The organism is Moraxella sp. K02, assembly GCF_041154755.1.
Lineage (GTDB): Bacteria > Pseudomonadota > Gammaproteobacteria > Pseudomonadales > Moraxellaceae > Faucicola.
The window spans coordinates 1,384,111-1,441,781 of the sequence record NZ_AP031590.1 but is presented as its reverse complement, the minus strand read 5'-3'; the positions used below and the strand labels follow the sequence as shown (position 1 = coordinate 1,441,781).

The 57,671-nt window shown below is 44.8% G+C and carries 44 protein-coding genes, 1 tRNA gene and 1 other RNA gene (2 of these 46 only partly in view); 26 read left to right on the top strand and 20 right to left on the bottom strand.

Annotated elements, in window-relative coordinates; translation table 11 throughout:
• The 4 genes from ACAM39_RS06465 to dapD all read right to left on the bottom strand — a co-directional run.
• Positions 1-726, bottom strand: partial view of a multidrug resistance efflux transporter family protein gene (locus tag ACAM39_RS06465; protein WP_369627065.1) — the 5' portion only. The gene continues 318 nt to the left of window position 1, outside the view; only the first 726 of its 1,044 coding nucleotides appear in the window; it begins with the start codon at positions 724-726; the stop codon falls past the left edge of the window.
• A gap of 59 nt (positions 727-785) precedes the next feature.
• Complete coding sequence (gene queE / locus ACAM39_RS06460) at positions 786-1,508, bottom strand: 7-carboxy-7-deazaguanine synthase QueE (RefSeq protein ID WP_369627064.1); 723 nt, start codon at positions 1,506-1,508, stop codon at positions 786-788.
• A 72-nt stretch (positions 1,509-1,580) separates the two neighbouring features.
• Positions 1,581-1,985 carry a carboxymuconolactone decarboxylase family protein gene (locus tag ACAM39_RS06455; RefSeq protein WP_369627063.1) on the bottom strand — a complete coding sequence of 135 codons (405 nt, stop codon included), beginning with the start codon at positions 1,983-1,985 and terminating at the stop codon, positions 1,581-1,583.
• A 103-nt stretch (positions 1,986-2,088) separates the two neighbouring features.
• On the bottom strand, positions 2,089-2,910 hold the full coding sequence (gene dapD, locus ACAM39_RS06450; RefSeq protein WP_369627062.1) for a 2,3,4,5-tetrahydropyridine-2,6-dicarboxylate N-succinyltransferase: 822 nt from the start codon (positions 2,908-2,910) through the stop codon (positions 2,089-2,091).
• Between the two features lie 228 nt (positions 2,911-3,138).
• On the opposite strand from dapD, the gene cysK reads away from it, so the two are divergent.
• Entirely contained in the window at positions 3,139-4,155 is a 1,017-nt protein-coding gene (gene cysK, locus ACAM39_RS06445) for a cysteine synthase A (RefSeq protein ID WP_369627061.1), read from the top strand.
• 277 nt (positions 4,156-4,432) lie between these two features.
• Here cysK and ACAM39_RS06440 read toward each other — a convergent pair whose 3' ends face one another.
• Entirely contained in the window at positions 4,433-5,803 is a 1,371-nt protein-coding gene (locus tag ACAM39_RS06440) for an MATE family efflux transporter (RefSeq protein ID WP_369627060.1), read from the bottom strand.
• Between the two features lie 209 nt (positions 5,804-6,012).
• Entirely contained in the window at positions 6,013-7,098 is a 1,086-nt protein-coding gene (locus ACAM39_RS06435; protein ID WP_369627059.1) for a hypothetical protein, read from the bottom strand.
• A 193-nt stretch (positions 7,099-7,291) separates the two neighbouring features.
• On the opposite strand from ACAM39_RS06435, the gene hemW reads away from it, so the two are divergent.
• The 8 genes from hemW (at position 7,292) to ACAM39_RS06395 (ending at position 15,072) form a co-directional block, all read left to right on the top strand.
• A complete protein-coding gene (hemW, locus tag ACAM39_RS06430; RefSeq protein WP_369627058.1) occupies positions 7,292-8,440 on the top strand; it encodes a radical SAM family heme chaperone HemW in 1,149 nt (382 codons plus the stop codon).
• 78 nt (positions 8,441-8,518) lie between these two features.
• The gene (locus tag ACAM39_RS06425; RefSeq protein WP_369627057.1) at positions 8,519-9,304 is read left to right on the top strand and encodes a TatD family hydrolase; all 786 of its coding nucleotides are present in this window, start codon (positions 8,519-8,521) and stop codon (positions 9,302-9,304) included.
• 259 nt (positions 9,305-9,563) lie between these two features.
• Positions 9,564-10,265: a TetR/AcrR family transcriptional regulator gene (locus ACAM39_RS06420; RefSeq protein WP_369627056.1), complete on the top strand. Its 702-nt coding sequence runs from the start codon at positions 9,564-9,566 to the stop codon at positions 10,263-10,265.
• Between the two features lie 105 nt (positions 10,266-10,370).
• Positions 10,371-11,036 (top strand): type II secretion system protein, encoded by a 666-nt coding sequence (locus ACAM39_RS06415; RefSeq protein ID WP_369627055.1) that lies wholly within the window; start codon positions 10,371-10,373, stop codon positions 11,034-11,036.
• Complete coding sequence (gene gspI / locus ACAM39_RS06410; protein ID WP_369627054.1) at positions 11,033-11,473, top strand: type II secretion system minor pseudopilin GspI; 441 nt, start codon at positions 11,033-11,035, stop codon at positions 11,471-11,473. The genes ACAM39_RS06415 and gspI overlap by 4 nt, the downstream gene beginning before the upstream one ends.
• A complete protein-coding gene (gene gspJ, locus ACAM39_RS06405) occupies positions 11,470-12,282 on the top strand; it encodes a type II secretion system minor pseudopilin GspJ (RefSeq protein WP_369627053.1) in 813 nt (270 codons plus the stop codon). Before gspI ends, gspJ begins: the two co-directional genes overlap by 4 nt.
• Positions 12,282-13,532 carry a type II secretion system minor pseudopilin GspK gene (gene gspK, locus ACAM39_RS06400; protein ID WP_369627052.1) on the top strand — a complete coding sequence of 417 codons (1,251 nt, stop codon included), beginning with the start codon at positions 12,282-12,284 and terminating at the stop codon, positions 13,530-13,532. Before gspJ ends, gspK begins: the two co-directional genes overlap by 1 nt.
• Positions 13,533-13,773: 241 nt before the next feature.
• Entirely contained in the window at positions 13,774-15,072 is a 1,299-nt protein-coding gene (locus ACAM39_RS06395) for an NCS2 family permease (protein WP_219332750.1), read from the top strand.
• 59 nt (positions 15,073-15,131) lie between these two features.
• Here ACAM39_RS06395 and ssrS read toward each other — a convergent pair.
• A non-coding RNA gene (gene ssrS, locus ACAM39_RS06390) (6S RNA) lies at positions 15,132-15,330 on the bottom strand.
• Positions 15,331-15,632: 302 nt separating this feature from the next.
• Between ssrS and gpmI the strand changes: the two genes are divergently transcribed.
• Positions 15,633-17,255, top strand: a complete 1,623-nt coding sequence (gpmI, locus tag ACAM39_RS06385; protein ID WP_369627051.1) for a 2,3-bisphosphoglycerate-independent phosphoglycerate mutase — start codon at positions 15,633-15,635, stop codon at positions 17,253-17,255.
• 23 nt (positions 17,256-17,278) lie between these two features.
• Positions 17,279-18,778, top strand: coding sequence for a S41 family peptidase (locus ACAM39_RS06380; protein WP_369627050.1), 1,500 nt, complete (start codon positions 17,279-17,281; stop codon positions 18,776-18,778).
• A 60-nt stretch (positions 18,779-18,838) separates the two neighbouring features.
• Here the strand turns inward: ACAM39_RS06380 and cysE are convergent, their stop codons facing one another.
• The 4 genes from cysE to dnaE all read right to left on the bottom strand — a co-directional run bounded on the left by cysE (position 18,839) and on the right by dnaE (position 24,825).
• Positions 18,839-19,765, bottom strand: a complete 927-nt coding sequence (cysE, locus tag ACAM39_RS06375; RefSeq protein WP_472828274.1) for a serine O-acetyltransferase — start codon at positions 19,763-19,765, stop codon at positions 18,839-18,841.
• Between the two features lie 121 nt (positions 19,766-19,886).
• Positions 19,887-20,723, bottom strand: coding sequence for an RNA methyltransferase (locus ACAM39_RS06370; RefSeq protein ID WP_369627048.1), 837 nt, complete (start codon positions 20,721-20,723; stop codon positions 19,887-19,889).
• A 24-nt stretch (positions 20,724-20,747) separates the two neighbouring features.
• Positions 20,748-21,092, bottom strand: a complete 345-nt coding sequence (locus tag ACAM39_RS06365) for an Hpt domain-containing protein (RefSeq protein WP_062330911.1) — start codon at positions 21,090-21,092, stop codon at positions 20,748-20,750.
• Between the two features lie 172 nt (positions 21,093-21,264).
• Entirely contained in the window at positions 21,265-24,825 is a 3,561-nt protein-coding gene (gene dnaE, locus ACAM39_RS06360) for a DNA polymerase III subunit alpha (protein WP_369627047.1), read from the bottom strand.
• A 148-nt stretch (positions 24,826-24,973) separates the two neighbouring features.
• Between dnaE and ACAM39_RS06355 the strand changes: the two genes are divergently transcribed.
• A tRNA-Arg gene (locus ACAM39_RS06355) sits at positions 24,974-25,049 on the top strand.
• Between the two features lie 78 nt (positions 25,050-25,127).
• Here the strand turns inward: ACAM39_RS06355 and ACAM39_RS06350 are convergent.
• Positions 25,128-25,529: a hypothetical protein gene (locus ACAM39_RS06350; RefSeq protein WP_369627046.1), complete on the bottom strand. Its 402-nt coding sequence runs from the start codon at positions 25,527-25,529 to the stop codon at positions 25,128-25,130.
• Between the two features lie 313 nt (positions 25,530-25,842).
• Here ACAM39_RS06350 and pdxA point away from each other — a divergent pair, with 313 nt between their 5' ends.
• Positions 25,843-26,886, top strand: coding sequence for a 4-hydroxythreonine-4-phosphate dehydrogenase PdxA (pdxA, locus tag ACAM39_RS06345; protein ID WP_369627045.1), 1,044 nt, complete (start codon positions 25,843-25,845; stop codon positions 26,884-26,886).
• 108 nt (positions 26,887-26,994) lie between these two features.
• On the opposite strand, the gene ACAM39_RS06340 is transcribed toward pdxA, so the two are convergent.
• Entirely contained in the window at positions 26,995-27,807 is an 813-nt protein-coding gene (locus ACAM39_RS06340; RefSeq protein ID WP_369627044.1) for a peptidoglycan DD-metalloendopeptidase family protein, read from the bottom strand.
• A 275-nt stretch (positions 27,808-28,082) separates the two neighbouring features.
• Positions 28,083-29,405 carry an MFS transporter gene (locus tag ACAM39_RS06335; RefSeq protein ID WP_369627043.1) on the bottom strand — a complete coding sequence of 441 codons (1,323 nt, stop codon included), beginning with the start codon at positions 29,403-29,405 and terminating at the stop codon, positions 28,083-28,085.
• Between the two features lie 129 nt (positions 29,406-29,534).
• Between ACAM39_RS06335 and ACAM39_RS06330 the strand changes: the two genes are divergently transcribed.
• Positions 29,535-32,756, top strand: a complete 3,222-nt coding sequence (locus ACAM39_RS06330) for a BamA/TamA family outer membrane protein (protein WP_369627042.1) — start codon at positions 29,535-29,537, stop codon at positions 32,754-32,756.
• 160 nt (positions 32,757-32,916) lie between these two features.
• A complete protein-coding gene (locus ACAM39_RS06325) occupies positions 32,917-37,719 on the top strand; it encodes a translocation/assembly module TamB domain-containing protein (protein WP_369627041.1) in 4,803 nt (1,600 codons plus the stop codon).
• Positions 37,720-37,817: 98 nt separating this feature from the next.
• Here ACAM39_RS06325 and ACAM39_RS06320 read toward each other — a convergent pair whose 3' ends face one another.
• Together ACAM39_RS06320 and ACAM39_RS06315 are read right to left on the bottom strand one after the other, a co-directional pair.
• Entirely contained in the window at positions 37,818-38,441 is a 624-nt protein-coding gene (locus ACAM39_RS06320; RefSeq protein ID WP_369627040.1) for a TetR family transcriptional regulator, read from the bottom strand.
• Between the two features lie 94 nt (positions 38,442-38,535).
• Complete coding sequence (locus ACAM39_RS06315) at positions 38,536-39,936, bottom strand: deoxyguanosinetriphosphate triphosphohydrolase (RefSeq protein WP_369627039.1); 1,401 nt, start codon at positions 39,934-39,936, stop codon at positions 38,536-38,538.
• 379 nt (positions 39,937-40,315) lie between these two features.
• On the opposite strand from ACAM39_RS06315, the gene ACAM39_RS06310 reads away from it, so the two are divergent.
• Positions 40,316-40,555: a hypothetical protein gene (locus tag ACAM39_RS06310; protein WP_369627038.1), complete on the top strand. Its 240-nt coding sequence runs from the start codon at positions 40,316-40,318 to the stop codon at positions 40,553-40,555.
• Between the two features lie 123 nt (positions 40,556-40,678).
• Here ACAM39_RS06310 and rsmD read toward each other — a convergent pair whose 3' ends face one another.
• Positions 40,679-41,302, bottom strand: a complete 624-nt coding sequence (rsmD, locus tag ACAM39_RS06305) for a 16S rRNA (guanine(966)-N(2))-methyltransferase RsmD (RefSeq protein ID WP_369627037.1) — start codon at positions 41,300-41,302, stop codon at positions 40,679-40,681.
• Between the two features lie 21 nt (positions 41,303-41,323).
• Entirely contained in the window at positions 41,324-43,318 is a 1,995-nt protein-coding gene (gene mrdA / locus ACAM39_RS06300) for a penicillin-binding protein 2 (protein ID WP_369627036.1), read from the bottom strand.
• 453 nt (positions 43,319-43,771) lie between these two features.
• Here mrdA and ACAM39_RS06295 point away from each other — a divergent pair, with 453 nt between their 5' ends.
• From ACAM39_RS06295 to adk, 6 genes are all read left to right on the top strand, one after another.
• Positions 43,772-45,082 (top strand): DUF445 domain-containing protein, encoded by a 1,311-nt coding sequence (locus tag ACAM39_RS06295; RefSeq protein ID WP_369627035.1) that lies wholly within the window; start codon positions 43,772-43,774, stop codon positions 45,080-45,082.
• 66 nt (positions 45,083-45,148) lie between these two features.
• Complete coding sequence (locus tag ACAM39_RS06290) at positions 45,149-47,233, top strand: heme lyase CcmF/NrfE family subunit (protein WP_369627034.1); 2,085 nt, start codon at positions 45,149-45,151, stop codon at positions 47,231-47,233.
• On the top strand, positions 47,220-47,795 hold the full coding sequence (locus tag ACAM39_RS06285) for a DsbE family thiol:disulfide interchange protein (RefSeq protein WP_369627033.1): 576 nt from the start codon (positions 47,220-47,222) through the stop codon (positions 47,793-47,795). The genes ACAM39_RS06290 and ACAM39_RS06285 overlap by 14 nt, the downstream gene beginning before the upstream one ends.
• On the top strand, positions 47,792-48,355 hold the full coding sequence (locus tag ACAM39_RS06280; protein ID WP_159676407.1) for a cytochrome c-type biogenesis protein: 564 nt from the start codon (positions 47,792-47,794) through the stop codon (positions 48,353-48,355). The genes ACAM39_RS06285 and ACAM39_RS06280 overlap by 4 nt, the downstream gene beginning before the upstream one ends.
• Complete coding sequence (gene ccmI, locus ACAM39_RS06275) at positions 48,355-49,635, top strand: c-type cytochrome biogenesis protein CcmI (protein WP_369627032.1); 1,281 nt, start codon at positions 48,355-48,357, stop codon at positions 49,633-49,635. Before ACAM39_RS06280 ends, ccmI begins: the two co-directional genes overlap by 1 nt.
• Positions 49,636-49,896: 261 nt before the next feature.
• Complete coding sequence (gene adk, locus ACAM39_RS06270; protein WP_369627031.1) at positions 49,897-50,553, top strand: adenylate kinase; 657 nt, start codon at positions 49,897-49,899, stop codon at positions 50,551-50,553.
• A 166-nt stretch (positions 50,554-50,719) separates the two neighbouring features.
• On the opposite strand, the gene rpsT is transcribed toward adk, so the two are convergent.
• A complete protein-coding gene (gene rpsT / locus ACAM39_RS06265) occupies positions 50,720-50,989 on the bottom strand; it encodes a 30S ribosomal protein S20 (protein WP_036598071.1) in 270 nt (89 codons plus the stop codon).
• A 351-nt stretch (positions 50,990-51,340) separates the two neighbouring features.
• On the opposite strand from rpsT, the gene ACAM39_RS06260 reads away from it, so the two are divergent.
• The 4 genes from ACAM39_RS06260 to ACAM39_RS06245 all read left to right on the top strand — a co-directional run bounded on the left by ACAM39_RS06260 (position 51,341) and on the right by ACAM39_RS06245 (position 56,732).
• Positions 51,341-52,054 (top strand): NAD(P)H-binding protein, encoded by a 714-nt coding sequence (locus ACAM39_RS06260; RefSeq protein WP_369627030.1) that lies wholly within the window; start codon positions 51,341-51,343, stop codon positions 52,052-52,054.
• Positions 52,055-52,098: 44 nt separating this feature from the next.
• A complete protein-coding gene (gene rraA, locus ACAM39_RS06255; protein WP_204155941.1) occupies positions 52,099-52,617 on the top strand; it encodes a ribonuclease E activity regulator RraA in 519 nt (172 codons plus the stop codon).
• Between the two features lie 239 nt (positions 52,618-52,856).
• On the top strand, positions 52,857-56,459 hold the full coding sequence (gene mfd / locus ACAM39_RS06250) for a transcription-repair coupling factor (protein ID WP_369627029.1): 3,603 nt from the start codon (positions 52,857-52,859) through the stop codon (positions 56,457-56,459).
• Positions 56,460-56,528: 69 nt separating this feature from the next.
• The gene (locus ACAM39_RS06245; RefSeq protein WP_369627028.1) at positions 56,529-56,732 is read left to right on the top strand and encodes an oxidoreductase-like domain-containing protein; all 204 of its coding nucleotides are present in this window, start codon (positions 56,529-56,531) and stop codon (positions 56,730-56,732) included.
• Between the two features lie 421 nt (positions 56,733-57,153).
• Here the strand turns inward: ACAM39_RS06245 and ACAM39_RS06240 are convergent, their stop codons facing one another.
• Positions 57,154-57,671: the 3' portion of a sulfite exporter TauE/SafE family protein gene (locus tag ACAM39_RS06240; RefSeq protein WP_369627027.1), read on the bottom strand. The gene runs 412 nt beyond the window's last position; the window shows 518 of its 930 coding nt (coding positions 413-930); its start codon lies beyond the right edge, outside the window; the stop codon is at positions 57,154-57,156.

The following is a 57,671-nucleotide window of genomic DNA, read 5'->3' as shown; positions in this document are numbered from 1 at the left end:
CATCAGCCAGACTTTATGCAGGGGATTTGATAGCAGGGGGGAAGTCACTTGCGGCACTTTTTGTAGCAATTTGCTCGTTGCCAATTCGCTTGTTAGCTTGCTCGTTTCATTGTTCGCTGCCTTGCTCATTTCATGGGTATGATGGGTAGAATCCCCTTTGGGTTGTCCTGCTTGCCAAATTAATTGATTACCTAAGGGAAAACAGAAACTGGCGATAAAGGCAGGTAGCGCACCAAATAGCAACAAAGCATGCCAATCAGTGCCTTGGCTCGTGCTATGCCTTAACCCTTCACCCACATTGGCAAGTACCACACCGATAAATACAATCACCGAATAGACAATGACTTTTTTTTGAAATGATTGCCCAAAAAAACTCAGCACCACCAAGCTTGCCACCACAGTAAATAAATAGGTCGCGGCAATCACCCACCCTTGTGCATAATCTGCCGCAAACGCCAGCAGCCCATACGTGCCAAGTCCAATGCCGCCCGTCACACACCAAAACTGCCAATGACTGGCAAATAGTTTACATAGTTCTAACAGCTTGGACGGATTGAGTTTGTTTTGCAGTAAAATAAAAACCGATAACAACAGCCACATAAAAAAACAGCGAAAACTTGCTGACCAAAACCAATGTCCGCCTTGTACACTCATCAATTGATACAGTACAAACGACGTGCTAAAAAAAGCCGACGCAATCAGCCCCCAAACAATCATTTTTCCCATTGGCTTGATATTTCCCTAAGTTGTGTTTTAACGATTTGACAGCGGTTATTTGGCAGCGGCTATTTGCCTTTGGCATCTGCCCAGATGATTTTATGTAGTTGCAGTTGAAAACGTACCGGCAGCGCATCGGCAAGTATCCATTCTGCCAATTCAGTGGCAAGGGTAGGTACATTGGCTTGACGTTCTTCCACATTAAACATCGGAGAAAACCATACCGTCGCGACTTTTTTATCCAGTTGGTAGTCTGCTAGGATTTGTTTTGACCAGTCATAGTCGTCGCGATTCATAATGACAAATTTGATTTGGTCATGGGCAGTTAAGTAGGGGAGGTTTTGCCACAGATTTTTATCGGCTTCTTGAGAGCTTGGGGTTTTGATATCCATGACCTTAGAAACTGCCGTTGGCACCTCTGCCACGGACAGCGCGCCCGAAGTTTCAAGCGAAATCTCGTAGCCATGCGCTAGTAGCAAATTCATCAAAGCGATTGCATTGGGCTGGGCTAAAGGTTCGCCACCTGTCAAACAAATACGCTGGCACGGAAAACTCTGACACACTGCCAAAATCCCTGCCAAACTCATGCGCTCGCCGCCGACAAAGGCATATTCGGTATCACAATACACGCAGCGCAGCGGGCAGCCTGTCAAGCGAATAAAAATCGTCGGCAATCCTGCGGTCAAGGCTTCACCTTGCAGCGAGTAAAAAATCTCAGTGATTTTAAGTCCTGCTTCGGGGTCAGTGGTGGGAATGGCGGTATTGCGGATGGGTAGCGTTGAATTTGGCATAAATGTGATTAACTAATAAAAATTAGCGTTTATTTTATCAAATTTATGCCAATAAATCTTTGTGTTCAGCGGTTAAAGCAATTTCATTTCGGTTAACACGTCCACTGCAGCACGATAGGCTTCTTGCGCCGCTGGCGCCCCGCAGTAAGGTAGGCTATGTAGTAGCACTTCTTGAATTTCTGCCACGCTTGCACCGTTATTAATCGCCCCGCGAATATGACCTTTTAGTTCTGTTGGGGATTTTTGCGCGATCAAAAATGCAATGGTCACCAGTGAGCGGGTTTTGCGGTCTATCCCTTTGCCATCAGTGCCGTCGCGTTGCCACGTCGAGCCCCACGCGTGTTCATTGATCCAATCTTGCAGTGGGGCAGTAAATTCGGTGACTTGTGACATGGCGCGCTCGACATGCGCGTCACCCATGACTTGTTTGCGTACCACAATGCCGTTGTCATACGGGGTGTTTTGTTGTGACGACATACTGTTTCCTTTAATAAAGGCTATAAAATTTGATGAAGGCTATAAAAAAAGCAAACCATGGCTGATTTGCTTTAAATAATTTACTGTTATCTTGACTAAAAATCTAGGCCATTCTGAGCAAATCATTAATCGAGGTTTTAGAGCGGGTTTGTGCGTCTACTTTTTTCACGATTACCGCACAGTAAAGCGAGTGTGAGCCGTCTTTACTTGGCAAACTGCCTGACACGACCACTGACCCTGCAGGAATACGGCCGTAACTGATTTCGCCTGTTTCGCGATCTAGGATTTTGGTTGATTGACCGATATACACGCCCATCGAAATCACCGAGCCTTCCTCAACAATCACACCTTCAACGATTTCTGAGCGCGCACCGATAAAGCAGTTGTCTTCAATGATGGTTGGGTTGGCTTGTAGCGGCTCAAGGACGCCGCCAATGCCGACACCGCCTGATAGATGCACGTTTTTACCGATTTGGGCGCATGAACCTACCGTCGCCCAAGTATCGACCATCGTGCCTTCATCAACATAGGCGCCGATATTGACGTAAGATGGCATTAAGATAGCGCCTTTGGCAATGTATGAGCCTTTACGCGCGACGGCAGGTGGCACCACGCGCACGCCCGCTTTGGCAAATTGTTCATCGCCCCAGTCTGAAAATTTGGTTTCGACTTTATCAAAGAACTGCAGGTCACGACCGCCATTCATGATGCGGTTTTCGTTCAGACGAAAAGATAATAATACCGCTTTTTTGACCCATTGGTTGACGATCCATTCACCGTCTTTTTTCTCTGCTACGCGCAAGGTACCTGCATCGAGCTGAGCGAGCACATCATTGACGGCGGCACGCACATCGTCGGTGGCGTCATTGGGGTTGAAGTTGGCACGGTTTTCAAACGCATCTTCAATAATCTGTTGTAATGACATAATTTTTTCCTACAATCCAAAAAAAGGTAGGTCATTGTCGCTAATTTTGGCAGTTTTGGCAAATGATAATGCGATATTGCTGAGTAGGGCTTAGACAAATTTGGTATATTAAATTAACCAAATGGCGTTAGACACCGCGCAATCGCTGACGTAAAATTCTAAAGCTAATAGTTAAAAAATTACTTGAACGACCACTAAAAAAATACAGCACAAAAAAAGGGAATGATTATGCTACAACAACCTGATGATCACTACACCGCACCCGCCAACCTTGGCACAGCGGTATATGCCAACAATGCCGATGCTATTGGTAACACGCCGCTGGTGCGTCTTAATCATATCATGCCACAGGGAGTGACTGTGCTTGCCAAAATCGAAAGCCGTAACCCAGCTTTTTCGGTCAAATGCCGAATCGGTGCGGGCATGGTGCAAGCCGCCGAGCAAGCAGGGTTATTAAAGCCAGGTATGCAAATCATCGAGCCGACCAGCGGTAACACGGGGATTGCGCTGGCGTTTGTGGCAGCAGCCAAAGGGTATAAAATCACGCTGACCATGCCAGCCTCGATGAGTATGGAGCGCCGTAAAGTGCTGGCTGCCTTGGGCGCACACTTGGTGCTCACTGAGCCTTCGCTAGGTATGAAAGGGGCGGTGGAAGCTGCGCAAGAAATCCATGACAACCATCCTGGCGAATACTTTTTGCCACAACAATTTGATAACTCTGCCAACCCAGACACCCATGTCAAAACCACCGCACCTGAGATTTTTAATGCCACCGCGGGCAAGGTCGATGCGCTAGTGGCAGGCGTGGGTACAGGCGGGACGATTTCGGGTATCGCCCGTTATTTTAAACAAATCAAAAACCAGCCGCTTTATACCGTCGCGGTTGAGCCTGCAGAATCACCGATTATTACCCAGACGCGTGAAGGTAAACCCATCACCCCAGGTCCGCATAAAATCCAAGGGATTGGCGCCAACTTTATCCCAAAAAATCTTGCGCTTGATTTACTTGATGAAGTCATCACGGTAACTGGCGATGATGCGATTGCATGGGCAAGACGGGCGATGACCCAAGAAGGTATTTTATGTGGTATCTCCTGTGGTGCAGCGCTGCAGGCGACGTACCAACTAGCAAGCCGCCCTGAGATGCAAGGCAAAACCATTGTGGTTATTTTGCCAGACAGTGGTGAGCGTTATTTAACCAGTGTGCTATTTGATGGTATATTTACTGGCGAGAACTTTAATTAACAAACTTTCATGAACGATAAAAAAGGGCTTTAGTTCGCCCTTTTTTACTTTGTTTTTACTTTGTTTTTACTTTGTTTTTACTTTGTTTTTACTTTAAAACGGCTATAAAATCATCGGTTGAATACCCTAAACATGGTCATCAATCCATGACTCATAAAGAATAACCCACAATAAATAGCCTAAGCAACTTTTTTAATCCTTGCCAATCTTTCTTCTTTTTAAGTCGTTTTTATTGCCAAGCCATTTTATTTTTAGGTTATTTTCTTTCTAGGTTATTTTATTGCCAAGCGATTTTTAAGCGTTTTTGCTGACGTAATAAACGCGTTCCTAACAGCAGTGACGCCAATCCCAGCGCCGCAACCAGCGCAATCCAAAATCCTTTAGCCCCCATATCGGTATGGCGTACCAAATAGGTACCCAGCGGAATCGCCACCACCCAATAGCAAAACAAGGTGATAAACATCGGCACTGTGGTATCTTGCATACCGCGCAAAATCCCCGCAAAATTGACCTGCCAGGCATCAAACAACTGATACACAGTGGCAAACCATAACAACAGCGCGGCTTGCTGAATCACTTGCGGGTTTTCACTAAAGAAAGTTGGTAGGGTTTGCCGAAAAATGGCAGTTAACAGCATGCTAATCACCGCAAATGATGTGGCTACGGCAATGCCGATGAGCTTGATACGTTTAAGCTCTCGGTAATCTTTGGCGCCATAGCGATTTGACACCATGATGGTGAGCGCCATCGCCACTGAAAACGGGAACATAAATAGCTGCGATGAAATCGTCAACGCTACTTGGTGGCTTGCCACCGCGATTTCACCCAGTGGGCTGATGATAATGGAAGCTAGACTAAACGCGCTCACTTCAAAAAAAATCGACATGCCAATGGGAATACCAATCGATAATTGCTGACGCAACTGAGCAAAATCCATACCGGCAAAATTGGCAAAAAACCGTTGATTGGCAAAATCTGACAGGGGGCTCAAAGTCAAATAGCTTACCAACATCAATAAATTTATCCATAACGCAATGCCAGAGGCAAAACCACAGCCTGCGCCGCCCATGGCAGGAATCAGCACAGTTTCACCGAGGGTGACGCCATGAATAAACGCATAGCTGAGCGGCACATTTAAAATCAAACCAATGAGGCTAATCACCATGACCACGGTGGGATGTTTTAAGCTTTCGGTGTAGCAGCGCAGCGAGGTGTATAGACAGACGGCAGGAAACCCAAAAGAGATACCAAACAAGAATTTTTGGGCGATGTGCTGAATATCCTTCGGTACCTTCATCCAATCAAACAAATAATGCAGCTGATTGACCGCCACAAACCCTATAATACCGATGATAAGCGCCAGCCAAAGCGATTGTTGGGTTATAAATGGCACTTTTTGTAGTTGCTGCTGACCAATCGCTTCCCCAATCAATGGCGTGGTGGCAAGCAAAATACCAACCGCCAGCAAAAACGTGGGCATCCAAATACCCGCGCCGATTGCCACGCCTGATAAATCTAGCGCAGAGACTTGTCCAGCGAGTAAAGTATCAACCAAAGCAAGCCCTGATTGGCAAATCTGGGTGATTAAAATAGGTAAGGTCAAGACAAATAATTGTTTTAAGTCTTGACGAGCAATAGCTGACAGCATGTAATGACCAAATATGCGTAGAAAATTCAATAAAGGCGGCAGTTTAACAGATTTTGCGGCATGATTTTTTATTGTTTAATTTATTGTTTAACAGGTCAGCAAATTAACAGGTCAAAAAAAGTTAGCGTTTGATTGTGATAGCGTCAACATAAAAAAGCCTTTATCAAATTGTGGCAAAATTTGATAAAGGCTTTTTTCAACAGTAGCTTTTAAAGTGCTTTAATCATGGCTTGATAGCCTGTCAGTTTATTGGTCGCATCAAAGGTTTGGACCACAAACGCATAATTGGCTTTGGTGGCATCCACAAACGGTGTAAAACTAGTGCCGTAGGTTAATTGGTTGGTGCGTACAAAACCCATACCGCGGTCAGTGGCTTTATCCAAGTTGATTTGGGTGACAAGCGTGCGAGCGGTGTTGGCAGGCGCAGTCCAATTGAGGTTTAGGGTACTACCTGTCCCCGTGAGGTTAACGCCTAAATTGCCGATAGTGGCGGTGAGTGGCAATACTTTAAAATCGCCATCGCCGCCTAAGGTATAGTTGACATTACAGCCGTCTTTATTGTCAGATAATTGTTTGCCAAAATCGACACCCACCTGATAACTATATTGACCATCCCAATAATCGCGATGGCTATCATAATCGCCATTAAATGGCATGCCCGCCACAGAGGTTTTTAATTCATCAAACTGTAAAAATTTAAGGACCGTATTATCAAATTTCGCCGCTGGGTCGAGTGTGCCAGACAGCACACCACCCATCGCTTCGTCAGTCTTAATAGAGATTTTTTCTGTGGTTAAGGTGTTTGGGTCTTGGCAAGTTTTTTGTTGATAGCTCATTTGACCATACACCGAGGCGGCGTACTCATTGCCAATATCAAAATACACCACACCCAGGTCGCTATCATTGGGCTCGTTGTCGTTGTCTTCTACAAAATAGCCAACGTACACCCCCCCTTTACCGCCTTCTGGGGTGATTTTGTCCAAAAAATTATCTAAGCTGTCTTCGGGCAAAAAGATACTTTGTAAAATCTCAGCCATGCTTTTTTCTTTATTGGTTAATTTATCCTCGACTTTTTTGTAGGCAGCGCGGACATCCGTTGCGATGTTTTTATAACTATCGTTGGCATCGTTTAGGGCATTGTCGACCGTCTCACTACCTGAGCCGCCACACGCAGATAGGGCGATGGTGAACGCAGTTAGCATGCCTATTTTATAAGAGGCTTTTTTATCAGGCACCTTTTTACATGGCGCTTTTTTATAAGGCGCTTTTTTATTAGGCACTTGGGTATATGACATGATGACAATCCTCGAGAATAAATAAAATAGCGAAACAAATAGCGATAAATTATTAAATAAAATCAAAATAAAAGTTTGGGGCTATGCTACCATTGTTATTTTTTAAAGTATAGCCAAATACTAGTGATTGTCAGCAAAAAATTATTGGCTATAGTGTGTTAAATTATCAATCAAATGAATTAGTTACTGATTAATGCTAAATCCAAACCTTATCCCTTTATCGCTTTATATCCATATTCCTTGGTGTGTTAAAAAATGCCCGTATTGTGATTTTAATTCACATGAAAGCCGTACACCGATTGATTTTGTAGGCTATGTCGATGCCTTATTAGACGATTTAAAAACTCAGCTAAGCTTTGTACAAGGACGCAAGATTGCCACCGTTTTTATTGGGGGCGGCACGCCATCGCTACTGCCGATTGCGCAATATCAGCAGCTTTTTGCGGGCATCAATGCCCAGTTAACACTGACTGACGATTGTGAAATCACCATGGAAGCCAATCCTGCCACCGTGGAGCATGCGCCATTTCATGAGTATTTAGCGGTGGGTATCAATCGGTTGTCGCTTGGCGTACAAAGTTTTCAAACCCAAAAACTTGCCGCCTTGGGGCGGATTCATAACCCGCAACAAGCGCTTTTAGCTATTGCCAATGCCCAACAAGCAGGGTTTAAAAAGTTAAATGTCGACTTGATGCATGGCTTGCCCAACCAAACGCTAACAGACGCGCTGAGCGATTTGCAGCAAGCGATTGATTTGGGTGTTTCGCATATTTCGTGGTATCAGCTTACCATTGAGCCCAATACCGTGTTTTATCGCAATACGCCGATTTTGCCCGATGACGAGATATTGGTGGATATTTTTGAGCAAGGCGCTCAGCTGTTGCAAGACAATGGGTTTGTGCAATACGAAGTGTCGGCATGGTCAAGGCAGGCTGATTTTCAGCCCAGTCAGCATAATCTCAATTATTGGCAGTTTGGCGATTATTTGGCGATTGGGGCAGGCGCGCATGGTAAAGTCACGCGGTCTGATGGCATTTACCGGTTTAGCAAATCCCGCTTACCAAAAGATTATAGGGTAAATCAGTCGGCGATAGGTTGGCAAGCCATCGAGCCGTCTGATTTACCGTTTGAATTTATGATGAATGGGCTGCGGCTAAAAAATGGCGTACCCAAACAGTTTTGGACACAGAGAACAGGACAGGCATGGTCAGTCATTGAGCCACAATTGATAAAACTACACAATCGGGGTTTGGTTGAGTTAAGCGGTGACTATATCCACTGCACAGCGCAAGGGTTTTTATTTTTAAACCAAGTGCTGCAAGAATTTTTACCCGATGACTAACGCTTTGACGGTGCATTTGATTGAATTTATGCGCCGCAGCCTTATTTAAGCGTCAATCAATTAAAAAAAGAGAGTGATATGTTTACCGATACCCATGCGCATCTAAACCGTTTGGACTTAGAAAAATATCAAGGTGATATCCGTCAAGCCTTACAAGCCGCCAAGGATGCCAATGTGCAGCGGATTATGGCGATTATGTGTGAGCTCGATGAATACGATGCTATTTATGAGATTATCAATACGAAAATTGACGGGCTAACCTTGGGGATGAGTGTAGGCGTGCATCCCTGCGAAGACATCGCCATGCTAAAAAGTGCCACAGTTGAAACACTCGTTGAAATGGCAAATCAGCCGCATGTTTGGGCGATTGGCGAGACCGGGCTAGATTACTATTGGTCAACAGAAAATAGCGGCGAGCAAAAAGCCAGCTTTGCCCGCCATATCCATGCCAGCCAGCACCTGAAAAAACCCATTATCGTCCATACCCGTGAGGCGAAACACGATACATTGGATTTATTAAGAGCAGAAAAAGCCGAGCATGGCATTATTCATTGCTTTACGGAAGATTATGCGACCGCTAAAAAAGCATTGGACTTGGGTTTTTATATTTCTTTATCAGGGATTGTGACCTTTAAAAACGCCACTGAATTACAAGCAGTGGCGAAAAAACTGCCTAAAGATCGCGTTTTGATTGAAACGGACAGCCCTTATCTTGCGCCAGTACCCAAACGCGGTAAATCTAACGAGCCTGCTTTTGTACCCTATGTGGCGGATTTTCTCGCCAAGCATTATGACATGCCAGTGGATGAGTTCGCGCACTTAACCCATCAAAATTTTGACACATTATTACATCAATATACTTAAAAATAGTTAACGAAATCTTTATACTTTGTTAAGTAGGTAATAAAATTTATGTGATAAAACATTTGGCAATGACTCATCAGTCATGTATCATACGTAACAACCTTGCTCCTATGTTACTAAGCGAGGTTATTAAGCTGGGTTACTATGCAAAGTTACTAAGCGAGCATTTTTTTATCATTTAACAGTTGTGCGTAGATGGGTTGATGTAACGGGTCTCGTCAACAATAGGGGCTACTAGAACAGACTGATGGAGTAATCAATGAGTCGTCAACAACAATTCAAAAATCGTGAAGAAGTGATATTAGCAGTTGCCGAGCAGTTGCTATTAGAGTCTGGGGAAGGCGATATCACGCTAGATAGTTTAGCTGAGCAGCTAGACTTAGCCAAAGGTACGCTATACAAGCATTTTACCAGCAAAGATGAATTGTTTTTACGCATCATTATCCGTCATGAGCAACAACTACTTGCGCTGAGTGAAGTCGGCGATTGTCCTGCCGCAGCTGTTGCGCGTCTTACGCTGTTTCAACTGATCAATCCGCAAAAAGCCATATTACTCAACCAAATCGAAGAGCGCTTAGCCAATTCTGCTGTAGGGCTTAATAAGCTTTTTTCGCAGCTGTATGAAATTCGCCGTGAACGCATGAAGCGACTAATCAATACCACGGCAGAATACCTGCAATCATTACACAGTACCATGAGTACCCGAGACTATCTATCAACCATTTGGGCGATGGGTCAAGGCGGTGCAGGACTGCTAAATTCTAGTTTTTATCAGCGCTATCTCGGTCGCCGCGATACTTTACGTTTTGCGCTGGTTCAGCATATTTTAGACATTCCCAAGCAATACCCTGCTGCGCTACAATCAGTCGACGCGCCTACTGGAGCGAGTCAATCAAACGCTGCTACTGATACAGCAAATTCACAGACTGAGTCAAGCCTGACGCCGCGCAATGTCAAATAATAAATGTCAAATAGTAAATGTCAAATAGTAAATGTCAAAGAATACTAGTTAATTATCATCACCCACGGTTAAGCTTTATAAACTATCCTTGTTTTGTCTGAGTGCATGACGATGCTATTGCTGTTTGGTCGGTCTTGTAAAACTTTCACTCCCGCACCCAGTGCGATGGGTGGGCAACAAGGTTTTACCTTAATCGAAATCATGGTGGTTATCGTCATTTTATCTATTTTTGCTGGGATGATGAGCCTATCGGTAGGGGGTAGTGAAAATCGTAGAAACACGGCGTTTTATGAGCGTCTGACCAGTAACCTTGATTATGTACGCTTGTTATCAACTGAACGCATGCAGCCTTATGGGTTGGCAATCAAACTGCCGCAAAATGACGCGCCCAATCAGTTGGTGGTGGTTAAATTAGAAAACGCCTTTACCCATTCTCAAAGTGCTGTTCGCAATGCCAATGCCGCCATAACCTCACAACCTGCGCCACCACAATGGGTGATAGAAAAACAAATCCCACCGCTGGATGTGCCAGACAACCTTGACGTCAAAATCCGCCCACTGGATAACCCATTTAATACAGCCGCCCAGAATAACCAACCCACCGCCAGCTGGTTAAGCGGCAGCGAGGCACCGCCTGTGGTGTGGTTTGGGACAGGCGAGGCGACACCGGTGCAAATCAGTATCCAAAAAACCAATGCCGACAAACAAACCTTTGCGGTTGGCAATCCCATCATCGTCAACCAAGCTGGGGCAATCGAGGTGGCAAAATGACCCTGACTACCTCAAATAGACTGGCTACCTCAAATAGACTGGCTATCAGGCAACATCAGCAAGGATTTACGTTACTTGAAGTCATGGTGGCGTTAGCGATTTTGGCGGTGGTTGCGATATCGGCCAGCCAAGCCAGTCGCAGTTATGTGCAATCCGTGGATAACATGAAAACGCGAACCTTTGGCTATTATGTGGCGCAAAACACGCTAGCAGAATTACGAGTACAAAAAACTTGGCTCACCGCATCCGATACTCGGCAAATCACCTCGCAAGGCCGTCAATGGCAGGTGGTTATCTCACCGCAAACCATACAAATCAGTCAAGGCTTTGTCCAACCCATTCATATTCGCGTGGCACCTATTGTCGATGGCAGCGCAAAAAAAGACGTGGTGGATATCGATGCGGTGCTGGTAAAGGATATGGGGACAACGCCGTGAGCCGTTTTTCTATTCATTGCTCTGCTGCAACCGCAAAGCATAAAACATCCCAGCAAGGCTTTACCTTAATCGAACTGATGATTGCGTTGATGATTTTTGCGATGCTGGCATTGGCGGGATGGCAGATCATGGATAGTCTGACAAAAAGTCGCGAGCGTGGCTACCAACATCAAAAATCATTATCACAACTCGATTATGCTTATTTACAGCTGTCACAAGATTTGGCACAAACCAGCAATTATGTGGCGGTACCAATCCTATCAGCGACTGCCAACGATACGGCATCCGCCAATAGTGCCGCTATGACGCCAACCTTTGTATTAAATGCGTCACAAATGAGTTTTATCCGTTTTGCCGCGCCCGATCCGCGTTATCAGACGTCAGCTATGCTAGCAAAAATACAATATTCGGTGGCAGGGGAAACGCTGACAAAACGGCGTTTTTACCAGTTAGACAACGACAACGAAAACCCTGCAACCAGTGTGTTATTGACAGGTATCAAGGATGCCAGCTGGCGAGCATTGACGCCTGACGCGGTGAGTGTGTTTCCAGATGAAGCCACGCTGCAAAAGGTACAGCAAATACAAGCGCAAAAAAAGACCAACCAAACCGCCAATGCTTCAACCAATCCGATTCCCAACCCGACTGATAACGCAACAGATCAAAATGGTAATTTGCAAAACAGTATAGATTTGACGCCTTATCAGCAGTTACCACGCGGTATCGAGCTTAATTTTAGTTACCAAGGCGAGCCGATTACTTGGCGATTTGCGTTACCCAGTACCCCGCCAAACACATCGAACCCATAATGCAATCAAATTTTAGCAAATACACCATGCCAACAAACCGCTCTCCGTCTAAAATTTTTGTAAATGTTGCCATAGTAAACCACCCATATCGACATGGGCAACAAGGGATGGCGCTACTGACTATTTTGTTGTTGGTGGTGGCGATTACCATCGTGGCAGGCAGTATGCTTGCCAATCAAAAAGTGATGATTCGAGAATTTGAGCTGACCAAAGGTCAAGGGCAGCTTAAAGAATATGCCTTGGCAGGTGAAGCTATGGCGACCAATTTGATCGCGCAAGACAGCCAAGTCAACCAAGTCGATAGTTTAACAGAGGCTTGGGCAAAACCGCTGGCAGAGCAAACCCTGAATCAAGCCAAAGTCAGCATTAAAATTGACGATGATGCCAGCCGTTTTAATATAAACAACCTGTATCACGATGGCAAAGTGGATGACACCGCACTGGCATTTTTTCAGGCGCTGTTACAAGCCAATGGCTTATCGCCTAACATTGCGATGGCGGTGCTCGATTGGCAAGACCCAGACAGTGACACCCGTGCCGATGGTGGCGCAGAAGCAGCGTATTATCAAAGTACGGGCAAAAAAATGGCGGTGGGTATTGCCAACCAGCCTTTTATCTCAGTCAATGAATTGCAATATGTGCGCGGTATGGATAGCGAAGCATTGCAAAAATTAGCGCCGTATCTGACCGCAGTGCCATATTATCTGCCCATGAATATCAACACAGTGAAGCCCGAACTATTAAGCATACTGGTGAATTCACCTACCCAAGCCAATGGCAACCATCCGCAAGGCTCAAACCGTTCGGACAGTAATGACGCCCCACAATCTGGGCAAGACACTAGCGCAGCTTCAAATGTGGCGGCTACCCACCAAATCGACGATACGGCAATCATCAATTGGGCGAATGCCCGAGAAAACAACCTACCGGTGCAAAACTTGACTCAACTGTGGGCAGTGCCAAGTTTTGCCCAGATTGACGAGGGTAACAAAGCACGCATCGCCAAGCTGTTAGCCACCCAAAGTCAAAATTTTCATGTCGTTGTCAGCGTCAAAAGTGACGACAAGCAGCTTTTTTTGCATAGCCAAATCGCTAAGATTTTACCCAAAGCTGACAATGACGCAGCGCCTGCCTCCGGTGTGCCAGCGACACCCATCCCAGCACCAGTCAATACGCAAAATGGCACGCAAAATAACACGCCGCCACAAATCATCACTTACAACCGCCAATTTTTACCCTTTGCCCAATAAGGCAGCAAAGAAATAAATTGGCTTCAACATTCTCAGTTATTTTATGTTTATTTTAATCAGTTATTTGTTACTGGCGTATTCTAGGGTAAAATAAGGGGTTTTTCTTGGGCGTTGTTGAATGACGATGGGGCAGAAAACGGGCACAAAAGCGTTGTCAACACAACGGATACAGATGCAACCTAGATGTAACCTAGACATAACCTAGACGCATAAATTGGATGAATAAATTGGGTGAATATAGATGAATGTAATCGAGCGCTATTTTGGCATAGATGGCCGCAATACAACGATAAAAACTGAAATTCTGGCAGGTCTGACAACTTTTTTGACCATGGCTTATATTATCTTTGTCAATCCCGACATGCTGGCAAAAGCTGGGATGGATAAAGGGGCGGTATTTGTGGCGACGTGTCTAGCCTCAGCGCTGGGCTGTTTTTTGATGGGATTGATTGCGCGTTTGCCCGTGGCATTGGCACCTGGCATGGGTTTGAATGCGTTTTTTACTTTTACTGTGGTCTTGGGGATGGGTAAAAGCTGGCAAGTGGCGTTGGGGGCGGTATTTATTTCAGGCTTGCTCTTTGTGCTGATTAGTGCCTTTAAACTGCGTGAATGGATTATCAACGCGATTCCCTATACCCTTAAACAAGGTATCGTGGCAGGGATTGGGGCATTTTTAGCGTTTATTGCGCTTAAAAGCTCAGGCATCATTGTGGCGAGTCCCGCCACGTTTGTGACGATGGGCAAACTCACTGATTTTGGTCCTGCGATGGCGATTTTAAGTTTTTTTCTGATTGTCGTATTTGTGCAGCGTAAAGTCCCTGCGGCAGTGATGTTGTCAATTTTAATTGTGACGGTGATTAGCTTGTTGGCAGGGGAAACCCATTACTCAGGGATTGTGTCAATGCCGCCATCGATTGCACCGACGTTTATGCAGTTAGATATTGCAGGTGCGCTTGATGTGAGTATGGTTAGCGTGATTTTTGCCTTTTTATTTGTGGTGTTATTTGATACATCAGGCACATTAATTGGCGTGACCAAAAAAGCGGGATTAATGTCTAGCGATGGTCAAATCCCGAATCTAGGTAAAGCCTTGTTTGCTGACTCAACGGCGGCTGTGGCAGGCTCATTGCTAGGGACTTCATCGGTAACGAGTTATGTAGAAAGCACAGCCGGCGTGGCAGCAGGTGGACGCACGGGTTTGACCGCCATTGTGGTGGGCGTGTTGTTTTTATTGGCGTTATTTTTTGCCCCATTGGCTGGGATGATTCCTGCGTATGCAACGGCAGGGGCGATTTTTTATGTCGCGGTATTGATGTTATTTACCTTGCGTGAGATTGATTGGGATGACTTGACAGAAGCGTCACCTGTCGCGGTAGTGCTGCTGTTGACGCCGCTGACCTTCTCAATTGCGGATGGGATTGCGTTAGGTTTTATCACCTATACCATTGCTAAATTGGTGAGTGGACGTTATAAAGAAGTTAGCCCTGCGGTTTGGGTGTTAACGGTGATTTTATTGGCAAAATTGATTTTTTTAAGTTAGTCAATGGCTGAGCAAAAAAACCATCTAGCCAAATTGGGTTAGATGGTTTTTTTATTGAATTTTGGTCCAGAGTACCGCTGTCTATGTGAACCCATGAACTGTAACGTTCAGGGTGGGTATGGCAACCACTCTTAAGGCTTCCTGAATCATCGCAGCGTAGCTGGATGCAGGCTTGCACAACAAGTGAAAAGAACGCATACCCTTATATAAATTATCAGCTCAGGTAAAACCATAAACTGGCGAATACCCCAGATGCATGTATTGTAGCAGATTACCTAAAATGATGCAAAAGCTCGCTCATTAATTCAATGATTGATTAAATTAATCAAACTTGACAGTCAAAATACCATTCAAATCGTCAACACAAATCACAAGGTTCTTTGTTCTCATCATATTGCTTAGCAGTTAACAGTTAACAGGCTTAGCAGTTAACAGGCTTTGCAGTTAACAGAATGACGCAAAATCTGGGTTAAAGAGATTGAGCGAGCTATGCTATAATTTTCAAAATTTTTTAATACTAATTTTGTATTTTCCTTATTTTAGCTTTTCTAGAGGCAACAATGAATCAAGCGTCTAACTCGGTTACCCATCAATCGACGGTTAAAAAAGTCCCCCATGTGTTGATGATTTTAGATGGTTTTGGATATCGCGAAGATCAGCGTGATAATGCGATTGCCGCGGCGTACACCCCAAACCTTGATTATTTGTATCAGCATTACCCCCATGGGTTGATTTCAGGGTCAGGTGAAGACGTGGGTTTACCCGCAGGGCAGTTTGGCAACTCTGAAGTTGGGCATATGAATTTGGGTGCAGGTCGTATTTTGTATCAAGACTCTACCCGTATTCACAAAGAAATCCGCGAACAGCAATTTTTTAGCAACCCTGCACTAACCCAAGCAGTAAAGCTTGCCAATGACCGAAACTCCAATGTGCATATCATGGGATTGTTATCGGATGGGGGAGTTCATTCGCATCAAGATCATATTGTCGCGATGGTGGAGCTGGCATTGCAGCAGGGTGCGAAGCAGGTCTTTATCCATACATTTTTGGACGGTCGTGACACGCCGCCTAAGAGTGCGGACAATTATGTCGCACAATTAGAACAAGCGCTTGCCTCGCTTAACGAGCAATATGAGGGCACGGCTTATTTGGTCAGTCTCATTGGTCGCTACTTTGCGATGGATCGGGATAAACGTTGGGATCGGGTACAGCAAGCGTATGATTTGCTGACCCAAGCCAAAGCAGAACGGGTAGTACAATCAGGTGCTGAAGCGATTAGTGCAGCGTATGGCGCAGGTGAAAGTGACGAGTTCGTTAAACCAACTTGGGTGCGTTATGCTAATCAAAACGCTGACTTTGGTACTATCCAAGACAATGACAGTGTGATTTTTATGAATTTTCGTGCCGACCGCGCCCGCGAAATCAGCCAAGCACTGGTGTCAGCTAATTTTGATGGCTTTACGCGTGAAAAGCTGCCAACGCTGTCAAAATTTGTGATGCTGACCAAATATTCCGATGAATTACAAAATAATGGCGTGACCAGTATCGCATTTGAACCGACATCGCTAACCAACACATTGGGCGAGTATTTGCAATCACAAGGCAAAACCCAACTGCGTATTGCTGAAACCGAAAAATACGCGCACGTGACTTTCTTTTTTAGTGGTGGGCGCGAAGCAGAGTTTGAAGGGGAGCAGCGTATTTTGGTCAACTCGCCTTCAGTTGCTACTTATGATTTACAACCTGAAATGAGTGCGCCAGAAGTCACTGAAAAATTGGCCCATGCTATTAATTCAGGTGCGTATGATGTACTGATTGTGAATTATGCCAATGGCGATATGGTAGGGCACACAGGTGTGTTCGATGCCGCTGTCAAAGCCGTCGAAACGTTGGATAACTGTGTGAAAACCATTGCCGATTGTGTGATTGCCAATCAGGGGCATTTACTGATTACCGCTGACCATGGCAATGTTGAGCAAATGCAGGATTATGATAGCGGGCAGGTACACACCCAGCACACCACAGAGCTAGTGCCATTTATTTATGTCAATGAGCAAGCGCCTGATACCGTGCACATTCGCACGGGTGGTAAGCTATCGGATGTGGCGCCAACACTATTGGACTTAATGCACCTTGCCAAACCTGCCGAAATGACAGGTGAAAGCTTAATCGTAGCAAACTAACAGTTAATGGGTGCAAATATCGTATGGTAACGCAGCGTTTCAAACCACTCTCTAACCCTACTTTCAAAAGACACGTTATCGTGCTGGCATTGTGGGGGATAGGTTCATTGGGTTATGCGGCTAGCCGACCGACTGTCAAAGTGCCTGTCAAACCACCTGTTACTTCTGCTGCCTCAGTTTCTGCAAAAACCAATAAAACGTCATTAACACCTGCAATCACTCAGGCGATTGCGGGTACTAATCCTACTGCCGTGCCCGGTAGTGTAGTGAATGCACCTAATGGTATACCGGATGGCGCTGATGACGACAATTTGACGGATGATGAGGCTGATGATGGCGGAGAGGTGGATATTACATCAACCACGCCTATGGTGACTAATCCCGCCAATCAGCCCATCGCGCCAGCCTCTGGGCAAATCCAGCAAGTGGCGCTGGGGGCAGTATCACCTGTCACGGTTGAAAAATTTGTCAAAATGATTGATATCATCCGTCAAAACTATGTGACCAATGTCGATGATGAATCGCTGTTTGCCAATGCGATGGCAGGCACTTTAGCTGCGCTCGATCCTTATTCTGAATATCTGGATGCAAACGCGTTTGAAAACTTAAGGTTATTTACCGAAGGCGATATAGGCAGCATTGGCGTGAGTGTGAGTTTTCATGCCGATGTAGATAGCTGGGTGTTTGATGATGTGCTGCCCAACTCGCCTGCCGCCAAAGCGGGTATTCAGCGCGGCAATTATTTGCATCAAATCAATGATAATAAGTTAGACAGCACCCGAACCTCGCAAGATGTCGATCAGCTACTAACAGGCATCGCAGGGACAACGGCTCGCTTGTTAGTCTCGGATAAAGGTCGTCGTAAACATCTGGTGGTGGTGCAAAGAACCTTGTTACAACAACAAGCCATGAGTGCCAACATCATTAATGGTGTTGCGGTGGTGCAAATCCCCGTGTTTCAAAACAATACCCAGCAGCAATTTTTAATGGCTCTCACCAAATTAAATCAGCCGTTTAACGTACTGGTACTCGATTTGCGCAATAACCCAGGTGGCGTGTTATCAGCTGCCAATGATATCGCAAGCTTATTTATGAACGATAAAGTGGTGGTGAAGATTAAAAATCGGCAGGGCATACAAGAGGTGATGCGCACGCACGGCAAAGCCCAATTTGCGGACTTACCGCTGGTCGTGTTGCAAAATCGTTATTCTGCTTCGGCGGCTGAAGTATTAGCCAGTGCCCTACAAAACAACCAACGTGCCAAGGTGTATGGCGAAACCAGCTATGGTAAAGGCTCTATCCAAAGCATTATACCCATCAATGATAACGAAGCGGTAAAGCTAACGGTCGCTCATTATTACTCAAGTAAAGGCGAGAAAATTGATGGCGTAGGCGTCAAACCCGATGTGGCTCTGACTGGCGCAGAAACGAGTTGGCAAGATCAGGTATTAGCGGATTTGCAAACCACCAAACGAAGCAACCAATTTTTACTTAAACCTACACCAACGCCCCAGTCTTTTTAAGCTAATCACCTAAGCAGTCACCCAATAACCTCTCATATTTATCATCGGGTTAAATTTATTTTACAATTCATCTTCCATAAAAAATTGCGGATCGACCGCATCCAAATCGCGTACATCAAGTTTGGTATAGTGTTTTTTGCAAAAATTTGGATCCAATTTGCACATTGCACTTTGCAATTCATCAAGGCGCGCTTCAGACTGGCGAATGTGCTCGAGCATTTTGATAAAAGTTGTTGCCACAGGGTCTTGGGTGTTAGGGTCAATCCCATATTGATGAAAAACGCCCGCTTGCTCTAACTTAATTTTATTGCAATCATCCTCACTGGTAGCAGAGGTATTGATAGAGATTTGTTCAATCGCTTTCATCTGCTCAGCATCGGTTGTTTTTTCGATGACGGTTTTTTCGATATAGTCGTCAGCTGGGGTTACCCCATTATTTGCCAAGCTATCAAGCCCCATTTGCTCTGCTTTGGCTTTATCATGAATCAAACGCGCGGCACCGCCTACCATGGTCGCGCCTGCAGGCACTTCTTTGACAACGACAGCATTGGAGCCGATTTTGGCATATTTACCCACGGTAAAGCCGCCTAATACTTTGGCGCCTGCACCGACAACCACGCCATCTTCCAGCGTGGGATGACGTTTGCCCTCATTTAATGATACCCCACCGAGCGTGACGCCATGATACAAGGTAACATCATCACCGATTTCGGCGGTTTCACCAATGACCACACCCATACCATGGTCAATAAAGAATCGACGCCCAATTTTTGCTGCAGGGTGAATTTCAATCCCGGTCAGAAATCGATTGCCAAAGGATACAAACCGTGCCAAGCCTTTGTTATTGTGTTGCCACATACTGTGGGCGACGCGGTGAATCAATAGCGCATGCACGCCAGGATAAGTCAACAGCACTTCAAGCGTGTTACGTGCTGCAGGGTCACGGTCAAACACTGCTTGGATGTCTTCTTGTAATTCTGCTTTGATGGTCTGGGTTTTTTTGGATAAATTTTGGATGACGGACAACATACTGACTACCGATTTTATAAAAATTTTAAGTGATTATGATATCACGAACTCATCAATTGCTTGAAAATTTTAAACAAGCTTAGGATTTAAGTAATTTTGCGATGGTGGCTTGCAGTAACTGATATTCTTTGATATCAAGCTGTAACCTACTAAGAAGTCGATTAATACGCTGAGGCATCACTTTAGATTGGGCAGGGTTGTAGATATCTAAATTCTCCAGCAATGCCAACAGCCTATTTTCTAGCTGTAAACGCTGCTCATTTGAGATAGGCGGCTCATCCCACTGCTGGCGAAAAGTCAAATCAATGGATTTTTCAGCCGCTGTTTTTGCCGTCAATGCTAATTCGGCAGTTTCGTAAAAAACGCTGGCAATCACTTGAACCGCAGCCGCCACATTTAACACCCCATACTGCGGATTGGCAGGAATTTGAATATGGTAGTCGGCCAGTTGCAGCTCTTCATTTGTTAAACCGCGATCTTCACGACCAAACACAATGGCAAGTTGCCAATTGCGATGCGCAGCATCTGTCATTAAATCGCCAAGGTTTTGAAAATTAGTGACCATCAATTCAGCCGCTTGTCGGGGCGATAGCACGGGTCTTGGAATATGGCGTTGGCGACTACTGGTAGCAATCACCCAGTGGCAATCTTGCAAGGCTTGCTCAAGGGTGTCGCAAATAGTCACAGTATCTAAAATGGCTTTGGCACCTGCGGCATGGGCATAGGCATCTTCGTCAATCGGTAGTTTGGGCGCTACCACCGTGAGCTGCGTTAGACCCATGGTGTGCATGGCGCGGGCGGCAGAGCCGATATTGGCAGGCAAGGTGGTATTTACCATCACAATGCGAATACCGGCTAAAAATGCCGCAAGGATTGAGAAGGGTTGCTGAGAAGCGTGAGAGTCAGTCGTTACCATGGGTTGTCAAATTTTAGCCAGTCGTTACGCAATAAGCGATTGTATTTGGTCATTCACTGCATGGCATTCCGCTTTGATTTCTTCAATCAATTGTTCATGTTGGTGGATATGACCCGTGCGGCAGATTTCTTGCAGTTTATAACAAAGTTCGGTCAACTCGGTAGCGCCAAGGTTAGAGCTAGCGCCTTTTAAGCCGTGCGCTGCATTATAACCCAAACGGTTGTCTAAGTTGGCATAAGCTGTTTCCATTTCCGATAAACGTTGTAAACTATCTTGCATATAAGTATGCATCAAATCGACAAAATCTTCGTCAAGTAACGCTCTTAATTCTTCAAACTGGGGTAGGCTGATATGGGATGGCTGAGTCATATGAGTTTCCTGTTGATGGGGCATTGAATAAAACATCATTGGTTAGATTTGATTGGCTTATTTTAGCCCATATCTCATTGAATTTTATCAAAACTTTGATGAAAGTCAGTTTAAAGGATACAAACGTTTATCGCATGATGGGTTTATCGACCAAATTCACCAAAATCAGACGCTAACTAAAATGTAAATGCAAATCTTCCTCATTGACCAAGCTTTTGAGTTTGCCAAAATTCTCTTCTGTCGGCACAATTTGCCAATGTGTTGGCATATTAAGATGGGCAATCGCATAGTCGTTATACACACATAGATTAATCGGTACCCCTAATTGAGCCGATGCATTGGTGGGCTGATTGTCCACAAATTGGGCATTGTCGGCAGGGTGATGCAACTGATGTGATAAGTAATGAATTGTTGAGTTATTGGCGGTCGCTAACAATTGCTGTATCTGTTCAAACAATGCCATATCATGACCTGCAATTTTGATGCTGATTTTTTTTAGCCAGCGTTTGCGCGCATCGGTTAAGGTCATTACCTCTTGTAGGCTGGCATAAAACGTGCCATCGCGTTCACGAATAGAACCGTCGATAATTACCACGGTTTCCACTTTAAGCTTGTCTTTCACGCGCGCAAAGCGCTCGGCATAACAACTCACTTCGATACGACCTGTACCGTCATCGAGCGTAATCACTGAGCGATTACCAAAGTTTGCGACATCGAGTATCAAGCCTGCAAAAAATACGGTTTCGCCATAGCTGGTTTCGCTTAAATCGCCCAATGTCTTTGGTGTATAGCGTTTTAACTCATCGCGATAACTATCAATCGGGTGACCAGTGAGATAAAGTCCTAGCGTATCTTTTTCGCCTTTTAAGCGTTCAGCATCTGTCCAGACAGGCTCACGGGGCAATGGGGGCGGCGCAGTGACTTCTTGTATATCGCTAAATAAATCAATCATCCCTAGGCTGTCATTGCTACGCTGTTGCTCGGCTGCTTGTACCGCTTTTGGCAATTCGGCAAGTAACGCGCCACGGATGTGATAAGCTTCATCCGCAGGCAAATCAGGTCGTAATTTTGGCGCAAAACTATCAAAACAGCCTGCTTTAACCAATGCTTCAAGGGTGCGTTTATTGACTTTTCGCGTGTCAACACGGCGGCAAAAATCATACAAATCGGTAAACTCACCGCCCGCGTTTCGCGCTTCCACGATAGACTCTACGGCACCTTCACCGACACCTTTTATACCGCCTAACCCATACACAATGGTCGTCGGGTTAATCGGCACAAATTCCCAATTGGAGTGGTTAACACTGGGATTTTCTACTTTTAAACCAAAATTTTCGCGGCAATCATTGATAAAAAACACCACGCCATCGGTATTATTCATATCCGAGGTGATGACCGCCGCCATAAATTCGGCAGGGTAGTAGTGTTTTAAATAGGCGGTTTGATAGGCTAACACGCCGTATGCCGCTGAGTGTGATTTGTTAAACCCGTAGCCGGCAAATTTTTCCATCAAATCAAACACGCCACCTGCAAGTTTATCATCGATGCCTTGATCAATCGCCCCTTCCACAAAAATACTGCGCTGCTTTGCCATTTCTTCGGGTTTTTTCTTACCCATCGCGCGGCGTAGCATATCGGCACCGCCTAGACTATAGCCTGCCATCGCTTGCGAGATTTGCATTACCTGTTCTTGATAGACAATCACCCCATAGGTATTTTCCAGTATCGGCTCAAGTCGGTCATGGTCATAGATGACTTCTTCGCGGCCGTGTTTACGGTCAATGTACATATCGACCATCCCAGCATCTAGTGGACCTGGGCGGTACAGCGCACACATGGCGATGACGTCTTCAATATTGGTCGGTTTAAGCTTGGCCAAATATTTTTTCATGCCGGTACTTTCAAGCTGGAACACAGCGGTGGTATGGGCATCTTGTAGCAGCGTGTAGGTGGGCTTATCGTCTAAGGGTAAAGTCTCAAGATCAAGCGGTGGTTGTTGCTCTTTAGCGCGGCGTGCGTTGATGTTTTTTACTGCCGCATTAATTACCGTTAAATTGCGCAGACCCAAAAAGTCAAATTTTACCAAGCCAACTGCTTCCACATCGTCTTTATCAAACTGACTGACGGGATGACCCTCTTCATCACAGTAGATTGCGCTATAATCGGTGATTTTGGTGGGCGCGATAAGTACGCCCCCTGCATGTTTACCAACGCCACGGGTAATCCCTTCGAGCCGTACCGCCATTTCCCAAATCTCATTAGCATCTTCATAATCCATATTGTCAGGATTGTTAAGCAAATCTTTGAGCTGCGGTTCGGCTTCAACCGCTTCAGCGAGCGAAATACCGGGGGTTTTGGGGATGAGTTTGGAGATTTTATCAGCCAGACCGTACGATTTACCTTGAACACGCGCGACATCACGCACCACCGCTTTTGCTGCCATCGTACCAAAGGTGATGATTTGGGATACCGCTTCTCGTCCGTATTTTTGCGCCACATAATCAATGACGCGGTCACGCCCTTCGATACAAAAATCGACGTCAAAGTCTGGCATGGATACCCGCTCAGGGTTCAAAAACCGCTCAAACAGTAGGTCATATTCTAGCGGGTCTAAGTCGGTGATATTGAGCGAATACGCCACTAATGACCCCGCGCCTGAGCCACGACCAGGACCTACAGGCACATCATTGGCTTTTGACCAACGGATAAAGTCCATCACGATTAAGAAATAACCGGGGAAACCCATATTCAAAATCGTCGTGAGTTCAAACTCCAAACGCGCATCATACGGCTTGCGTTTTTCTCCCCAACTGTCGTCGCGTTTTTCGATGGGGTAGAGTTTTTCAAGGCGTTTTTCTAGACCTTCTTGGGCGGTGCGTCGGAAAAAAGTTTCAATAGTATCGCCTTCGGGAATGGGGAATTCGGGTAAATCGTGATGACCCATAGGAATAATGACGTTACAGCGTTTTGCCAAATCCAAGGTGTTGTCGATCACCGCTGGCATGTCACTAAACAGGGCAGTCATCTGATCTTGGGTTTTTAAATACTGCTCAGAGGAATAATCACGTGGGCGATTGGGGTCGGCAAGCACTTGCGAATTGGCGATACACACCCGTGCTTCATGCGCTTCAAAATCATCTTCTGTTAAAAAACGCACGTCATTATGGGCAATGATAGGCACATCAAAGGCATTTGACATGCGAATAGCTTGCTCGATAAAACGGTCTTCGTTGGCACGCTGGGTGCGTTTAATGGCAAAATAGACACGATCGGCAAATGTGGTTTGCCATTGTTGTAGTAGGCTATCGGCTTTTTCTGGATGAGATGATAACATGGCTTGACCGACGTCTGATTTTTCGGTGAATAGCACAATCACGCCTTCACTGCGCTCAAAAATCCAGTCACGCTGAATAATCGGTTTGCCCATTACTTGACCATCGACAAAGCCTTTTGACACGATATTGGTCAAGTTCTTATAGCCGATTTGGTTGCTGGCAAGTAGCGTTACTGTCGTACTATCATTTTCAAGCCAGACTTCAGAGCCAATAATCGGCTTAATACCGGCATCCAAGCAAGCTTTATAAAACTTGACTGTGGCATACAGGTTGGATAAATCGCTAATGGCAAGCGCCAGTTGGTTATCGGCTTTGGCAGCTTTGACCAGTGCTTTGATGCGTACAATCGAGTCAGTGATAGAAAATTCGGTGTGAATACCAAAGTGTACAAATGCCATGGATTGCCTTTATCGCGGTTCGTCTTTAGCCCACTATTATACTATGAATTGCAAAACTGCGAACCTACAAAATCAGCAACAAAACGCTTAAAAAGTATCAGCAGATGCTAAGCATTTACGATTTAATATGATAAAATAGGAGCCCTTTACGCCTATAGCTTAACTGGATAGAGCAGTTGCCTCCTAAGCGACCGACGTGGGTTCAAGTCCCGCTGGGCGTACCAGTTTTTTTGACATCAAAAACCTATAAAAATAAAAAAACCCAATAAAAAAATATTGGGTTTAGTTGAAAAAAGTAAAACTTAGCTTAAACGTTTGGCATTGGCTGCCACGCGGCTATAGATAGGGTGCATGCCTTTTTCCAATACATGCAGGGCTTCTTGATTAACAGAATAAAAGAAGTTTTCCAATGAAATCGGTTGACCCAAGCTTAATTTCATACAGTTTGAAAACATTAATTGCCCAATATTTTGTTGCGCAACGAGCGCTTGCCAAGCCATTTGCGTCCAAGATTCAAAAAATGCGATGGGTTTTTCAGTCACCATACGTTCCATTTCTTTCATTTCTTTGGCATTATTGAGGGGGTTTTGTTTCGCTATCATATAGATGCGGCGCTGCATGACTTGTGGTACGCGAACTGAAAAATCTTCAGATTGCTGACACATTTTTTCAACTCTTTGGTTAATATGTTCGTAGGTAGCCATAGGGACTCCATTGATAACAACAGTAAAATACAGGATTGACAGTAAAGTGTAGTCCTATTATACACTGATTTAAATTAAGTTAATAATAGCAAACTCATTGGGTATACAATACTTACTTAACATTACCCAAATAATTAGATTTCATTTAATCAAGCCATTGGTAATCGCTAACAGTCATCCGTGTAATCAGGGTTTTAGTTGACGTCATGAGCATGAAACTATTTTATCAAGTTAATAATGCGCCCCATCATTGGTAATAAATTCATAAAATATTAACTGATGGCTTTATCAGTTTTTATCAAAAGGTATAAAAATGACCATTCAAAGTCTTCCCTTAGTGATTACTTCGGGCGAACCTGCGGGTATTGGCATGGATATCATACTGATGCTTGCCGACAAACAGCAATTAAATCTGCCCAATCGCGCTGTCATTGTGTTGGCAGATATCAACGCGCTGCAACAAAGGTATAGTGAGCTCAAACAAAAAGGCGCGGTAAAAGACGGGTTGGTGATTCAACAATTAGCCATGCATGAGTTAAAAGATTTACCGCAAATTGCTCAACCATCAGCGCATGACACTATTTTGGTGGTGAATGTGCCGACAGCACAACCTGTGGTAGCAGGGCAGCTAAATCCGCATAACGCGCGAATGGTCATCGCACAGCTGCAACTGGCGCATAAGCTCGCCATCAGCAAACAAGTCGCTGCAATTGTCACCGCGCCACTGCAAAAATCAGTGATTATGACTGTGTTGCCAGATTTCATGGGGCATACCGAATTTTTTATGCAGCAGTCGGGTCTGGATAAAGTGGTGATGATGCTCGCCAATAGCCTGATGAAAGTGGCGTTAGTCACCACCCATTTGCCTCTGCGAGCGGTCGCCGATGCGATTTCCCACGAAGAAGTGACAAAAACCGTCGATATTGTCATCCAAGATTGTCAGCAAAAATTTGGTCTCACTCACCCAAAAATATTGGTCTGTGGACTCAACCCTCATGCCGGGGAAAGCGGCTATCTAGGCAGAGAGGAAATTGACATCATCAATCCTGTGTTACAGCACTATCGCGATCAAGGTATCGATATTAGTTTGGCGATGCCAGCTGATACCTTGTTTACCCAAAAACATATCGCCACTGCCGATGCGATTATCGCCATGTATCACGATCAGGGGCTGGCGCCGCTCAAATCACATGGGTTTGGCGAAACCGTGAATATCACTTTAGGATTGCCCTATATTCGCACCTCAGTCGATCATGGCACGGCACTGGATTTGGCAGGGACAGGCAAAGCGAGTACCGATAGCCTGTATCATGCGATTGACTATGCCAATAACATGGCGACCGCGATTGCCCTTTAATTATCCTTACCGAGAATTACGCTGACAAAAAAAGCCAATCGTCACAGATTGGCTTTTTTATTGCGATTATTTTAAATAGCTGCTTGATTATTTTAAATAGCTACTTGATTATTTTAAATAACTGGCGGGGTTCACTGGCGTGCCACGATATCGGATTTGGAACTCTACAGCAGGTTGATTCAAATTATTGTCCGTCCCAACGGTACCGATGGTTTGACCTGCTTGCACCGTTTGGCGCTCCTGTACAGCAAAACTTCCCAAATGCGCATAGGCACTAATGTAGTCGCTGTTGTGCTGAATCAGTATTAATTTGCCATATTCTGGCAAATCACTACCGACATACAGCACCGTACCTGGCTGGCTGGCGACAACATTTGCCCCTGCTTGTCCGCCAAACCACATACCTAACGTACCTGTTTGCTGGTTAAACGGTCGCAATAGATTGCCAGTGGTAGGACGTAACCAACCTTGTGATAAGCTGCTGGTTGGCACGATGACTTGGTTTGGCATCGGTAACGGGGTTGATGAGTTATTGGTTTGTCTAGGCGGGTAATAAGTCGGGTTAGACGGGCGGGATGATTGGTTGACCGTCACAGGGCGAATGGTTGTTGGGCGATAAGAAGTAGGATTGCTTGCTGAGGTTAAAATCAAGCGTTGCCCTGGATAAATGGTATAGTTGCTATCAAGGCCATTAAGCGCGCCAACACGACGATAATCTAGTCCATAAGTGGTGGCGATTTTGCTTAAAGTATCGCCGTTTCTGACAATATAATAGTTGGGGACGCCCCGTACATACACAGGACGCTTATCCACGGTCGCGATCTTTTGTGAAGCACAAGCGGTCATCAACACCGCCGTACAGGCTATCGCACTGAGTTTTACCAGTTTGGGCGTGCACAGTGTTTTATAAGTGGCAAACATAGCAGTCATTCCTAGCAAGTGATACAAAAAAAATTACAACAAGTCAGGGTATAGTAACTAACTTTTAACCACTTACAAAGTAACTAGAGTTAACAACAACGTTTCTTTGCCAAACGATAACAAATAGCAACATTTTAGAATAAAATGAAAAAATGGCGCAAAAATCCTTATTTATCCATTACTTGCCATCCATCCGTTGCCTAACATTGCTAGCTATTTGTGCTAACTATTTAACGGGGCGATTAAATAGGGTGATGGAAAAGGACGATACAGTGTTATTCATGGGTCATAATGGGCTTGGCAGGGCTATATTTTTGTAGTTTTAAAAATAGCCAAATCCCCATGACTAAATTTATCACCCCGACAATTGCAAATAGCATCGGCAGGCTCACGTTAACTAGGGTCAAAAAAACAATCGAAAAAATTGCTGAACCTACCATAAATACGGCATTTAAAATATTGTTGGCACCGATAATGCGAGCACGGCTTGTTTCAGGTGAATAAGCTTGCATATAAGCATATAAAGGTACAATATAAATACCGCCTGAGAAACCCAATAAAAACAAATCGACAAACACACGCATAGCACCCGGCGTGGCAAAAATCATACCGATACTATAGTGCGCGTTGTTGGCGAGTAGCGGCAAATGCATCGCTGAAAGCGTGAAATACAAGTCAATCGCAAAAATCGTCAATCCTGCAATCCCAAAGGGCAACAGCTTTAAACTCACTTGGTTTTTGGTTAACGTTTTGCATAACAGTGAGCCAAGCGCCGTACCGACAGAAAACAGCGTTAATAAAAATATCACGACGCTTTCATCGCCTAGCAAAATAGACTTACTAAATTCAGGTACTTGGGTCAAAAACGTGGCACCATAAAACCAAAACCAACTATTACCCAAAATGGTAAACCACATAATCGGCAAACGATATAGATTGGCAATGGTTTTCCAGCTAGTACGAAAGATATTCCAGTCGATGGTCAAATCAGGCTGTGGGGCAGTCATGACGGGAATAAACCGAGAAGCCAAGTAGCCAATAATCGCCACAAAAACCGTCACCCCAGATATCCAAAACAGCGGACTGTCCAACTTCATCAATACGCCAGCCAGCATCATCCCTGTCAAAATAGCCAGTGACGTGCCCATTTGAAACAGCCCATTGGCACCCACCAACTCATCGGTGGTCATCGCTTGGGGTAGATAAGCATATTTGATAGGACCAAAAAACGCCGAATGGGTGCCCATCAAAAATAACGCAACAAATAATAGCGGATAAATCTCAAACACAAACCCAAATGCGGCAACTACCATGATGACGATTTCAAGGATTTTAATCAGCCTTGTCAGCCAAGATTTTTCATATTTATCAGCAATTTGACCCGCCAAGGCGGAAAACAAAAAAAACGGCAATACAAACAGCATCGCCGCCAGATTGTTGAGCAAACTGACACGCATCCCCAATTTTGCCGCTGCCATAAAGGTCAGTACTAAAATCAAACCTTGCTTAAATACATTGTCATTAAACGCCCCTAAAAACTGGGTGGCAAACATGGCGCTAAAGCGTTTGTATTTAAAAAGCGCAAATTGGGTACTCATGAGCAATCCTAGAAATGTCTGATGATGACTATCTTAACAAATATTTTACAAAGGGTTGCGAAAATGTTTGGTTAGTAAAATGTTTATGCTAAAATCGCCTAGTGCTCGCTCAAGGATTTGATTTTTATCATGAAACCAATAAATTTGCTACCCTATCGTCCGTCAACCGCATCGACCGATAACCCGTTTAGTTTTTTTAATGCCCTCTCTCCACTATCGTCAAATCCTTGTCCGTCAAATCCTCGTCAAAGCCGCGCCCAGTCTAGCGTATCAAACCATTCGCTGTTTCGCTTGACCCCCATACGTTTGGCGATTGCTTTGGTTAGTGTCGGTATGGTACCTGCTTGGGGGGCACAAACGCCAATAATGTCAGCTACTGTTAATAGTTCAGCTAACAGCTCAGCAACGAATAGCTCGCTAACCACGAACAGCGAAGCGCAGACCACTGCAAATGACAGCAAGCGTACCACGGCAACGCAAAATACCATCCCTGCGGCAACTGAGCAAGGCAGCATCACTACTGATGCCAACACCGCTCAGCCTTATCTGTATCAACTCAATCAGCAGCGCGTTGAAGATAAAATTGGTCAACAACTCGATAATCAGACCTTAGCAGATTTTAATAATTTCAACCAACCTGTGGCAACGTTGAAACAAAACCAACCTAGTGTCGGCTACAGTAAGGCATTAGATCAAGCCACGCCGCAGTCGGTTGCCAATCAAATCAACAATAGCAAGCCTGCAAGTGTGAATACCCAATCACAAGCGCAAGTCACTGAGCAGCTGACCACCGAAAAACAGAATTTTGACGCGATTAATCAAAAAGTGAGCGAGCAAACCAATTTATCTAATCAAAATATCGCTAACCAAAATATTGCCAATCAGAATCTTAGTAATCAAGGCGTCGCTAATGATGCCAGTAATATCAAATCCACCGACACCATCAATCCCAATGATTACTTGCCCGCCTATCAACAGCAAACAGCGGCATTGACCACCCCACAAGCCAACTCAACCGTATCCGCAGAGTCGCAAGGTATCGTGGCGCGTTTGAAGAACAAAATCATTGGTCGTGGGGAAGGGCTAAACTATATTGATGTCAGCTTTGCCAATGCCGATGCCAAACTTGAGCCTGCGCGCAATATCAAGGCGGCATTGGAAAAAGTGACCGTCGAATCGGTGTCGGATTTTAATGCCAGTGTGAACAAATTACGCCAAATTGCCAAAGATGCGGCAGAGGCGGTGGGTTTTTATGACACTAAAATCGCTTTTAAACATTTAGGCAAAGACAATATCCAAGTCACCTTAGAGGTCGGCAAACCCGTCATTGTGCAAAATCGCATCATTGATATCCGTGGTGAAGGCGGAAAAGGCGATAACGCGCTGCCGGTGTATCCTGTGATTGAAAAAGAAATCCCGCCCAAAGAAGGGGATGTGTTTAGTCATGGTATCTATAAAGCCGCAAAGGCGACGATTGAAGGCGTCGCGCAGACCAATGGTTACTTCGATGCCAAATGGCTTAATAGTTCGGTGGATATTATTTTGCCGGACAATACCGCCGATGTTGACCTAATTTATGACACAAAAACTCGCTATCACTTTGATGATGTGAAGATATATAGCATTGATAAACAAGGTAATTTGACCGATGACCCCGACAAACTGCCTTTAAAACCAAAGCTGCTCAAAGCTTTAATGACGTACCAAAAAGGCGATGCCTACTATCAACCCTTTGTCAGCGAATTTACCAACAACTTGACTGCCACCCGTTATTTTAATGGGGTGGATGTCGATGTCATCATGCCATCGGACGAAGCAGCAAGCGATATCGCATTTGAACAATCGGGCTCGGCGACGCTCAGCACTGCCAGCGGCAGCAATACCACAGCCGATAATGTCGCTGACACTTCTGGTACATCCGCTGGTACTTCACCCACCAATTCAACCGATCAAAGCAACTCATCTGAACTTCAATCCGCAGGTACTGTCGATAGCACGACGCAAAAAACCGTCAATCAGGTGCAAGACCCCAATGATATCGCGCCGATTCAATTTGAAGTCGATGATTCGACCGAACAACGTCTCAATGCCATCAGCCGAAAAGCCAAAAATTTATTGGCCGCACCCGAAGATATGGAGTTATCACCCGAGGCTGAAAATAAAAGTAAAAATCCGCTGGTGGTCATCGCCAATGCGGTCAGTAAAACGGCAAAAAAACTCGATAAAGACAAAGACTTACCCATCAAACCACGAGAAGACCAAGTCATATCAAAGCTCACGCCACAACAAGTGTATGAAACAAAGCAAATCCCAACCTATGTGGTACTCAATGCCACCAAGCCGCATGAGGCACAAGTGGGTTTGGGTTATGAAACTGACGTAGGCGTGCGCTTGACCGGTAAATACCAAAATAACTTGGTTAACCGAAGTGGTCTGCAGACTGGGGCATCAGTGGCGTTATCCAAAGTCGATCAAGCGGTGGAATTTAATGCCAGTTTACCCTACAAGCATCCCCTCAACGATAAGCTGACAGGCACAGTCGGCTATCAGCACAAAGAAGTTGATGACCTAGTCAACACCTTTGAAGCGGACACGGTCTATGCCAGTATTGCCCGCAATATTTATCATGATAGTGGTTGGAATCGCACCTATTCACTGCGCTACCGCGGCGATAAATTGACCGTCGACCCTGAAAAATATAGCACCGATAGTCTGCCTTATCCTTTTAACAACTACGCATCGGACTATACCCAACAAGCCTTGTTGGCAGGTTATGCAATCAATAAAACGGTAGCAGACAATATGCTGACGCCAACGTGGGGTTATAGCCAACGTTATTCGCTTGAAGTCGGTGCTAAAGGGGCACTGAGTGACACCAATATGGCAATTTTACGTGCGGGTGGTACGGGGATGTATACTTTTGGCAAAGATAACAAACAACAAGTGATTGGGCGACTGGATTTGGGCTATCTATATAGCGGTGATTTTTATGATGTACCTTACCGTTCACGCTTTTTTGCCGGCGGTGATTCAAGTATCCGCGGCTACAACACCGATAGTTTAGGACCGACCTATGGCGGCGAAAATTTCTTAGTCGGCGGTGATGCCTTAGCAGTAGGCTCAGCAGAGTATAACTATGAGTTTAGACCGAGTTTTCGGGGCGCTGTGTTTACTGACTTTGGTAATGCGTATGATACAACGGGCGAATATGATAACGCAACGGCGGTCAGTATCGGTACAGGTATCCGCTGGCAATCACCGATAGGCTTGGTACGGCTCGATGTGGCAAAAGGTCTGACAGGCGATAACAACGATGTGCGTTTACACTTCTTTATCGGTTCACCGCTATAATAATTTGGCTAAAAATCACGGCATTATTTTATGCAAAGCTTTTAGTTAAGATTTTTGGATAAAACTTTGCTAGTATGTAAGGTTTATCCAATATACCGCCCATATACAGCGCATAGAACCTGTGTTTTTGTAGTGAGCTAACGATTGATTTGCGATATTAATGAAAGACGATAATAACCACGACTCATTGCCCGAAGATAGCACCAAGCCTGACGATAAATCGTTGGTAAATAATGACCTAGATACTAAACTAGACACTAACCTAGACCCTAAAAATTCAGACGGTGAAGATTTAGACGTTAACCAGGCGGATACGGCAATCAGTGATGATTTAGACCCAGCACAAAAAGATGCACGTTGGCTACGACGTTGGTATCCACTTGGCTTTGTGTCCAAAATTGCCATTGTGTTAGCGCTTATTTTAATCTTAGTGATGCTAGGGGCTTATTATGCCGTCGGCACCCCATGGGGTACACGGTTACTTATCAATGCCATCGTTCAACAAACAGGTATTAGTCTAACATACGGCAAAGGCAATCTTCGCGATGGCATTTGGGTGTATGATGTTAAAATTCCTAGTAAACCGCCAAAAAATTATGTCGAAGTCACCGTTGATAAAGCCTATGTCAAAATTGGCTGGCGCGCCCTCATCAATAAAGAAGTGCATTTGCGTGAAGCCAACATCAATCGCATGGTCATCACTTACAAAAAACCCCCTTCCAATAAACCCTTTGATTACCCACGTATTGCACTGCCTGTTAACTTAACCTTAGATGACGTAAAAGCAAATTTAGTGCGCTATCAGCAAGTGACTCGCGACCCCATCGATTTTAAACAAGCCCATGTCCAAAATTTTACTTGGTATGATACCCAAATCACGGTTGGCGAAGGCAAATTGGCGTATAACAATTTATTAAGCGCTGATAAAATCAAAGGCAAAATTGACCTGCAGCAGGATTATCCGCTGGATGTGACAGGACTGGTCATCATCAATTCACTGTCAAAAGTGTATGTCGATGCGCTTGATACCCATGCCACAGGCAGTTTGAAATTTTTGACCGCGGATATAAATAGTAAATACAATCAATCGGATGTTACTGGGCATGTAACAGCGCAGCCGATGGATAAAAACGCACCATTTAATGCCAAACTTGAATGGAAAGATGTGTTATTACCCTATGCCACCAGTCAAAACATCCATCTAAAAAATGGACTAGCGACCGCGACAGGGGTGACCAATAATATCCAGCTGCGTATCAATGCTGATTTGACCGCCAAAGATATCCCTGATGGGCACTATCAAGGTCGCGGCGTGATTGCCAATCAAAAACTCAGTATCGAATACCTTACGGCTAAAGTCGCGCAAGGCACATTGACGAGTCAAGGCACGATAGATTGGCATGACCGCACCCGTATTGCCCTGATGAATACAGGTAATGGCTTTAAGATTCGTCAGTTGTTGCCAAAAGACATCGCACCGTATGCGCCAGAGACTTTAACAGGCAAATTAGGCATCGTCTATGATGTGGCAACTGATAAATTGCCGATGCAAGTACGGGCAAATCTGCGCCAAGATGATGGTGAAATTATCAATGCCGATATCCGACAAGCCAAAGGCAACCATAAACCTTATACTATCGATGCCAATTGGCAACAGCTAATACGTCACAATTTACCGAGTATTGGCGAGTTTAATAGTCCCAATGGCAAAGCGCACGTGATTTTTCAGCCGGCAGACGGCAAGCGACCCAGTAGTGTACAAGCCCAAGTCAATGCCAATATACTAAAGCTCAATCAAGCCCCAAGTGGTCATTACCAAGTCAATGTCAACAAAACAGGTCAGCTAGTTGACATCACTCAATTGCTGTATCAAGGCGTGGCAGGTAATTTGGCAGGCAATGGTAAGCTCAAACTTGCCAGCGGCAATCAGCCGTTAGCTTGGCAAATCAATGCCAAAACCAATCATTTAAATGCACACGGCATTTTAAGTAGCATCCCGCTGCAAGACTTAACGGGCAATGTGGTTGCCAGCGGTACCCTGCAACAGCTCCGTCAAGCCAATCGAGCGGTGTTGAACCGTCATGATGTCACCATCAACCAAATTGACATGACAGGGGATTTATTGGGCGCCAACAATAGCAAAAAATACTTAGCCTTAAAAGGCGCAGGCAAAGTACGTGCCGATTTACTCAGCAATAAGTTATCTTATATCGCCGCCAAATTTGATGGTAGCCTCAATGCGCCAAATGTACCCGCAGGCTCATTTAAATTTGATATTGCAGGCACGCCACAACAGCTCAAAATTAATCAATTTAGTCATCAAGGTAAAGAAGGCTATATCAATGCCAACGGTAGCATTGATATGACCAATGGTGCCGGCTGGCATATCAATGCCGACATGAAAAATTTTGATGCTAGCTATTTTGTGCCAAGTCTGCCAAGCCAAATCACCGGCACGATCAATACCGATGGCTATTGGCGGGCAGGCGCTCAGTATATTCATATCGCCAATATGAATCTCAAAGGCAGACTAAAAAATCAACCTTTGATGGCAACGGGTCAATTGACCGCAAAACTGAATTTACCAAAAGACCTAAGTAGTCTGCGTCAAGTCATTGAAAATAGCGCCAATAGTCAAAAATACGGACAAATCCGCCGTCTTATTGAAAGTCTGCAAGCCAATAATCTACTGGTACAATGGGGTAGCAATCGTATCACCGCCAATGGCAACCAAAACCAACTGGTGACCAGTGTCGATATCAGCACACTCAATCAGCTAATGCCACAGCTAAAAGGTATTGTCAAAGGCGGTATTGTCTTAACCCAAGATAACAACCAAGCACTGCCTAATATCTATGTGGATTTAGTCGGGCGTAACATTTCACTGCCAAACTTTGTGGTACTCGATGCCAAAGTCACCGGTAAATTGGTCAATCTTGCCAAATCACCCAGTCAGTTACAATTGACTGCAACGGGTCTCAACATCGCCAATCAACCGCTGCGCTCTGTGCAACTGTATTTTAACGGTACCCAAGACAATCACACCTTAGATGTCAAAGCAGATAGCACCAAAGGACAAGTACAAGCGACGCTCAAAGGTCGTATCGATCTTGCCAAAAAACAGTGGTCGGGTCTGCTTGGTAATGGACAAATTGGTACCAAATATGCCAAGCTGCAACAGCTACAGCCCGCCCAAATGCTATTGGGCTGGCAAAACCTAAATGTACAAATGGCGGCACACTGCTGGCAAATGGTTGGGCAAAACGGCAGTCTGTGTCTAAAAAACAACCTTGTGGTCAGTAATGGGCAAGGCAATGTCGATGTCAGCGTACAACAAATTGATAGCCAAATTTTCTCTGTGGTGATGCCGCGTGATATCGCTTGGTCAGGAAAACTCAACGGCACCGCACTCGTTCATTGGCAGAAGAACCAACGACCCAGTATCAATGCCAGCTTCTTTACCGATAACGGGGTATTTGGTACTGCCCCACAAACCCCTGAAGAAAATCCAACGACCATTGCCTATGAGCGTATCAGTGTCATTGCGCGTTCAACCGCAGAAGGGCTAAAACTTCGTGCAGATATCAAAACAGCCAATGGCGCAGGCAATGGCTATTTGGACGCCACCGTCAATCCCTACATACAGTCAAAACCGATTTCAGGCACTGTTGTTTTTCAAGATATTGATTTGGCGGTGTTTAAACCTTTCTTCCCATCGTTTGAACGTTTGACAGGTAACGGTCTAGTGGCAGGTAAAATCAGTGGTTCATTAATGCAGCCCAAATTTGTGGGCGATATCGAGCTACAAGATGCCGGTCTTAGCATCACAGGCGTGCCGATGCGCTTTGATAAGATTAATGTGTTATCGCACGTGGCAGGCAATCAAGCCTCTATTGACGGGTCTTTTGCCAGTGCAGGCGATGGTCAAGGCACCATTACCGGTACAGTTGATTGGACACGTGAGTTGCAAGCCAAGCTGAAGCTGCAAGGTAAAGCGCTGCAAGTGAGCCAGCCGCCTGCGATTACTGCCATTATTAATCCAATTTTTGATGTGATTGTCAAACCTAGCCAGCGCTACGTGAATATCGTCGGCGTGATTGATGTGCCTCGCGCCACCATTCGCCCCCCTGAAACCACCGGCAGTGTGGTGAGCAAATCCCCAGATGTTAACGTGATTGATAGACGCTTGATGGGTCAGATTGATGATGTACTAAAAGTCACCCAACCTTGGAATATCAACGCGGATGTGGGTGTCGATCTCGGCGAGCGCATAAGTTTCCAAGGTTTTGGGGCACGCTTACCATTGGCGGGTGCGCTGCATATCACCCAGCGCGGTCAAGGCACCATGAAAGCAGAAGGGGTGGTGCAAGTATCACGCCGCTCAAAAGTCGAAGTGTTTGGGCAAAGCTTGAATCTAAACTTTGCGCAAGTTCGGTTCAATGGTGAAGTGATGAAACCACTGCTAAACGTAGAGGCAGTAAAAGACGTGCAAGGCGTACAAGTGGGCGTCAAAGTCAAAGGTAGTGCCAGCGCGCCAAGTATCACCGTGTTTAATAATGGCGGACTTAGTGAACAGCAGGCGATGAATGCGTTGGTGACGGGTAGCCTAAATAACCATTCAGGTCAAACTACCAACGAACAAGACTTTAGAAACCGCGTCAATAATACCATTGCCGCAGCAGGGTTAAGTTATGGCTTAAGCGGGACGCGCAAATTTACCAACCAAATTGGTCGGGCGTTTGGGTTGCAGCGTTTAACGTTAGATGCCAATGGTTCGGGCAATGACACTTTGGTCAGTCTAACAGGGTATATCACGCCAGACTTGTTTATACGGTATGGGGTAGGCGTGTTCACCTCGCAGCCTGAGCTTAGTATGCGTTATCAATTAACAAGACGCTTATACATTGAGGCTAAATCTGCCATCAATAACTCTGTCGATTTGATTTATAACTGGCGCTATTAACGGGTTAATAAATAGTAATAACAAAGGCTGAGTTAATGCTCAGCCTTTTTTTTATTTAACTGTCTGTTGGTTTCACTGTTTTTTAGCTTAAGTTTTTGTTAAGGACACCAATTACGCACACCATAAAACAGCACTTGCGCCTGTTTGATACAGCGATTGAGATAATCTTGTTTACCTTGTACCTCTGTGGGGTCAAATTTGAGCCATTTATACACCCAAGAAAAATACATATTCACGCCCATATCCGCAATCAACAGCCGTACTTCTTGATTTAAATGTCCAAAGGCAGGTTGCATGGCCAAATCATCGGTCATGATTTGCGCAAACAAGCTGATTTGCTCATCGAGTGCATGTTGCACAGCTTGGTTGCCACCATAGCGCTCAGAGACAATAAAGTGCCAGTGCAATGACGCGTGCTCGACACTTTCTAAAAAGAAACGCACGCTTGAGGCAATTTGACCTTCATGCGTTCGGGTGCGACCCAGCTGCAAATGATCGCGCAGACTTTGCAGCGTGTGACCGAGTTCTTCATTGACTAAGCAGGTGCCAAGCTCATCGATATCCTGAAAATGTCGATAAAAAGCCGTTGGCACTACGCCCACTTCGCGGCTAATCTGACGAAGTGAAATCGACGAAAACGCATGCCCTGACCTCGATAACTGAAGCACCGATTGAAAAAAGGCTTGACGGGTTTGGCGTTTTTGCAAGTCACGGCTAGTCATTAGGTATCCAATCAGCGGGTTAAATAAGGAAAAATATTCTAAGCCGAAAACGCCAAATATACAATCGTTGACGATTGACGATAAGTGATGAGGTTTAAATATTCACCGACCAATTACCCTTTAACGCCTGCGCGAGCCGATAGGCTTCATGATCATTCATGCCAGTCAGCATGTCTAAAATACACAACATATTTTGATAAACATCATCCCCTAATTGCCGACTAACATTGCTTAAATGGGCATTTAATAAGTTAAGCAATCGTAATTGCTCAAACTGAGAAATACTGTCTGCTGAATCACCCGTCAACGCGAGCGGCATAAACGCATCAAGTAGCGTATGTAAACAGCGGTTTGACATGATTTCAACGCGTACTTTGCTCGGATGTTGAAAAATACGGGTATTGGCTAGGCTTTTGGCTTCACTGATACTACTGCGTACGTTATTGGGGCAGTAGTCAAATAAGCTGCCCGTCAGCTCACCTGCCAATAAGGCAGCTTGGTTGGCAACAAAGGCATCAGTAACTTTGTCCACCAATCGCCGCATTGCTCGCCCTCGTAGCGCGGCTAATTTTTGGCTGATAGGCGCATTGGTCGTGACTTCAGACGGTACCCCAAGCCGTTTACCCACGAGTTTGAGCAGCAGTGGCTCAACTTCATGATACTCTAACATACCCAGTAAAATCCCATCTTCCAAATCAATCAGCGCATAACAAATATCATCGGCGGCTTCTAGCAAATAAGCCAATGGATGACGCGCGTAACCTCTTTGGGTCTTGGGTAGTCGCAGCTGCTCCGCCAAATCCTGTAAATACGGCGCTTCACTTTCAAAGCAGCCAAATTTCTTGAGCGTTAAGGGCGAGGGCAGTGCGTCACTGTCGCTGACTGGGTTGCTGACTGGGTTGATAGGGGTGGAAAGATAAGGGTATTTCATAAAAGCGCCCAGCGTCGCCGCTGTCAGGCGCATGCCGCCTTCATCGGGATGATGCTCGTTACGGGTCAGCAATCGAAAACCTTGCGCATTACCTTCATACGCTAACAAATCTATTTGCTGGCGTGGGCTAAGCCGCTGCAGATATTGGCGCTGGGAAGGCTGAAAAAACCAATCTCGAATCGCCTGTTCACCCGCATGCCCAAATGGGGGGTTACCAATGTCATGCGCCAAACAAGCTGCTTGCACAATGACACCCATATCCGACATGGTAAAGCTGCTTGGCAGGTCATTACCGAGTTTCTCCGCGCTCATCATCCCTAATGAGCGCCCAATACAAGATACTTCAAGCGAATGGGTTAGGCGGGTATGAATACCCATCTCATGGGTTAACGGATGCACTTGGGTTTTTTGATTTAATTGGCGAAAAGATTGCGAAAAAACCAGCCTGTCATAGTCCTTATGAAATGCCGTCCTTGACGTCTTGGATTGGGTGAACTGATTGCTATGATAGATAGGTTTGGCAGATAACAGCGCTTGCCATTGTTTGTGTGTATTTTTTTTCATTATTGTTTTCAGTCATAAAGATAAAAAGCGGTTTCTTGGAATTAGATAACTGATTCTAGCTAGATAATTGATTATTAACCAGTTTGGATAAACATTTTTTCAAGGGTTTGATAACACTATACCATTAATCGCAAAAAATGACCAAATAGGAATTTTTCTGATAAAACAATTGTGTAATTTTTTATTATTGTTATAATTTAGTAACAAATACAGTGTAGAATGTAATCACCATAAGATAAATGTAATATTTGATTACCTTTGTAAATTGCTTTTGTAGCACTACCAGACATAGGTTTTAATCTATGTCGTATATGAATAGTTGCTAAGTAACACGATGAAATTTAAACAGTTAAATTTCAAATTTTTTAGGACACAAGTTATGATCCATCAAGTGAACGATACTAAAGGCACCGATGATAGTGTAGAAATCACGCGCCATCACTCCAAAATCAACATTCATAGTGTTGTACTGGTGATTATGTTATCGCTCGTGGTGACATTTTTGATGGTGGTGGGAGTCAGTTATCTATATGAAGCTAACAACTTAAAAGGACAGTCATCGAAATATTTTTGTCCGTCAGCTTCTGCTGTACAAGTGGGTATATGCGTTAAGAGCTAATAGTGGGTTTGCTATTAGGCGTGAATGGTTATTATATTTGCCGACTCGGTTAATCCAGTCGGTTTTTTAATGCCTAAGTTCAAGGGCTTTGAATTGAAATGCTTTTAATTGAAATGCTTTGAATTAAAGCCCTTTGAGCTGATAAATGCCGGCAAAAATTTGCCCCATTTTTTTATATTTGAGTGGCTCAAGTGATGCGGTGAATGATTCCAACAACTGTGTGTGATCTTGATCGCTTTCGATATACAGTAATGTCTGCGGATGGATTAACTGATGGTTTATTAAGCCATGCAAAATTGTCCCCCACAACGCTAGTTGATAAGGCGGGTCGATAAATACCACATCAAACGGCTCGGTGTTTGCCAGTTGTGGTAAGGCATGTTGTATCGTAGCTTCCATTGTCACAATTTTTGTATCATCAATACCTAAAAGGGCTTGGGTGGCTTTGATGTGCCTACATTGCTCATGGTTAGGCTCGATAGAAGTTAACTGCTTGGCACCTCGCGACAAGGCTTCAAAACCGAGCACCCCACTACCAGCACAGCAATCTAGTACCTTGGCATTGATTAAATCATCGGCAAGCCAGTTAAACACTGTCTCTCGGACACGGTCAGGGGTCGGCCGCAATCCATCGGCATCGATAAACGCTACCAAACGCCGCCGATACTCCCCGCCGATAATACGCACGTGAGAAACTGGAGGGGATTTAGTAGCTTTATTGGATCGTTTGCTAATTTTGGAAGGCATAGTTTGGACATCTACATTACGTCAGTCAGCGCCACCCACTGCGGTGAGTTTGGCGGCAGTGGATTTGGCTAAGCTGGGCTTTAAGACAATAGGTTTACCTGATAAAATTGCTTCTTGGCGCTGCAGTCGTAGTTGCTGTTTCTCCGCATTGATTTTGGCAAGTTGTTCAGGCGAGGGTGGCGTGATTGGATTGTTATGACGCGTAAGTAACCAATAATCAATCGCTTTTCGAGCAATGGGTGCCACCTTGCTACCCCCACGTCCATTTTCAACTATCACAGCCACCGCTATTTGTGGGTTATCAACAGGTGCAAATGCTATGAACCAGCCATGGTCACGGTGACGCTCACTCAGTGCTGCCTCGTTATAACGCTTGCCTTGAGCAATCGATTTAACTTGCGCAGTACCTGTTTTACCCGCCAAACGGTAACGATCGGTATACACCCCTTTCGCGGTACCCGATTTTACCGTTAATTCCATGGCAGTCTGCATGTTGAGCCAATCTTGCTCAGTGCCTCTAAAGGGAATTTTACCGTCTGGTTTATTGGCAAGTGAATATTTAACAGCCCCCGTGGTTTTGCTCAATAGATGGGGCGTCAAGTGATTTCCTGCATTTGCTAAAATGGCAGTTGCATTCGCAACTTGTAAAGGGGTCGCCAAAAAATAACCTTGACCGATACTGGCAGAGACAGTTTCGCCTGGTAACCAAGGCTTTTTATAAGTTTTCATCTTCCATGCCGTTGAAGGGTAGACACCCGATTTTTCTCCCGGTAAATCAATACCTGTTTTTTTACCAAAGTTGAACCGCGTCATCCAGTCATGCATTCTATCAATACCTAACTCATAGGTATTCTTGTAGTAATAGGTGTCAACAGATTGGGTAATCGATTTGGTCAAGTTAACCGTACCATGACCCGATTTTTTCCAGTCCCTAAATTTGTGCTTATCACCTGGAATACTAAAATACCCAGGGTCATATATCGTACTATCCCAAGTCACGATACCAGCATCTAACAGACCAAGCCCAGCAAAAGGCTTAATGGTTGAGGCGGGCGGATATTGCCCTTGCAAGGCGCGATTGTACAGTGGCATGTCGGGGTCTTGTTGCAGCGCCTTGTATTCTTTGGCGCTTATCCCTGAGATAAAGGGGTTTGGGTCAAAGCTTGGGTTACTAACAAATGCAAGTATCTCGCCTGTGTTAGGATCCATTGCCACCAAAGCCGCTCTTTTTCCAGCAAGTTCATCACTCACCACCTTTTGCAAGCCATAATCAAGGCTTAGATAAATATCATTGCCGGGAATGGGTGGTTTGGTATCGAGTTTTTTGATGATATCGCCGTAAGCATTGGTTTCAATTGACTGATAACCGGGTTTGCCTAGTAGCAGGGATTCGTAATATTTTTCAATCCCTGTTTTACCAATCAAATCGGTGCCTGCATACAGCTTTTTATCCAGCTTTTTACTGTCGTTGTCGCTGATACGTCCAACATAGCCAATCACATGGGCAAACAAATCACTGTAGGGATAGGTGCGCGTGAGTTTACTTTGAATCGTCACGCCTTTAAAAAACGGTTTGCGTTCACTAAACTGGGCAACTTGCTGTTCGGTGAGTCCGATTTTAATGGTGACAGGTTCGTTTTTACTTTTTTTAAGGGCTTTTGACGCTTCGCTGATTTCTTCAGGGGTCAACTGAAAAATCGGGGTGAGTAGTGCCAAGGTATTGTCAGGATTGTCAATCTCATCAGGACTGATGACAGCGGTAAAAACAGGCTGGTTATCTGCCAAAATTACGCCGTTACGGTCATAAATGTAGCCGCGACTGGGCGGCGCAGAAATCAGTTTGATACGATTATTGTCAGACTGGGTAACGTACTGGTCGTGGGTATAAATTTGTAGATAAGCATAGCGTACAATCAAGCCAACCAAGCCCAAAAAAACAAACACCGATGCCAAAATTACCCGGCGGCGAAAGATGAGATTTTCACGTTGCATATCTGAAGAATGGGGTGGTTTCATAAGCGGGTAACAGCAATTAGAACGGTTTTAAAAAGGGTCGCGGTGCGATGAACGTTTAGCTTAATGCAAATATAGGGATATCACCTAGCTACTAAGCTCCTATATGGATGGCTTAAGTCAAAATTTAAGAGCGATATACTAGCATAAAATGTGGTAAATAAGCATGCCCAAATCCTGTCAAAATCGCAAATAATCAATGCGTGCTGTCAAAACAAGTGTATCAAATTATGATAGCACCATTGATGGTAATATGGATGATAACATAGGGACTTAAAACCGCTAAAAATATAACTTCTTCAGGCAAAATATATCTTTCTGTGCTAAAATCTAGCAGTTTGAACGCACCCATATTAAACCACTTATATTATAGACGTTTTCAAGCAACCCTTATAATGTCATCTCGGTTTTATTGTCCTTTGATTTTAGCTTTTTCACCATGTGAGCTTTTTTGATATGTTTGCAGAAATTTGGCACAAGCTTGCAACCCATCCGCAATTTTTCGCCATGCTGACCATCCCATTTGTGACAGCAGTCGTGACTTGGGCGCATGTATGGATGGCGCTCAAGATGCTATTTTATCCCATTCATTTTTGGGGCATTAAGATTCAAGGTTTCCCAGGCGGCGGTATCGGCTGGCAGGGCATTGTGCCTCGCAAAGCGGGTAAAATATCTGGGATTATCGTTGACCAAACTTTATCCAAGCTTGGCTCACTCGATGAGTTTTTCCAAGCCATGCACCCTGAAGAAGTGGCAGATTTTATCAGCCAAACCATGAACCAAAACTTGGATTTGCTGATTGATGAAATCATGAATGAGCGCTCGGCAACGCTATGGGCGAATCTGCCTTTTGCTGTCAAACGCCGTATCTATGCCTATGGACACGAGCAATTGCCAGCTATCATGAAAAATCTGGTGCTCGACTTGACCTACAATGTCGAAAACTTGGTTGATATGCGCGAGATGATTGTCAACAAGATGGAAAGCGACCGTGCGCTGATGGTGCGGATGTTTTTGAAAGTAGGTCAAAAAGAGATTAATTTTATTTGGCATATCAGTGCGCTGATTGGGTTTGTATTTGGTATTTTGCAGATGGCGATTTTTTGGTTTGTGCCGCAGCATTGGACGGTGCCGTTTTTTGCCGCGATTTGGGGGCTGTTGACCAACTGGATTGCCATCTGGATGGTATTTAATCCGATTGAGCCGCATTATTACCGTTTTCCCAAATTTTTTAGTTTTAGCAAATCATTGCCATTTATCCGCTTTGAAAAACCGCATATGGGACAATTTAACTGGCAAGGTGGTTTTATGAAACGCCAGCCTGAAGTCTCTGAGGTGTTTGCTGAGATTGTGGTCAAAGATTTGGTCACGCTCAAAAACATCATGTATGAAATGATGTATGGCAGCCGTGCGATGCAAACGCGTGAGCTGATTAAAAAGCACCTAAACCCAATGTTGGAATCACAGGTGATTCAAACGAGCTTGAAGTTTGGTTTGGGTCGTAAAGAGTTTGGTCAGCTTAAGCACGTGATTATTGATAAGTCGATTGCAGCGACCATGCTGCCGATGAGTAATCCTGAGCTTAACCTTAGCCGCGCAGAAAAAATCTTTGGGCTGTTTCGAGATCGAATTCGTGCATTGACGCCCAATGAATTTCAAAATCTGTTGCGCCCTGCCTTTCGTGAAGATGAATTAACACTGATTATTTTGGGCGGTGTGACAGGGTTTTTGGCGGGCTGGATACATTTGATATTGGTGTTTTATTAGTTTTACCCAGTTTTTTGGTGAAAATTCTACAGTGTGATAACCACTACAGCGATAGGAGCAGTGGGTATGTTAATTACTGAATTGGGCTATTTTGCGCTTATTTCAGCCTTGGTGATTGCCATTTTACAGGTTATTTTACCAGCAGTGGGCGTGTTCAAACACCAACCTGCTTGGCAACGACTGGCGGGAAGTTTTGCCATTGCTCAGTTTTTGGCAACCGGTACGTCGTTTTTGTGCTTGATGTATGGGTTTTATGCCAATGATTTTACGTTGATCTATGTCGCCAATCAGTCAAATTCTTTGCTGCCTTGGTACTATCGCTTATCAGCCTCGTGGGGCGGGCATGAAGGCTCACTGTTACTGTGGGTCACCATTTTGGCGACTTGGGGCGCGGCAGTGGCCGTTTTTAGTCGAAGCCTGCCGCTTGCCATGCGCGCACGCGTGTTGGTGGTGATAGCCTTTGTGCAAATGATGATGCTAAGCATGGTGATTTTTGTGTCGTCACCCTTTAATCGCAGTCTACCTGCTATCCCAGTGGATGGCAAAGATTTGAATCCACTACTGCAAGACCCTGGGTTGATTTTTCACCCACCGATGCTGTACATGGGCTATGTGGGGGCGGTGGTACCGTTTGCCTTTGCCATGGCAGCTTTATGGGCAGGTCGGTTAGATGCGGTGTGGACGCGTTGGTCGCGTCCTTGGACACTAGCGGCTTGGTGCTGTTTGACACTGGGCATCGTGTTTGGCTCAATGTGGGCATACAACGAGCTTGGCTGGGGCGGCTGGTGGTTTTGGGATCCTGTGGAAAACGCGTCCTTTATGCCTTGGCTCGGTGGGGTGGCATTATTACACTCATTGGCAGTTACCGAAAAGCGCGGCGTGTTCAAAGCCTGGACGATTATGTTGGCGATTTTCAGCTTTGCCTTGAGTTTATTGGGTACGTTTTTGGTACGTTCGGGGGTCATTACCTCGGTTCACTCATTTGCCGCAGACCCCACCCGCGGTCTGTTTATCCTAGTGATTTTGGGCGTGGTAATCGGTGGCGGTCTGGCGATGTTTGCGTGGCGCGGTTGGCGTTTAACCCAAGAAAGCCATTATCAGCTCAAATCTCGTGAGACATTATTGGTCATCAATAACATTATTATATTAGTCTCAACCATCGTGGTGGTGATTGGCACACTTTACCCAATGCTGGCCGATGCGTTAAAACTCGGTCAAGTATCGGTTGGTGCGCCTTACTTTAATGCGTTATTTGTGCCGTTAACTTGGTTATTGTTGTTGTTTTTAGCCATTGGACCGGTCAGCCGCTGGAAAAAAGACACCCGTCCATTTTTGGGTACAGGCTTGGCGATTTTAGCCAGCTGTTTTGTGTTAGCCGGGGTTTTAAGCTATTTCTTGGTCAGTAGCATCGATATCAATATCTTTATGTCAGCGGCACTGTGTCTATGGGTGTTGGTATGGATGGTGATTGATATCAAAGACAAAACCCGTAATGCGCGCTCGTTTGGCGCTGGGCTAAAACGTCTGCACATGGGCTATTGGGGAATGCAGCTGGCGCATTTGGGTATTTTGCTATCCGTGATGGGCATTGCCATTACCACAAGCCTAAGTATCGAAAAAGATATTGCCATGCAAAAAAACCAATCGGTTGAAGTACAGGGCTACCAGTTCACGATGGATGAGCTAAAAAAAATTCGTGGCGCCAACTTTGATGCCACCCAAGCGGTCGTCAGTGTTCGTAAAAATAACCAACTAGTTGCGACCCTTTATCCAGAAAAACGCCATTATGTGGTCAGTCAAATGCCCATGACCGAAGCTTCTATCCAGTATAATCCATTAAGAGATGTCTATATGGCAATGGGTGAGCCGATTTTAGGTGATAATCAAAGCGAAGCCGATGCCACTAAATGGGCGGTGCGTATCTATATCAAACCTGGCGTACGCTGGGTGTGGTGGGGTGGTTTTGTGCTGTCGCTCGGTGCGATTTTAAGTATGTTTGATAAACGTTATCGTAAACTGCCTAGACTTGCTGATATGAGTGATGACAAGTCGGGGAATTTGGCAGCGATTAACACCCCAGCGGCAATCGCCCCCGTGTTAGTAAAAAATGACAGTGAGTTAGGTGAGGAGAGTGCTCATGGCAATGCGTAAAAGACAACTTTGGTTTTTGATTCCTTTGGTGCTTTTTTTGATTATCATTGCGCTGTTTTATACGCGGTTGGGCAAAGATACCACCATAGTGACCAACACCTCGCTCAATCGCGCTTTGCCAAGTTTTAGCTTACCGTCTTTGGGTAACCCATCACAAATGATTACCCAAGCACAGCTACCCAAACAGCCATTTCTACTCAATATATGGGCATCTTGGTGTGTGACTTGTAAAGTTGAACACCCGTTTTTATTGCAAATGTCAAAAGCAGGTGTACCGATTGTTGGGGTCAATTATAAAGATGAAACCAAAGACGCGCTCGATTATCTCAACACCCATGAAGACCCATTTACCCTCAATGTGCAAGATAAAGAAGGGAATTTTGGCATTGATTTGGGTCTGACAGGTGTGCCAGAGTCATTTGTGGTTGATGGCAAGGGCAATGTGCGCCAGCATATCTTGGGTGAAATCAACGAAGAGCGCTACAACAAGCAAGTATTGCCTTGTATGACTGCGCTGCGTGAACAAGCCGCTGATGCTAAAATCCGTGAGGTGTGCCAATGAGTATCACATTTGCAAAAATTCGTCACCTGATGGGTGTGGTGTTGCTAGTCGCAGGGTTATCCATGTCGGCTTGGGCAAATATTGATACCTACCAATTTGACAACCCGCGCCAAGAAGCCCAGTATCGTGCGCTCATTGAAGAATTTCGTTGTCCAAAATGTCAAAACCAAAACTTGGCAGGTTCCGATGCGCCAATTGCACAAGATTTAAAACAAAAGACTTATGACATGGTCAAAGACGGTCGTTCCGACGCCGAAATTCGCCAGTATATGAATGAGCGCTACGGTGATTTTATTAGCTACAAACCCCCTGTGCGCCCATCTACCTGGATTTTATGGTTTTTTCCGCCTGTGCTGTTGGTGTTTGTAATGCTGGCTTGGTTTATTCGTAACCGTAATTCGTCAAAACGTGCCGCTGTCATTGCCAATCCCATAGAAGACGGCTATGCGCCACTTTCAGCCGCCGAACAACAGCGATTACAAGACTTGTTAAACGCCAATGATAACGCTGCCAATGCTAAAACTGGTGAAATCAATCAAGCAGTGGCTAAGGAAAATTAATGTCAACGCTAATTATTTTTATCATTGTCGCGCTTTTGTTTGCTATCACGCTTGCGGTATTTATTTTGTTACCTTGGTTGCAAACCCAAGACCATCACGCCATCGCCAATCGCGCTGATAATCAGCTACTAACGCTCAATATTGAAGTATTTAAACAACGGCTGGAGGAGCTTGATGCCGATTTTGCCGAGGGTCAAATCGATGAGGCGACTTATCAAACCCAAAAACTGGCGTTAGAGCGTCAATTACTAGACATCAGTGACAATCAAGATACCAGACATTTTACCCCCAATTGGAAAAGCCGTCTGATAGTTATCATCTGGATTCCGCTATTATCTGTGATGGCTTATGTGATGATTGGCGACCGCACGCCCGTCTATCAATTATGGGATGCACAAAATCGCTTGGGACAAGTCGCGGATGATTTATTGACCGCAAAAATCGATACCCCGCCAGAATGGGCGACCAAAGACAGCGTGGGGCTCATTAGCGCCATGCAAACCAACGTGCATCGTCATGCCACCGATCCGCTGCGTTGGTTTCGTCTATCTGAAGTGTTTGTAGCCTTGCAAGCACCCGAGCAAGCAATTGAAGCCTTGGCAAGGGCGTATCGTCTCAATCCTGATGATGAAAAAATCGCCATCACCTACGCGCAAACGAGATTTTTTACCCAAGGCGGCGTGATGGATGACAAAACCCGTCAAGTGGTTGAGCATATTTTAGCCAAAAGTCCCAAACACCAAGGCGCACAAATGCTGATGGCAATGGGCGAAATGCGAGCGGGCAACTACGCGCAATCTCGAAAATGGGTAGAACTGCTACGCAGCGAAATCCAAGCACGTCCTGGCGATCATACCCAAGCCTTAAACAGCTTATCTGAACTTGAGCAGACTATCAATCAGCGAGAAGCCCAAGACAAGCAGGCGATTACAGTCAATGTCAAAGTCACCCCTGAGATATTAGGACGGGTTAAAAAAGGCCAAAGCTTATTTATTAATGTGCGTAAGATGGCAGGTGGTCCCCCTGTTGCTGCCAAAAAACTGTCAGCAGATAGCTTAACCATCAATGGTATGTCAATTAACATCAGCGATAACGATAGCATCATGCCGACCATGACCTTAAGTTCTGCGATTAGCGCCAATGAGCCCTTGGTGATTACTGCTCGGGTTAGTGCTTCAGGTGACGCCATGCCACAAAGTGGCGATTTGACGAGTAACCCAGTACCGCTAGAGCAAACGGCTGAATCGACAACCGTATTGATTGATAAAATCGTGCCTTAAATCGTTATAAAAAATTTCTTGATTGAATAAGGGCTTAATTGAATAGCGGGTAGGTTAAATTTTGCCACATTTTTATTTTTAATACCCCTATCAATTTAAATTATTTTGCAAAAATTGCTTGAGATTTTAGCGGTTAACGAGTATTGTTAACCCAGTATTTCAATACTGTTAGTTATTCGAACACAGCATTTGTGGGTCTTTTTTGCTATTGCAGTAATGAGATAGGGCGATTTTAATAATTTCGACTTAAGGAATAGGTTTATGAAGCGTATTATTCTTTTAGGGCCACCTGGCGCTGGTAAGGGTACCCAAGCACAAATCATCACCAAGGAATTTAATATTCCACACATCTCAACAGGTGATATGCTACGCGCCGCTATCAAAGAAGGTACTGAGCTTGGCAAACAAGCCAAAAGTATCATGGATGCCGGTGGACTTGTCTCAGATGATTTAATTATCAACCTAGTTAAAGCCCGTATTGCGCAGCCAGATTGCGCCAACGGCTATATTTTTGATGGCTTTCCCCGTACCATTCCACAAGCGCAAGCGTTAGCCGATGCAGGCGTACACATCGATAACGTGGTAGAAATTGCCGTACCTGATGAAGAGATCGTGTCTCGTTTGTCGGGTCGTCGTTCTCATCCTGCTTCAGGTCGCGTGTACCATGTGGTCTATAATCCACCCAAAGTGGAAGGTAAAGATGACGAAACCGGTGAAGATTTGGTTCAGCGTGATGATGATAAAGAAGATACCATCCGTGATCGTTTAGCGACTTATCATAACCAGACAGAAGCTTTGGTAGGTTTTTACCAAGACTTGGCAAAATCGGGTCAAAACGCGCCACGTTATGCCAAAATTGATGGCACACAAGCGATTGATAAAGTCAGTGAGCAAATCCTAGCTGAATTAAAAGCATAATTAAAACCCTGAGGAAACGCATCGATGGGCTTTTAGGTAAGCTAAATAAAAAAAGCTGAAATTTCGATTTCAGCTTTTTTTTATAATTAAATCAGTTGTATAGCCAAATCAGGCTCAATAAAAAAGCCAATTCAATATGAATTGGCTTTTTTAATGCAACAAACAATTAAGCAGTTTTAAGGGCTTTAATTGCTTTGTTTAAGCGGCTTTTGTGACGTGCGGCTTTGTTTTTGTGAATCACGCCTTTGTCAGCAATACGGTCAATCACTGGAACTGCTTTTTTGTAAGCTTCAGTCGCTGCTTCGTAGTTTTTATTTTCAACGGCTTTTATCACATGTTTGATGAAAGTACGAACCATAGAACGTTGTGATGCTTTTAATTGGCGACGTTTAACGTTTTGACGAGCGCGTTTGCGAGCTTGTGCAGAATTTGCCACGTAAATCTCCTTGGATTTGCAATATAAATCGATCTGTTAGTAAGTGAGCAGCCATTCGCTTATTACAGACACGGGTAGTTAGGGTTGCTTGAATCCTTGAATCACTAGACACGGAAACACAATTAACGATATCAAGCGGATTTAAAGCCCGCTATTTTAGCAAACTCACGCTACAATAACAACTTATACGGTAGATTATTGAGCGTATTTCGTCTATTGGCGAAAAAACCAGCGGGCAATGCCCATCAATGCGGAAAAAAACGTATTTGTAGGTGAAAGTTTTGATTATCTGTGATTAAATAAAATGACAGTAAAAACTCATAAAAATATTCATACTGAGGTCATTGTTTTATGCAGCGCACAGCATTAATCATCGGTGCAACCGGCTTGGTAGGCAATTCATTGCTCACCCAGCTTGGCAGTTTGTATCAAAAAGTCATTATCATTGCGCGCGCTCAGCCAAAAGGGTTGAGTGATTCGATGCATTTTTACCAGCTCAAAGATTTTAATCAAATGCATGAATTGGTGTCTGCGCTGTCGATTGGTAAAGACACCGATGCTTTTAGCTGTCTGGGTACCACCATTAAGCAAGCGGGTAGTGAAGCCGCCTTTCGGCAAATCGATTTTGCCTATAATATGGCGTTTGCCAAAGCTTGCAAACAAAAAGGCGTAGAGCGGTTTTTTTTGTTATCGGCAATGGGCGCCAATGCAGACAGTCGCTTTTTTTATAACCGTGTCAAAGGCGAACTTGAGACGGCGATTGGCAATTTAGGCTTTCAAGAATTGGCAATTTTTCGTCCCTCTTTGCTGCTTGGCAAACACGATGACCGTAAACTTGAAACTATCGCGCAGACGGCGTACAAACTCATCAAGCCTATCGTACCCAAAAAACTGCCAGTCCGTCCCATAGAAGCCGATAGGGTAGCGATGGCAATGGCGCTGGTGAGCAACAATTGGCACATCAAACATACTTATGAAAAATCTGCTAATCGTGTCGATATTGCCCAAAAAACCCAAGTTATCAGTAACAGTGAAATGCTAGCGATGACGCGGTTTAGAAACTAACCTTCCCAAAAAAACAATTGACTTAAGGAACGATGATGAGCGACATGACGTTACAAAATTTTATTACCTGTGATTTATTAGATGATAATCCAGAATGTCAAGTTTGTGCACCCAACATGGAAGGCAAACGCTTTTTTAGTTATGGCGGTAACACAAAATTTGGCGGTGAAGTGGTAACCGTCAAATGCTTTGAAGACAATAGCCGGGTTAAAGAGCTGTTAGCCACGCATGGCAAAGATGATAAAGGCAATGGCAAGGTTTTGGTGGTAGACGGTGGGGCATCAATGCGCTGTGCCTTGCTAGGTGATATGATTGCACAAAGCGGCGTTGATAATGGCTGGGCTGGCGTGATTGTGTATGGTTGTGTGCGAGATGTGGATGATATGGGCAAAATGCCAATCGGCGTACACGCGCTCGGCGCTATCCCCCGAAAATCCAATCGCAAAGGTGTGGGCGAGACGGATATCGAAATCAGCTTTGGCGGTCTAACTATCAACTCTGGCATGTATGTGTATGCGGATAATAACGGTATCATTCTTAGTCAAAAATCACTAATCGACTAGGGATATTATGATGAAAAATCTGTTTAAAATCGCCGTGATTAGCAGTGGTTTATGAACTTTGCTATATCGATAATACCCCCCGTTAAAAGCCTTTAAGGTGTAATATAACATCCGCTAAATTTGGCTGATTTTTTGCTTTAAATCAGCCGCAAAAACCCCCACAATAACGTCATTATTTTTCGCCTTCCTTAATCAAAAGACTTATAACCAAAAGACCGATAACCAAAAGACCGATACCAATGACGAATGCTACGCACCCACTGTCTCATCTTTCCTTTCGCCTCAACCAATCGTTGTTTGACAATGCTAAACATGATAAAAAATGGTTAGGTAACCTACAAGGCATGACCCAAGCCTTATGGCTCACTAGCCTCACCAGCAGCGATAGCGGTCAGCAAAACCGACTTAAAGTGGTCGTGACCCGTGACCAAAATCAGCTCAATCAGCTTGAAACAGAGTTGGCATTTAGTGGGGTCGATGCCCATGTGTTTCCTGATTGGGAAACGCTTACCTATGACGAGTTGTCACCGCACCATGACATTGTCTCTGAGCGGATTCATTTGCTTACCCATATGCCAACTGATGGTATTTTACTGATTTCGGTGCAGACCTTAATGCACCGCGTCGCCCCTGCATCATGGCTATTGGGTCAACACTTTAATTTGTCAGTGGGTGACAACTTTGATGTGGCAACCGAACGTCGAAAACTGGCAACCGCGGGCTATCATGCGGTAGACAATGTCTTTGAGCCTGGGGAATTTGCTGTGCGTGGCAGCGTGATTGATTTGTTTGCCATTGGTCAGCCATTTCCAGTCCGCATTGATTTATTTGATGATGAGATTGAGAGTATCCGTTTTTTTAACCCGCAAACCCAGCGTAGCTTGACCCAAGCGGATTTGGACGAATTAAAAGACAGTGACCCCCATCAATATGTCAAGTTTATCAATAGTCAAAAAAAATCGGGTGAAAGCATCGGTAAAATCAGCAGTTTTCAGATTTTACCCGCGCGAGAATTTCCACTGGATGAGGGTAAAGAAACGTTTCGCGCCAATTTTGCCAGCACCTTTGCCAACACATCTGCCCGCCGTTTTGAGCTGTTTAACGATGTGATGAACGGTATTGCACCCGCGGGGGTGGAGTATTATCAGCCATTATTTTTTGACACCGATACTTGGCAAAATGGCTCGGATTTTTTTAGTTATTTGCCCAAAGATAGCTTGTTTATTGTCGATAATCAACTAGAGACAGCTTACCAAAATTTTTGGCAACAAATCCAAACTCGCTACAATGACCGCAGGCACGATATCGAAAAACCGATTGTGGCACCGCAAGATTTGTATCTGGCAGAACATATCTTTAACGAAAAAATTGCCCAATATCCTCGCATTATCACCAGCGAACAGCCAATTGATGACACCAAAGCAGGTGCAATAAATGCTTTGGTTGACACCCCTCCTGATTTAACCGTTGACCATAAACTTGCTGAGCCACTGCAAAGACTGATGGCATTTCGCGAGCAGTTTGCTAAACCGATATTATTGGTTGCCGAAACTGCGGGTCGCCGTGAGATTTTATCGGAGCTGTTGCAAAAACGCTTTAATTTACAAAGTGTTTCAGGATTAACCGATTTTCTTGCAAATATGGATGAGGCGCATAGCACTGCGATTGCCTTGACCATTGCACCGATTGAGCGAGGCGCGTTACTCCCCGATAAGTTTGCGATTCTCTCAGAAACCCAGTTGTTTGGACGGCAGGTGTTACAGACTCGCCGCCGTCGCCAAAGCGATGTGTCTGATGAATTTTTGGTTAAATCGGTCAGTGAGCTTAATATCGGCGACCCTGTGGTGCATATTGATTTTGGTATTGGGCGTTATCAAGGCTTGATTACCCTTGAGATTGATAGACAACTGCAAGAGTTCATCCATCTCACCTATGCCGATGATGCCAGTGTGTATGTGCCTGTGGCAAATCTGCAGCTTATCAGCCGTTATGCGGGTGGCGACTCGGCAACCGCACCGCTTCATACCATAGGTAGCGGTAAATGGGATAAAGCCAAAGCCAAGGCACTCAGCCAAATTCATGATGTGGCGGCGGAACTGCTCAACGTGCAAGCCCGCCGTGATGCCAAAGTGGGCATTAACTTCCCAATTGACCAAATCCAGTATGACCTATTTGCCAGTCAATTTGCGTTTGAAGAAACGCCCGACCAAGCCAATGCCATTGAAGCGGTTAAGTTTGATATGAAGCAAAATAAGCCCATGGACAGGCTGGTGTGCGGCGATGTCGGCTTTGGTAAAACTGAAGTGGCAATGCGTGCTGCCTTTATTGCGGTACAAGCAGGGTATCAAGTGGCAGTGCTAGTACCGACGACGCTGCTTGCTGGGCAACACGAAGACAACTTCTTGGATCGATTTGCCGATTGGCCCATTCGTATTGAAAGCCTGTCGCGCTTTGGCACCAAAAAACAACACGACAAAATTTTAGCAGATTTGGCAAATGGGCAAGTGGATATCGTTATCGGTACCCACCGTATTTTGCAAGAAGATGTCAAGTTTGCCAACTTAGGTCTGATGATTGTTGATGAAGAACACCGTTTTGGCGTGCGCGATAAAGAGCGTATCAAAGCCATGCAATCGGATGTCGATGTATTATCAATGACCGCGACACCCATTCCGCGCACGCTGAACATGGCGTTATCGGGTATAAGAAACATGTCGATTATCGCCACGCCCCCGGCAAGGCGGTTGGCAATTAAAACCTTTGTCATGCAAAAGTCTGATAACTTACTCAAAGAAGCGATTTTGCGTGAATTATTGCGTGGCGGACAGGTGTTTTTACTGCATAACGATGTGGCAAGCATTGAGCGCATGGCAGAAACCGTGCGAGAGCTTGTGCCCGAATCTCGGGTGGCAGTGGCTCACGGTCAGATGAAAGAACGAGAGCTTGAGCAAATCATGCAATCGTTTTACCACAAAAGACACAATGTGTTGGTGTGTACCACCATTATCGAAACGGGTATTGATATCCCCAATGCCAACACCATTATTATCAACCGTGCCGATAAATTCGGGCTTGCCCAGCTTCACCAACTGCGCGGCCGCGTCGGGCGTAGTCACCATCAAGCCTACTGTTATTTGCTAGTACCTTCTATTAAAGGCTTGACCAGCGACGCCCAAAAGCGGCTTGATGCCATTAGCCGTGCCAATACATTGGGGGCAGGCTTTATGCTTGCCAGTGAAGACCTTGAGATTCGTGGGGCGGGTGAGCTGCTGGGCAAAAACCAAAGCGGCAATATGCAAGCGGTTGGTTTTAATCTGTATATGGATATGCTAAACCGTGCCACCAAAGCCATCAAAGCAGGTAAACAACCTGATTTGAACACCCCATTATCGCTGACCAGTGACATTAATCTGCATTTGTCGGCACTCATCCCTGAAGATTATCTGGGTGATGTCCATCAGCGGCTATTGTTTTATAAAAAAATCGCCAATGCTGAAGACTATGACAGCCTAATTAGCATTCGCAGCGAAATGCTAGACCGTTTTGGCAGTTTGCCCGAGCCGACCAAAAATTTATTTGCCATTCATCAAATCCGCTTAATGGCTGAGGCGCTGGAGATTAGCAAGATTGATGGCAATGAGCGGCAAGTCACCTTTGAGTTTTCACCAAGCACTCCTGTGGAAGCCATTACCATTATTGGGCTTATTCAATCGAATCCGAAAAAGTTTAAAATGAATGGCGCGACAGGGCTAAAAATGATGGATGACAAAGCCATTGCCACAGCAGAAGGACGGATTGACGCGGTGAAAAATCTCATAGAGAAATTATCTTTAAAAGCGTGATGCTGACCTGATAATAAATAATTATTGGCGCATCATAAGCGTGTTATAGCAAAAAAGAAGATTTAGAAAATGATGAAAAATCAATTACCCAATGGCGAGCGCCTGATTGAAGAACCTACCTATCCTGAAGATTGGGAATGTTGCAACAATGGCTGTGAAGAACTATGCGTGTATGAAATTTATCGCGTCCAAAAACAAGCCTATGACGAACAGCAACAACGACTCAAAAGCGTGCCAAAACTACTTAGCGACCTCGACAAACCTTCACAGTAGCTGGAGTATTCTTCAATAAAAGTAATTTTTTGTAAATTCATATTCCTGTCACATGAATTTCATGCTAATGTCATCAAACTCACGTTAAATATCATGACGTTATGAAGTTGCATTGATAACGTAAAATAGTCAGTAGTAAGTAAACAACTAAAAAATGGCAAAAGCCTTAAAATGAATAAAAAATCCATAATCATTGGATAAAGAAGGATAGGAGTAAACAATGTTAGATATGTTAAATGAAGCGTTTGAATATGAAACCGATATCATCTATCTTGACGAAGGCGATGACGCGGTAGAAATGTAAACTGCAAGTTAGGCGTAAAACGTAAAAATTCGCAACCGATAACCTCTTAATATACCGATTAAGAGGTTTGTTTTTTTGGGCAATATAAATGAATGACTAGTGACTAGTGACTAGTGACTAGTGATTATGACTGGTACTGGTACTGGCAGGCATCACCATCTCATGGTGCTTATCGTTCATATTGTGCATGTCGTGATTTATGTTATGGCTCATATTATGGTTCATAGGCATAGTAGTCGGCATGGTAGTCGAAGCTGTCATAGAAGCAGGATTAGACGCAGAGTGATTCATTGTCGACATATCATGGTGCATACTCGTCTCATTCATGGTATGACTGGCATGACTGTGTGAACTTTGACTATGTGAACCTTGGCTATGATTATGGTGCATCATCATCGGAATAAAAATCACCGCAAGCCCAGACAACATCATAATGACCCCATTAATTTGGCGAAGGCGAAAATTTTTAATACTCGACTGTAGCATCCCCACAGTTTTTTGCGTGGCAATGAGCATTGGCATCGTACCCAGTCCAAATACAAACATCAGAGCCGCCCCTGTAGCGATGTTGTTGCCAGCAATCGCCATCATGAGCGCACCATACACCAATCCACACGGCAAAAATCCCCACAGCA

Excerpts from the sequence above, each read along its gene's own strand:
- ACAM39_RS06420 (WP_369627056.1), top strand. The coding sequence starts at position 9,564 with ATGAGTCGTCAACAACAATTCAAAAATCGTGAAGAAGTGATATTAGCA.
- ACAM39_RS06370 (WP_369627048.1), bottom strand. The coding sequence starts at position 20,723 with ATGGTAACGACTGACTCTCACGCTTCTCAGCAACCCTTCTCAATCCTT.
- ACAM39_RS06365 (WP_062330911.1), bottom strand. The coding sequence starts at position 21,092 with ATGACTCAGCCATCCCATATCAGCCTACCCCAGTTTGAAGAATTAAGA.
- dapD (WP_369627062.1), bottom strand. The coding sequence starts at position 2,910 with ATGTCATTACAACAGATTATTGAAGATGCGTTTGAAAACCGTGCCAAC.
- ACAM39_RS06340 (WP_369627044.1), bottom strand. The coding sequence starts at position 27,807 with ATGTTTGCCACTTATAAAACACTGTGCACGCCCAAACTGGTAAAACTC.
- ACAM39_RS06335 (WP_369627043.1), bottom strand. The coding sequence starts at position 29,405 with ATGAGTACCCAATTTGCGCTTTTTAAATACAAACGCTTTAGCGCCATG.
- ACAM39_RS06415 (WP_369627055.1), top strand. The coding sequence starts at position 10,371 with ATGACGATGCTATTGCTGTTTGGTCGGTCTTGTAAAACTTTCACTCCC.
- ACAM39_RS06380 (WP_369627050.1), top strand. The coding sequence starts at position 17,279 with ATGGTAACGCAGCGTTTCAAACCACTCTCTAACCCTACTTTCAAAAGA.
- dnaE (WP_369627047.1), bottom strand. The coding sequence starts at position 24,825 with ATGGCATTTGTACACTTTGGTATTCACACCGAATTTTCTATCACTGAC.
- rraA (WP_204155941.1), top strand. The coding sequence starts at position 52,099 with ATGACGTTACAAAATTTTATTACCTGTGATTTATTAGATGATAATCCA.
- ACAM39_RS06315 (WP_369627039.1), bottom strand. The coding sequence starts at position 39,936 with ATGAAAAAAAATACACACAAACAATGGCAAGCGCTGTTATCTGCCAAA.
- mrdA (WP_369627036.1), bottom strand. The coding sequence starts at position 43,318 with ATGAAACCACCCCATTCTTCAGATATGCAACGTGAAAATCTCATCTTT.
- gspK (WP_369627052.1), top strand. The coding sequence starts at position 12,282 with ATGCAATCAAATTTTAGCAAATACACCATGCCAACAAACCGCTCTCCG.
- rsmD (WP_369627037.1), bottom strand. The coding sequence starts at position 41,302 with ATGCCTTCCAAAATTAGCAAACGATCCAATAAAGCTACTAAATCCCCT.
- ACAM39_RS06425 (WP_369627057.1), top strand. The coding sequence starts at position 8,519 with ATGTTTACCGATACCCATGCGCATCTAAACCGTTTGGACTTAGAAAAA.
- ACAM39_RS06295 (WP_369627035.1), top strand. The coding sequence starts at position 43,772 with ATGTTTGCAGAAATTTGGCACAAGCTTGCAACCCATCCGCAATTTTTC.
- ACAM39_RS06260 (WP_369627030.1), top strand. The coding sequence starts at position 51,341 with ATGCAGCGCACAGCATTAATCATCGGTGCAACCGGCTTGGTAGGCAAT.
- queE (WP_369627064.1), bottom strand. The coding sequence starts at position 1,508 with ATGCCAAATTCAACGCTACCCATCCGCAATACCGCCATTCCCACCACT.
- adk (WP_369627031.1), top strand. The coding sequence starts at position 49,897 with ATGAAGCGTATTATTCTTTTAGGGCCACCTGGCGCTGGTAAGGGTACC.
- ccmI (WP_369627032.1), top strand. The coding sequence starts at position 48,355 with ATGTCAACGCTAATTATTTTTATCATTGTCGCGCTTTTGTTTGCTATC.
- ACAM39_RS06330 (WP_369627042.1), top strand. The coding sequence starts at position 29,535 with ATGAAACCAATAAATTTGCTACCCTATCGTCCGTCAACCGCATCGACC.
- ACAM39_RS06325 (WP_369627041.1), top strand. The coding sequence starts at position 32,917 with ATGAAAGACGATAATAACCACGACTCATTGCCCGAAGATAGCACCAAG.
- ACAM39_RS06245 (WP_369627028.1), top strand. The coding sequence starts at position 56,529 with ATGATGAAAAATCAATTACCCAATGGCGAGCGCCTGATTGAAGAACCT.
- hemW (WP_369627058.1), top strand. The coding sequence starts at position 7,292 with ATGCTAAATCCAAACCTTATCCCTTTATCGCTTTATATCCATATTCCT.
- gpmI (WP_369627051.1), top strand. The coding sequence starts at position 15,633 with ATGAATCAAGCGTCTAACTCGGTTACCCATCAATCGACGGTTAAAAAA.
- mfd (WP_369627029.1), top strand. The coding sequence starts at position 52,857 with ATGACGAATGCTACGCACCCACTGTCTCATCTTTCCTTTCGCCTCAAC.
- cysK (WP_369627061.1), top strand. The coding sequence starts at position 3,139 with ATGCTACAACAACCTGATGATCACTACACCGCACCCGCCAACCTTGGC.
- ACAM39_RS06440 (WP_369627060.1), bottom strand. The coding sequence starts at position 5,803 with ATGCTGTCAGCTATTGCTCGTCAAGACTTAAAACAATTATTTGTCTTG.
- gspI (WP_369627054.1), top strand. The coding sequence starts at position 11,033 with ATGACCCTGACTACCTCAAATAGACTGGCTACCTCAAATAGACTGGCT.
- ACAM39_RS06395 (WP_219332750.1), top strand. The coding sequence starts at position 13,774 with ATGAATGTAATCGAGCGCTATTTTGGCATAGATGGCCGCAATACAACG.
- ACAM39_RS06280 (WP_159676407.1), top strand. The coding sequence starts at position 47,792 with ATGAGTATCACATTTGCAAAAATTCGTCACCTGATGGGTGTGGTGTTG.
- ACAM39_RS06455 (WP_369627063.1), bottom strand. The coding sequence starts at position 1,985 with ATGTCGTCACAACAAAACACCCCGTATGACAACGGCATTGTGGTACGC.
- ACAM39_RS06320 (WP_369627040.1), bottom strand. The coding sequence starts at position 38,441 with ATGACTAGCCGTGACTTGCAAAAACGCCAAACCCGTCAAGCCTTTTTT.
- ACAM39_RS06435 (WP_369627059.1), bottom strand. The coding sequence starts at position 7,098 with ATGTCATATACCCAAGTGCCTAATAAAAAAGCGCCTTATAAAAAAGCG.
- ACAM39_RS06350 (WP_369627046.1), bottom strand. The coding sequence starts at position 25,529 with ATGGCTACCTACGAACATATTAACCAAAGAGTTGAAAAAATGTGTCAG.
- pdxA (WP_369627045.1), top strand. The coding sequence starts at position 25,843 with ATGACCATTCAAAGTCTTCCCTTAGTGATTACTTCGGGCGAACCTGCG.
- ACAM39_RS06310 (WP_369627038.1), top strand. The coding sequence starts at position 40,316 with ATGATCCATCAAGTGAACGATACTAAAGGCACCGATGATAGTGTAGAA.
- ACAM39_RS06290 (WP_369627034.1), top strand. The coding sequence starts at position 45,149 with ATGTTAATTACTGAATTGGGCTATTTTGCGCTTATTTCAGCCTTGGTG.
- ACAM39_RS06285 (WP_369627033.1), top strand. The coding sequence starts at position 47,220 with ATGGCAATGCGTAAAAGACAACTTTGGTTTTTGATTCCTTTGGTGCTT.